Consider the following 54,418-nt stretch of genomic DNA (forward strand, 5'->3'; position numbering starts at 1 on the left):
CGACGGTGGGCCGATCTGGCCCGTCTGAAGACAGACTTGGAGCTAGAAATGTCACTGGTCAATACTCTCACCCATCATTGCAACTCCGCGGCTGTTGCCGGGGATGGCGGCCTTATCCACGCTCGACAGGGAGGCTGAGATATGTGCCAATCCTGTCTCTCCTGGTACGCACGCTGCGTTGCTCCCTACTTCGTCCACGCCGGCTGTTCGGCCAACACATTCGCGCACATGCGAAGGCACATGATCCCACAGGCAGAGGGCATCGTTGTGGAAGTCGGCTTCGGGTCCGGCCTGAACCTTCCCTACTACGATCCCGCCAAAGTGAAGCGGCTGGTGGGCGTCGATCCCGACGGCACGATGCTCGGCTTGGCCGAACCGAAGAGCCGTTCCATGCCCTTCGATGTCGAATGCCTCCGGGCCCGCGGCGAGACCCTGCCATTGGCCGATGATTTTGCCGACACGGTCGTCGTCACCTACGCTTTCTGCACCATTCCGGACCCTGAGGCGGCGCTGAGCGAAATCCGGCGCATCTTGAAGTCCACGGGCCGGCTGATCTTCATCGAGCACGGCCAGGCCGATGGGCCGCGTCGCCGCAGGTGGCAGGAGCGCCTGAACCGGATGTGGGGAGCGATTGCCGGCGGCTGCCACCTCAATCGCGACCCACTAGGTCTGATTGACGGGGCCGGCTTTAGGCTCGTTCATGAGGAGCGAAGGCGATTTCCGCTGCTCTTCTGGCAGTTGGGAAGTCACTACGCCGGGGTGGCCGTCCCACCGCCAGCTTGACTGCGTCTTCAGCCGAGCTTCGCGAGAGGCTCGGCTGTGATCTCGACCCACTCGCAGCGCCGGCTGTCGTGGTAGAAGGACTGGAAGGGCGGCGGGAACAACGGGTCGGCGAAGGCGCCCACCGGAATGGCGATCACGCCGGGCTGGGTGTCGATCCGGTAGTGAACATTGGTGCCGCAATCCGGGCAGAAACTGTAGATGACGCGGCCGCCCTGGTCGCCAATGCGCGTGAACTCGGCCGCGCGTCCCTGGACCGATACGTCACCTTCGGCAAACCGGACATTGTAGCTGAAGGCGCTGCCGGTGCGGCGTTTGCAGTCCAGGCAGTGGCAAACCGAGATGCGGACCGGCTCGCCCGAGCAGACGGCTGAAAGCTGGCCGCAGGAACATTCGGCGCGACGCGTTGTCATGGCGGACCCCTCCTCCCGTGGAAAGACATCACTGCGTGTCGGCGTTTGCCCTGAGTTCAGTCCGTTTCTCGTCCGAAACCACGGCAAGGTCGAGCACCTTCTGCAATTCGGCTGCATGGCGAAACGACGGTTCGGCCTGGACGCCGCTCTTCACCGCGTCGACAAAGCGCCGGTAGTTGGTCGGCACGGTTCCGGCATCGAGCACCTGCCACTTGGCGGTCTCGATGTTCTTGCCCAGACAGGCTTTCAGCTCCGAGCCGTCCGGATTGTGCACGACTTCGATACCGCCCTTGTCGCCATATATGCGCAGGCGCAATTCGTTGAGATGACCGGTCGCCCAGCGGCTGGCATGGACAACACCGAAGGCACCGTTCGAAAAATCCAGCGCCATGGCGAAACTGTCGTTGGCGTCGAGGTCGTATTCGCCGATGCGGTTGCCGGGCGCCTTGTCGAAGGCCTTCAGCCGGCAGAAGACGTGGTCGATGTCGAGGCCGGCGCCATAGCTGGCGAAATCGAGGATGTGGACGCCGACGTCGCCCAGCACGCCATTGGAGCCGTGGCTGCGCGACAGGCGCCACAGCCATTTCGGTTCGGTGCGCCAGTCGCCCCAGGCCTTGGACACCAGCCAGCTCTGCAAATAGGATGCCTCGACATGCCTGATCTCGCCGATCTCGCCGGCAAGCACCATGGCGCGCGCTTTCTGCAATGCGGCGACGTTGCGATAGGTCAGGTTGACCATGTTGATGATGCCGGCTTTCTCGGCGGCGTCGGCCATGTCCCTGGCCTTCTCGAAGTTTTCGGCCAACGGCTTTTCGCACAACACCGGCTTGCCCGCCGCAATCAGCGGCATGGTGGTCGGGTGGTGGATGGAGTCGGGCGTCACATTGGTCGCCGCATCGAATTCTCCCCATTTGAGCGCGTCGGCAAGCGAGGTGAAACGGTTGGGAATACCAAAACTGTCGGAAAATTCGGCGACGCGCTTCGCATCGACGTCGACGGCGCCGACCAGTTCGACGCCCTTGATCTTGCCGAACTGCCTGGCATGCTCCTGCGCCATCCAGCCGGTGCCGAGTATCAAAAGTCGCATTTTTGCACTCCGAGCGAATTGGTTCGATTCAATGATATGGTCGATGTGGTCTAGGGGTTATTTTTACGCGAATCCAGACGGAAAGCCGTTGCGCCCGTTTTTCTGGAACTGCCTTAGCGGAAGCCGGCCTCGCCCGCGGCGTGAAGTTTGCCGCCGCGCTCGACGATCGGTTCGATCGCCTTTTCCACCGGCACGTTCGGCGCATCGAGGATCGTGGGGTTCGAGCCCTGCGGGTTGTGCGCCCAGTTCACGGCGTTGCGTAGCACCTTCTGGACATTGGCGTCGTGATAGGTCGGATAGGTCTCGTGGCCGGGCCTGAAATAGAAGATGTTGCCGGCGCCCCGGCGATAGGTCAGCCCGGAACGAAACACCTCGCCGCCCTGGAACCAGGAGATAAAAACCGTCTCCAGCGGCTCCGGCACGGCGAACTGCTCGCCATACATTTCCTCGTTCTCAAGCTCGAAATACTCGCCCACCCCGGCGGCGATCGGATGGCTGGGGCTGGTCACCCAGAGCCGCTCGCGCTCGCCGGCCTCACGCCATTTCAGCGTGCAGGGCGTGCCCATCAGTCGCTTGAAGATTTTTGAGAAATGGCCGGAATGGAGGACGATCAGCCCCATGCCTTCCCAGACGCGGCGCGCCACGCGCTCGACCACTTCGTCGGCGACGGCGCCGTGATCCTTGTGGCCCCACCAGACCAGCACATCGGTTTGTGCAAGACGGTCGGCCGGCAGGCCGTGTTCGGGCTGCTCGAGGGTTGCCCAGGACGCGGAAATGCCGGGGTCGACATTCAACGCCTTGGCGATGGTCGCGTGCATTCCGTCGGGGTAGATGCCGGCGACCACCTCATTGGTCCGCTCATGGATATTCTCGCCCCAGACGACAGTGCGAATTGTCATGACTTCCTCTTGATCGTTTGAAGCTGGAGCCGCCGCGCTCCACTCATAGTATCCTCAGCCGGAATTGAAAACGCTTTCAATGCCGGCTGCTGACAATTGAGGGGAAAGGCGTAGCGTCGAGACTGTGGTCTCGGATCAACCGCGCGGAAAAAACCATTTCAAACAGGATGATAGAGGCTCATCCTGCTAAAATGATTCAGGCACCGCGCCCGTCCTGGGCGACCTGCGTCAAGGGCTTGGACATGCGCGGCACCACGACGAGGCGCTTGATCTTGCCCTTCTTGTAGGCCGAGAGGAAGCGGGCATAGTCCTTGAAGACGACGCAGCCATTGGACTCCGCCCGACCGCCGCGCAACATGTAGGTGTGGGCAAGCAGGCCGTTGCGGCCATATTTGTTGTTGCCGCCCACCGGTGTGAGGCGGATCGCCTCGACGCCGTGGAAGCGCGATTCACGCAGCTTCAAGTCATAGGTGTCGGGCGGCGTCGGACCGGTGTTCTTGCGGTCGACATAGCGCGGCTGGTCGACCATCGCACCCAGCCCGGAATGTGCCTCGAGCCGCGAACCATCCGGCATGTAGACGGTCTTGGCCGAGATGTCATAGACGGCGACGCCGTTGCCCATGCTGGGCTTGGTGAACAGGTTGCGGAAGACTCCACCCGAGCCGCGCTCGGGCATGTCGGGCTTGGCATAGGCCAGCATCTCGGCTGCTTGGGCCTTCGACCGCTTGGTCGGCTTGCCCTGGCTGGCCTGGCTGCTGCCGATGCCTGGCACGATCGGCTGTGACGAACTGCGCGGCGACAGCACGCCGGGTAGCGTGTCGACCGTTGGCGCATCGGCGGTCTGGACCCCGGTTGTCTGGGCCTTCGTTGTCTGGGCCTTTGCCGCCTTGGGCGATTGGACCTTGGCAGGAGCTACGGCCTTGGGGGCTTCGACCGGCTGGTCGATTTCCGCCTGCGGACGCCGGCCCGGCAACGGCATGTTGTCCGGCAGGTCGTCCTGTGGCGGCAGCGAGGCTACCTGAACCTCGGCGGGCTGCGGCTCCTGCACCGCAACAGGTTCGACAGTTGCCAGCGCAACCGATGGCGTTACATCGACCGTCGGCAAGGCATTGGCGAGCGCCAGCGCCAGGCGCGACGAGCGTTCGATCTCCGCCACCTCCGGCCCGAAGCGTGCCGGTGCCGGACCGTGCTTGTCCGCTGTACGCACCGGCTCAGCAAAGCGAGCGTCCGTCGGCAGGCTGGCAACCATAAAGGGTGCGCCAGAGGGGTGGGAAGCGGCGCGGGCGAAGGCGGCAGCCAGCTTTTGCGGCGACAGTTTCGCTTTCGCCACCACGCCGTCGAAGCGCGCGTCACGCGGCGTGACCAGTGCAATGGCATTTGGGGCAGCAGGCGCGTCACTGGTTGAAGCCGCCGGCCTCAGCCGCGCCATCTTGCCGTCATGCGCGAAGCTCGACGCCAGGCGCAGGCAAGCGGCGTCGCATTGATTGAGCAGAGCCACCTGACGCTGCCGGCTTGCCGCCAGCGCCGGCGCCCAGGAATTGGCAAGGGCGCGCCGGGAATCGGCGAGCGCGACGGTGTGCGGCAGAGCCAGGCTTTGCGGAAGACTGTCGGAAGCGGCGGTGAGCGAGGTCCCCACCGAATAGAGGCCGGCCATGGTCGCCATCGACCATAGAACGACCGCGGCGCCAACGGCCGGAATCGCGACCCAGCTCAGGCGGGGCCTCATCGAAGTCAATCCGGAAACTGGATTGTCACCCCGGTCTTTCAAACGCACAAACGCCATACAACCACTCTCAATCGGCTGCCGGCTGCGGTCTCGCAGCCGTGACGATCACAGTTCGCCTTGGTGCCCCCTGCACCCTTCGCGTCTGTTGCCGATTGATTCAAAAGATGGACAAGTTTGGTTAACCAATCACTCTATCGGTCGCCGATTGCACCGCGATTGATGCCAAAAAGCGTCCTCCCCGGCCGTCAAAATGGCCTAAATCCTCTCCGTTAACGACTTTGCTGCCCTTTTTTGGCGGCCGAGTCAAGGAAACCTGGCTTGGGGCTTTTGCAGGCAGGGGTCCCGTCGAGGGTTGGAATGCCGCTTTGCGTGGCGCAAAGTTGGGTTATTCTCGACCCTGCGCGGCAGGGGGAGCATGTAGGTGCAGCCATGTCAGTCGTGCTTGACGATCAGGTCTTTCAGTTCGGCGGCTATACGCTCGACCTCGGCCGAGGCACGCTGCGTCATGCCGACAGACCGGCGTTCCTGCGGCCCAAGGCCTATGCGCTGCTGACGCTGCTGGCCCGGCATATGGGCCGCGTCGTGCCCAAGTCGGAAATCATGGACGCGGTGTGGCCGGGCGTCTTCGTCACCGAGGATTCGCTCGCGCAGTCGATCCGCGAGATCCGCAAGGTGCTGGGCGACGAGCTGGTGCGCACGGTGTCGAAGCGCGGCTACATGCTGGCTGCGGAGGTCGAGACGGCGCCGGAAATCGGCTCGCAGCCAATCGTTGCGGTGCTGCGCTTTCGCAACGAAAGCGGCAACCCGGCCGACGATCCGATCGTCGACGGCTTTGCGGAGGACATTATCAACGGCCTGGCGCGTTTTGGCACCGTCACTGTGCTGGCCCGCAATTCGAGCTTTTCCTTCGCCTCCTATGCGCGTTCGGAGTGGCCGCTGATCCGCTCACGCATCGGCGCCGATTATCTTGTAGAAGGTTCGGTGCGCCGGCAGGGAGAGCGCATCCTGGCCGCCGTCAACCTTGTCGACGCGGCCAATGCGAGCCAACTCTGGGGCGATCGATACGAAGCCACCGACGGCGGTTTCTTCGCCATCCAGCAGGATATCATCGAGGACATTGTCGGGCGGCTGGCAAGGCGGGTGAGTAATGCCGGCCTGCAGCAGGCGTCGCGCAAGCCGGTTACCAGCCTTGCCGCCTATGAACTGGTGCTGCGCGGTGTCGCTTTGCTGCGCGACCCTGCCCAGACCGACCTCGAAGGCGCAAGGACGTTTTTCGAGGCAGCCATCGCCAAGGACCCAGCCTATGGGCCGGCCTACACGTATCTGGCCTTGTCCCATGCGCTCAAAGGTGAGTTCGGGAAGACGAGCCACGCGGTGCTGGCCAAGGCGCGCGACCTCGCCGCCAAGGGGCTGGCGCTGGCGCCCGACCAGGCGACCGGGCATCGCATCCAGTCGCTGGTGCGCCTCTACATGCGCGACCACGAGGCCGCCGAACAGCATCTGCGGACGGCGCTTGAGTTCAATCCCTACGATGCCGAATGCATCGAGCAGATGGGCCTGGTGCTGACCATGCGCGGGCGGCCGCTGGAAGCGCTGGGCTGGCTGGCGCGCGCCATCCGCATCGATCCGCTGCACCCGCACTGGTATCAGTTCGATCGCTCGCTGGCGCTTTACATGATGGGTGATTACCGGCCGGCGGCGGAAGCACTGGAGCTCGCTACACTGCCGACGCCTTGGATCAGGACGCGGCTTGCCGCCTGCTACGCTCAGCTCGGCGCCATGGATGAGGCGAGCCGGCAAGCCAGCCTCATCAACGAAAGCGACCCTGATTTCTCGCCGGTCGACTATGCGACCAAGGCAGTGCCGTTCGAGCACCCGGCCGACGCCGCGCATCTGGCGGAGGGCATCCGACTGGCGCTTGGCGTGAAGGCTGTGCCCAGGTCGGGCTAACCTGGGGCGGGTCAATCGACGACAACGACGATATAGCGCCCCTGGTAGGCCCGGTAGTAGGTGCCGCCACAGCGCCAGACCTCGAAGCCGTTGACTTTGGTGCGGACGCAGCCGGCGGGCAAGGTGGCGACCCAGGCCGTGGTGTGCCTGAGCACGCGCCATGTGGCGGTTCGCCGCGCGACGCCTGCGGCACTACGGGGCGTCCAGGGCTGGCCGACGCGGGCCTCGGCCTGACCGACCAAGGACAGCGAGGGCCCGACGGTGGCTATTTCGGCGATCGTGATTGCCATCGCCAGGCCGATCCCGAGGGACGGGATGCGGCGGAAAGGTACGGTCATCATTTTCATGTCTCCTAAGGGTTGAGTTGGTTGTGTCATCGCGGCCAGGTCGTGCATTCTGAAAGCCCTGCCGTTTTCCGGATGCCGCGGCGTTGCCGCCGCGGCCTGTTCGTGGTCGTTTCAGGCAGCCAGTGCCGAAGGCTCAACGATCGGCTCGATGTGGCCGGCGGCCGGCTGCATCGATTGCGCCTCCGGCGGCCGACGCGCTCCTATTTGCGCGATGCGAGGCGACAAATCCCGATCGGGTTCTGAAAAAAATCTGAAAATTGTGACGTAGCGGCAGCGTATTGACCTTCCAGTGGCTGGAAGGTCTAATCTCCTGGGCAAAGGAGATCTCCAGCCATGAACATCGGCCTCGCATCCGAAAAATCCGGCCTGCCTTCGAAGACGATACGTTACTACGAGGACATCGGCCTTCTGCGCCCGGCCCGGACAGACAATGGCTATCGTGATTACTCTGCGGCGGACGTCCACCGGCTGCGCTTCCTGCAGCGCTCGCGCAGTCTGGGGTTTTCGGTCGACGAATGCCGCCAGTTGCTGTCGCTCTATCACGACAAGGACCGCGAGAGCGCCGATGTGAAGGCGGTCGCGCAAGCCAAACTGGTGGAGATCGACAGGAAGATCGCCGAGCTGACAGGACTGCGGCACCTGCTGCATCATCTGGTCGAGCACTGTCATGGCGACGAGCGGCCGGACTGCCCGATCATCGACGAACTGGCCGGCCAGGTTCAGTGAGGCCTGTTGCCATCGCCGCGATGCTGGCGTTTGCCTGCGCTGCCGTGGCTGGCGCCGCTGCCGGCGGCGAGGCGATCGTCCTTGACCGCCAAGCCTCGATGAAGGAGATGGCGGCAGCCGCCAAGACGATCGCCGGGATGTTCGACGGCAGACAAGCCTATGACGCCGCGGCCTTCAAGGCGGCGGCGGAAACCATCCGCGCCCGCACCGGTCCTGCCCTCATTGCCGAATTCCCCGGCGCCTCGCTGGGCGCGCCTTCGGGCGCCAGGCTGGAGATAGATCAGGCCCGGCCGGAGTTCGAGGCGCTGGCCCGTCACATCGGGACGCTGGCGAGCGCTCTGGCCACAAAGGCCGGGCAGGCGCCGGCCGGCATCACCGACGAGATGAGAATGGGTTCCGGTCTGGTGATGGGCGGCGGCAGCTTGCTCGGCAAGCGGCCGGGTGCCGTGCAAGCCGATCCCGCCAAGCTGCCGGCGGAGCATCTCCTGCACCTCATCCTGCAGGATTGCTCGAGCTGTCACTCAAAGTTCCGGCAAAAGATTCAATGATGGTCGATTTTGCGGGACCCAGCGGGCCGACCGTCGATACGAAAAAGCCCCGCCGTTCAAACCCGGCGAGGTCAACTCCGAACAGTGTGCCGCTTAAACTGGCACCCGTGCCCTCAGGTTACGCTCAAGGCACCTTCGATGCGCCGCCGGCGGCAAGCGATCCGAGCTTTCCCGCCTTGCGCAGCTCAGGCTTTTCGTAGGTTCTTTTCATAGATTCTCTCCTCGAATATGCCGAGTCTCGCCCTCTGACGGCATTGTGTCAATGTGCCGGAGGTCGGAAGCTACCTCAGGCCGGCTCGCGCTTCAGCGCCTGCGCCATGCAGTGGATGCCGCCGCCGGTTTTCGAGATCTCGCTCATGTCGATCGCCGCCACCTCGAAGCCGCGCGCCTTGAGCTGGCCGATCAGCGTCTGGCTCGACGTCGGCGCGATCACCCTGTCCTTGCCCAGCGACATGAAGTTGCAGCCGAGCGCCATCGTGTCCTGGAAGGGCACGTCGATGATCTCGTGGCCCTTGCCCTTCAGCCAGTCGACGATGCCGGGCTCGGTGCAGGCGAGGCAGACCGCGGTCAGTTTTTCCGCAATCGGCACCACCATCAGGTCGATATGGACATAGTATTCGTCGATGAAGGCGATGCGAGTTTCCCAGCCTTCCTTGTCGAACCAGGCTTGCACCTGACGGGCACCTTCTTCCTGCGTGCGGGCGCCGCCGCAGCCGATCAGCACGACGCCCTCCTCGATGACGTTGAAGTCGCCGCCCTCGAAGGTGCCTGCGGTGACCATGTCGTAGATCGGAATGCCGAGTTTTTCGTAGGTGCGGATGGCGGCATAATTCTCACCCCGCCGCCACCAGTTGGCCATGGCGGTGATGAAGGCCCCGTAGGGTGTCATGACACTGGAATCGCGGGAATAGACCTGCATCGGCAGTTCCGGCGTCGGCTCGTGCCAATGGATGTTGACGCCGAAATGCTCGTAGGCGGCGACAAGGTCCTTGTGCTGCGCCTGCGCAATCTGGACGTTGCAGGGCGCTTCGCGCAGATGTTTCCTGGACAGTGAGCTGGTCGAGAGGTGGCGCAGGAAATTCGGCGAGCCGAGCAAGACATCGGTCAGCACATCGGTCTCGTTGGCAAAACCCCATGATGTCAGCGGCTTGGTGCCGCCGGCCGGGTTGCGGCGCTGCAGCGAAAACGGCTCGGCGACGATGCGGTCATGAACGGTCATGGGGTTCTCCTCATAGGGCGGTTTGGGATGATTGATTGCTCGGGATCCACCAGTCGCGCCCGCGCTGTGTTGTGACATATTCCGGCCAGCGAAATCCAATCGGCGGCTCGTAGTCGCAAAGCGGCGCGATCCAGTTGGTGCCGCCAATGCCGCCGCCGGTGCGGGCGACGAATTCATCCATCGCCGCGTCGCGGGCGGCCTTGTCCTCGAACAGGCGCAAGGCTGCGAGCACGATCGTGCGTGAGGCGCAGGCAACCATCGGATCGATTGTGGCGGGAATGCCGCCCAGCGCATTCATCGCCCAGGACGGGTAGGCATGGCCATTCTCCGAACGCAGCGCCGGACGGGCGACATAGAACCGGGCCGTTGGCGTATGCCACGACATGTCGGTGTAGTCGTCGGAGGTCGAATTGAGCTGCGACGGCGGCAGGTCGCGGCGCAGCAGCGCTTCGGCGTCCTGCGGCGCAATCAGCCGCTCCAGCTCGGCGATGAACGGTTCCTCGGTCGCCACCCCACCGGCATTGACCTGAATTTCGCGCGCAACCGCCTTGGCTGTGTCGTCCCAGCGCGGCGGGCCGACTGTCGACAGCGCTTCGTAGGCAATCGTTGCCATGGCATGGTTGGCCAGCCCTGGCCGCGATTTCGACACCCAGTGCCGCTCGTACCGGCAGCCGCTCATCGCGGCGGCGGCCTCGGCATTACGGTCGAGCACTGATGTGACCTGCTCGGCCATGGCAAGCGTCGGCACGCGGATCATGTACTGGATCTCGGCCAGCCCAGCCGGCAGATTGTCGGCAGTCGCCTGGCCGGCGGTCAGGATCGCCTCGCTGATCGACCAGCCGCCCTGATGCGGCAGCATGGAATCGCGCAGTGCTTTTGACGCCATGTACATCATCATCAATGCGTCGTTGGCGCCCGGCGCCCTCACCGCCGAGTGCGCCTGCGGGATGGGTGCGCCATCGCTTGCGCGAACCCAATTTTCGGGTTCGTCGCAAACAAAGCGGTAGATCATCGCGTAGGCGGCACCGCAATGCGTGTCCCAGCGCGCCGTATTGCAGAGCGGCAGCATGTAGAAGGGATGGAAGGAGATCATGCCGGCAAGGCCGTCATAATAGCCTTTTGCCGCATGAATCGGCTTCGATCCGCGCACCTTCTCCGCCGGCTCGCCAGTGAAGCGCAGCGTGCCCGCAATACCGTGGCGCTGCATCGCCGCCTTGGTTGCCAGCAGACCGCCAAGGCTGGCAATGCCGAGCCCCGAATGCGGATCGGTGTGGCCGCCGGCCTCGACGCCGAGGCCCGGACGCGGCCGTTTCACCGTTGCCGCATCCTGGCAATTGCCGGGCACCGCGTCATATTCGGCGTAGAGGCCGACGGTCGGACCGGGGCCGTTGGTCCAATGGGCGCAAAAGGCGGTCGGCATGCCGCCGGAGCCTTCCTCGACCGAAAAGCCCTCGCGCTTCAGCCGTTCGACATACCAAGCAGCGGATTGGTATTCTCGCCAGGCGGTCTCGCCGAAATCGAAGATGGTGCGCGTCCACGCCGACAGCGACGGCTGGATGCCATCCAGACAGGCAAGCGCGGTTGCTTGTGCCGATGTGGTGACCGCTTTCTCCATGGCGAGAGAAGAAAGCAGTGAAGCGGCCTGCCAAAAAGTGATATGTTTTCCCGGTTCCTGCAAATTCGGTTCACCTGAGGCCTCTTGCGAATACCCTCCACTCAAGCGCTGCGCGCCCTCGACAGCTTCGCCCGCCACGGCAGCGTGTGGCGGGCCGCCGACGAACTGCACCTGACCCGCAGCGCGGTCAGTCATCAGTTGCGGCTGCTGGAACGCGACCTCGGCTTCGACCTGCTGGAGCGCATCGGCAAGGGTGTGGCGCTGACGCCGCGCGGCCAGCGCTACGCCAGCGACGTGCGCAAAGCGCTCACCGTGCTGGGCGATGCGGTGACGCGCCATGCCGGCACCGGCGTCGGCGGCTCGTTCAGCGTCTCCTGCACGCCGGGCTTCGCCTCGCTGTTCCTGTGCACGCATATCGGCGAGTTCCGGCAGATGTATCCCGATGTCGCGTTGCACATACTGACGCCCAGGCGGCTCGAAGACGTCAGCAATCCGGACGCCGACGCCTTCATCGCCTTCGGCGTCGGCAACTGGCCGAACCGGGCGGCCGAGCTGTTGTGCGAGATTTCCTTCACGCCGCTCTGCAGCCCTACTCTGCTCAACAAGGTCGGCGGCTTTGCCAAGCCGGCCGACGTGCTGCGCGCCAATCTCCTGCATCTCGGCGACACCGAGGACTGGGCGCGCTGGCTGGCGCTGTCCAGGGTCGAGAACCCCGACACCGAAGGCGGCATCTTCTTCTCGGACATGAACCTCGTCTTCTCGGCGGCGATCGCCGGCCAAGGCATCGCCATGGGCGACGAACTGACCAGCCGCCGGGCGCTGAGCGAAGGCCGGCTGGTGCGCCCCTTCGACATCGCGATCAAATCGCCGCGGTCGTATTTCCTGGTTTCGGAGCATGCCAAGGCGAGCCATCCGGTGCTGGTGGCGTTCGGGGCGTGGCTGAGGTCGAAGCTGTCGGAGAACAGGGTCGAGCCGTATTGACGCCGGCCGGGACTATGGCGGCGGATGCAGATCGGCAGAGCAATCTCGAACGTATTTCAACGCGCTGACAGGCATGACGCAGAAACATACGCATCGCTCCTCGCCCCATCCCTGGATCGACAGGGTTTGGCAGACGGTCTGCCTGGAGGATGGGGTCTACAAAGCGACTCCCGATGGCTCCTGGGATCTGATCCTGAGTGTCTCTCCCGATGGGCAACCGACGATCTTCCTGAGCGGGCAGGCCACCGAGCCGGTCGATGTTCCCTACCGCGCCGGCGAACATTCGGTGGTCATATCCTTTGCGGCCCATGTCTACCTGACGACGGACAAGGAGGTTAGAATCGGTGCTGCGATACGGTTTTTGCCGGTTGAGGGCGAGGTCTTCGTGCTTGACGGCGTTGAACTTCCATTGCCGACCTTCGGCAATGCCGAGGATCTCACCGAGATGATGGTTGCGGCACATCTACTGCAATCCAATGACCTGGTCGCCAAGGCATTCACCGGGAAGCCCAAGGCCGCCTCGCGACGCTCGGTTCAGCAACATTTCAAGAAGACGACCGGGATAACCCAGAAGTATTTTCAACTGATCAGGCGGGCGCAGGAGGCTGTAAGGCGGTTGAAACTGGGCGACAATTCAGCCGCTGTTGCAGCTGATCTCGGCTACACCGACCAACCGCACATGATCAAATCCATCAAGAAAATCATGGGGCATCTGCCCTCTGATCTCGCCCTGGTCCATAAAATCTGAACACCGGGGCAAGACAGGCTTGCCCCGGCGAGCACGAAACCGCGCGTTATTTGTTGAGAAGCGCCGCAAACCGCCTGATGTCGCCGGCATAAAACGCCGGATCCTCCCAGGCCGCGAAATGGCCGGCGGTCTCCATGTCGTGGAACTGAACGACGTTACCGGAGGTCTGACGCTCCGCCCATTCGCGCGGCAGCCGCACGCCGCCCGGGATTGGCGCCTCGGTCGCCACGGCGACCGGAACCTTGGTGTCCAGCCCCGTGATGGTTGGCGGCTGCATGGCGTTCTTGTTATAGATGCGAAACGATGAGGCCGCTGTTTCGGTCAACCAGGTGATCATGATGTTGGTGAGCAATTCGTCACGTCCGAACCGCGCATCCGCATCGTCTCCCAACCCCATGCCGGCCATGAAGCTCATGATCCATGCGGCGAGACCGACAGGGGAATCATTCATGGCGAAGGCCAGACTTTGCGGCTTGGTGGCGTGCACGAGATTGAACGCGCCATGCGCGAAGAACCATCGCTGAATGGCACCGGCATAGGCCTGCTCCGGCTGGCTCAGCGAGGCGAAATCAGTCGTGTGGTCGGGATAGCCGACATCCGTGACATGGTAACCCAAAAGCTTTTCCGGATGCCGCTGGGCCAGCGACATGGCAATCACGGAACCTCCATCGCCGCCGGCAGCGATGAATTTTCCATAGCCAAGCACATTCGTCATGAGCTTTGCGAAGATGTCCGTGACCTTGTCCATCGCCAGCGCGGTCTTGCCGGAGAAACCGGTTCCCGGGATAGATGGAACGACGACTTGAAAATCCTCCGATAGCGGCTCGATCACCTTGTGGTAGCGGTAGAAGGTATCAGGCCAGCCATGCAGCAGAAGCAACGGCGTTGCATCCTTCTTCTTCGAAGGGTGATGCACGAAGTGGAGTTCGACTCCATCGATGTCGACCTTGAAATTGTTGAGGGCGTTTATCGCCGCCTCGGCCTTGCGCCAGTCATAACCATTGATCCAATGGTCGGTCAGCCGCTTCATGTAGGCAAGATTTGTACCGAGCATCCAGCCGGCATCCGCGGGCTCATCCGGCCAGCGCGTATGCTCAAGCCGAAACTTGAGGTCGGCGAGCTGCGATTCAGGGATGGCGACGGTGAAGGGGGTCGGGGTGGCCATGGACGTATTCTCCTGTGAAAATTCTCGGCGTTTCCGCAGTGGTTTCTCGGCTGCGTTGATGTGACCAACCTATGGGCAATGGCGGAAAACCGATTGTAGAAATACGCAAACTTTCAGCGCGTCCTCGAAGCAAGGGACACCCACCCAAAACCCGCCACCCGTGAATCAAATTTGCCGATCAAGCGAAAACTATTCGGTTGCGGTGAGGCCGCGCCCTGCCCTACGATTTCATTCTACGTCAGGGAAAGGGCAGGATGCAGCAACCCGGCCGGGCCGCAGAGATCAAGGCAATCGGGATCGGCAAGAGCTTTGGCTCGTTCCGTGCGCTGGACAATCTGTCGCTGAATATCGGCCGCGGCGAGTTCCTGACGCTGCTCGGCCCCTCCGGTTCGGGCAAAACCACCTTTCTGATGATCCTTGCTGGCTTCGTCCAGCCGAGCGATGGCCGTCTCTACAGCGACGGTGTCGACATCACCGACCGGCCGGCCGAGCAGCGCGCCGCCGGCATGGTGTTCCAGGGCTATGCGCTATTCCCGCATATGAGCGTCGAACAGAACATCGCCTTTCCGCTCAAGGTGCGCAAGAAACCGGCGGCCGAGATCAAGCGGCGCGTCGGCGAGATGATCGAACGCGTCGGGCTGGTCGGCCACGAGAAGAAACTGCCGGCGCAATTGTCCGGCGGCCAGCAGCAGCGCGTGGCGCTGGCGCGTGCTTTGGTGTTCGAGCCCGGCGTGCTCTTGCTCGACGAACCGTTCTCGGCGCTGGACAAGGGGCTGCGCGGCCAGATGCAGGCCGAGATGAAGCGGCTGCACCAGGAGAGCGGCACCACCTTCGTCTTCGTCACCCACGACCAGAGCGAGGCGCTGGCGCTGTCGTCGCGTGTCGCCATCTTCAACCACGGCAAACTGCTGCAGGTCGGCGCGCCGGACGAGGTCTACGACCGGCCGGACAACCGCTTCGTCGCCGAATTCCTCGGCGAGATCAACATGCTGCCGCTGAAGGGCGTCAAGCCCGCCGACAATGGCTCGACGGGCCTGTGCGAAGACCGCGCGGTCTCCATGCACTGCAAGGCCGAGAAAGTCCGTGGCGACGCCATCCTGGCGATCCGCCCCGAATACATGTCGATCGCGCGTGAAGCGACCGTGGGCGAGAACGGCATTGCCGCCACCGCCATCGCCTCGACCTATCTCGGGGCTGCGACGAGGCTCGACCTGACCACCAAGCAAGGTGCCAAGGTGACGGTCTCGGTGCCGAACGAGGTCGCCGCCGCGGCACTCAGCAAGGGCAATTCCGTCTGGCTGACCTGGCCGGCGGAAAAGGGTTTCCTGCTTCCGGACGGGAGATGACGACTTGAGTGGCGAGCCTTCGAGCGATGATTCGAAGGTTCGCGCCAACTATCTGAACCACCAACAAAAAAAGGGGAACTGACATGACAAATGAAACCAAGAAAAACTCTATCGAGGCGCTGTCCGCCAGGGCCGTGCGCGGCGAGATCTCACGCCGGCAATTCACCCAGCTCGCCGCACTGGTGCTGGCCGGCACGCCGATGCTGCTGCGCTCGACGGGCGCCTTTGCGCAAGCCAAGGAACTGGTGCTGGTGAACTGGGGCGGCGACGCCATCACCGCCTATGACGCAGCCTATGGCCAGGCCTTCACCAAGGACACCGGCATTGCCGTCAAGATGGATGGCTCAGGCCCGACCGAAGGCGCCATCGCCGCACAGTTCAAGAGCGGCGCGCCGACCTGGGACCTCGTCGACGTCGATCCGTTCTCGGCCATCACGCTCGGCGCCCAAGGCATGCTGGAGCCGATCGACTACGCCATCGTTGACAAGAAGAAGATGCGCGAGGGCTTTGGCTGGGAATACGCCGCCTCGACCTATTTCTTCTCCTATGTCATCGCCTACGATTCCGAGAAATATGGCAAGGACGCGCCGACCGGCATGGCCGACTTCTTCGACGTGAAGAAATTCCCGGGAAAACGCTCGCTCTACAAATGGGGCGTGTCGAGCTGGGAAGCGGCGCTGCTGGCCGACGGCATCGCGCCGGCCTCGCTCTACCCGCTCGACCTCAAGCGCGCGCATGACAAGATCGCCGCCTTCAAGGAAAACGTTGTCGCCTATTGGGGCGGCGGCGCCGAGAGCCAGAGCGTGCTGCTCAACGGCGAAGCCTCTATGGCCATCGTCTGGTCGACCCGCGCCTCGCTGATCGAGCAGGACTCGGGCGGCAAGATCAAGTTCATCTGGGACCAGGGCCTGATCTCGCCCGGCGCGCTCGCCGTGCTCAAGGGCAATCCCGGCGGCAAGGACGCAGCGATGAAGTTCATCGCCAGCGCCCAGGATCCGGCAAAGCAGCTGGTGATGTTCGACAAGCTCGGCCAGGGCCCGGCTAATCCGGCCGCCGACGCGTTGATCCCTGCCGACAAGAAGCGCATCAACCCGGTCGATCCCGAGAACATGAAGAAGCAGATCGCGCTCGACATGGACTGGTACGCCAAGAACTACGGTCCGGCGCTCGACGAATACACCAAGATCATCTCCGCCTGATAAGGGCGAAGATGAGAGGTTATCTCTCCGACAGGATGGGCGCGGCGCTGTTGATGGCGCCGCTGCTCCTGTTTCTGGTTTTGGCCTATGCCTGGCCGTTCCTCGGCGTCGTCAAATGGAGCTTTACGCTGCCGACGCCAGGACTAGGCCAGTATGGCGCGCTCGCCACCGACGAGCTGGTGCAGTCGGTGTTTATCCGCACGCTGCGCATCGCGGCCATCGTCACAATCATTTCGGTCACCGCTGCCTATGCCATCACCGTGGTTTGGGTGCGTGGCACGCCGGTGCAGCGCGTGATCGCCGAATTCTGCATCCTGGTGCCGTTCTGGATCTCGGTGCTGACACGCGCCTTCGGCTGGGTGGCGCTGTTGTCCAATCGCGGCCTGATCAACACCTGGCTGCAGGCGATCGGCTTCATCTCCGAACCGCTGGCGCTTGTGCGCAACGAATTCGGCGTCATCGTCGGCATGACGCATTTCCTCATTCCCTTCGCCGTCTTCCCGCTGGCATCGGCCATGCGCAGCCTCGACGACCGTGTGCTTTTGGCGGCGCGCGGGCTGGGTTCCAGCCGCATGCGCACCTTCTGGTCGGTGTTCGTGCCGATGACCCGTTCCGGCATCATCGGCTCGGCGATGATCGTGTTCGTGTTTTCGCTGGGCTTCTTCGTCACGCCAGCGATTCTCGGCGGCGGCCGCAGCGTCATGATCGCCGAACTGATCTATCTCAGGATTTTCCAGAGCCCTGACTGGGGCCTGGGTGCGGCGATCAGCGTCGTACTGGTGCTGTTCGTCGGCGCGCTGATGGCGCTTCTGTTCCGCTACGTCAGACCGAAGCAGTTGATCTGATGCCGACCTATCGCCCCGGTCCCGCCTCGCTTGTTATCGCCGCCTTCGTCGCGCTGTTCCTGCTGATGCCTCTGCTTGCCGTCATCCCGGTGTCGCTGACACCGAGCCGCATGCTGGCGATGCCATCAGGGGAGTTGTCGCTGCGCCACTATCGGGCGCTGATAGAGGATCCGCGCTGGATCGACGCGATCCTGCTCTCGATCCGCATCGGCATCGTCAGCAGCGCCTTTTCAACCGTGCTGGCGCTGTGCTTCAGCCTTGGTGTGTGGATGTTCCAGCCGCGCTTCACGGCGGCGCTGGTCGGCTTCGTGCTGTTGCCGATGGTGGTGCCGCCTGTCGTCTCGGCGATCACGCTCTACTTCCTGTTGACCTCGATTTCGGGTTTCAGCTCGTTCTTCGGCTACGACACCTGGCTCGGTGTCGCCATGGCGCATGCGGTGATGACGGTGCCTTTCGCCACGGTGCTGATCCTGGTGTCGCTCAGCCAGCTCGACCGCCGCATCGACCTTGCCGCGCGCGGCCTCGGCGCCACGGTGTGGGAGCGCGCCACGCGCATCATCATGCCCAACATCAAGTTCGGCATCATCACCGCCGCACTTCTATCCTTCGTCTTGTCCTGGGAAGAGATCGGCGTCACGCTGTTCATCACCTCGGTCAACGCCATCACCTTGCCCCGGCTGATGTGGATGGGCCTGCGCGACAACATCGACCCGGCGATCGCGGCGCTGTCGGTGATCCTGATCATCATCACCGTGCTGGTATTGGCGGTGCGAAGTGTGGTGGTCAGGCAGCGTGGAGGACATTGAGGGCCGCCGCAACGAATCCTTCGACTAGATGATGGATGCTCGGTGCGGATCAGTCACCGGAAAGAAACCAAGTGGCTGCAGCCGATTGGTGAGAGCGTCGGTGCTATTCTCCTTTGCGAAGTCTCTTTCGCGGTCTGTGACACCGGTAAAGGTCAGGAACCCGACCTGCCCTGAGGGCAAATTGAAATCGGACGGAAGGGAACTGGCGCGCGAAAGGATCACGTTTCTGATCAGGCAGTTTTCCTTTCCGTCGATCGGCGATCCGAGTGGAATTCTATTACCTTCTGCCAGTGGCTCACGGCCTTCGAAATAACCGGCGCTCAGAAGCAAGTCGTAAGCCAGCAGGTTTTGCAGGCAGCGGATTGCCCAGTCGCCGCGCTCGGTGGTGGCAAGGATAAACTCAATCCCGGCTCCCGACTGTGCGCTTGGATCGTAGGCATCGTCTTCCTGGTCCCACGGATTTGAATGGCCTGAAGTCACATAGAGCCAGTATGGCCTTTGTTGCGTCGGGCCGAATTCAAACACACCGTAGAATGGCCACGTGGAATCGATCTCCTTGAGGCCGAATTTACGCGCAAACAACTCAGGCGAAAGCGTGAAGATGCCGCGTTGCTCTCCTCCGAAGAGGGTCGGATAGATTTCCTTTTCCCGGATTCGCCAGACTTCCTCCAGCCCCATGATTGATCCCCCAAATCCAGACTTCTCTAGGTAGCCGCAACGAAGGACTATATTCCCGATCTCGATAGTGCCGGCAAGAGGCCGCCGAGCACTAGACAAACCGCACCGAGACGCGGCCAAACCTGCCCAGATCGCCGATGACCTCGTCGCCGGCCTCGACGCTTATCGGCGTCACGCAGGTGCCGGTTATCACCACCTGTCCCGGCTGCAGGGCTATGCCAAGGCCCGACAGTTCATTGACGATCCAGGTGAGCGCGATACGCGGATCGCCCAGTACTGCTGCCCCGTTTCCCTGATGCTGCGACTTTCCGGAAACGGAAGCCACCACGGGGTGCTTGGCAAGATCCACGTCGCGCCAATCGTCATCCGTCGCCTCGCCGATGACAAACAGATTGGCGCAGGCGTTGTCGGCGATGAGCTGCGCCGCCCCGACAGCGCAGAAATCGTCATATCGCGAGTCCGGTATCTCGATCGCCGGGTGCAAGCTCGCCACGGCATCCATCACCTCAGCGATTTCATAGGGTTCTGGACGAGGCGGCAGCTGGCGGCCGAAACGGAACGCAAATTCGATCTCGGCCACGCGCATCTTGCTCGTCGCCAGGGAAACGGTGCCGCCGACCTCAACCGCTTTTTCGGCCAGCAGACGCCCGGCCATCGGACCGTCGACGTTGATGTGCCTTTGTCCGGCCAGACTGGTTGCGGCAATCTTCCAGCCGAAAAGCGGCGCCACCGAGCGATCCGTCACATGCGACTGGATGGCGTAACCTTCGATCCGCGTTTGTGGCCGCAACGCCTGGGGTATGGCGTCGAGACGGGTACCGTTGTCCCAGTGACGAACCAACAACTGCGACGCGGCTTTGGCTTTTTCTGAATCGAGCATCGTCAGTTCCGGAAATCCGTGGGGTAAATGATGTCGTCGAGATGCGCCACGCTAAGCGAAGAACGGATGAGGCGCGCCGCGCGTCCCTCGTTGTTCCATATGAGCGAGCGCCGTTTGCAAATTGGTTTCGGAAAGATGGAGACCAAACTCGTTCGCAAGCACATCGCGAAACCCCTCGATGCCGGTGATCGTAAGCCGTTCTACCTCACCTGATGGGTATCGCCTATTGAAGCGCGAGTTAAACAGGGTCAATCGCATCCTATTTGGTCCGGGACGCGCAGCGATCAGGTTGTTGAGGTATGGGCTCTGCGGATGACTGGCGGTGAACCAGTTGCAAATCTCGTACTCGGCATCGACACGAGGCAGGAAGACAACCCTGTAGATATGCTCCCATCCGGTGCCCAGCTTGGACTGCAGCACTAGCTCATCCCCCATCTCCAAAAACCGCATGACCTCGTGGGGTGTCTCCTGCTCTTCCTGCGTAAAGAGCTTCAGAGCGGTTGTCGGCGCAAGATTTCCAAACCCGACGTCCGCGAGGAACGAGCCCTCCGGCAGTTCCACCCGCAAAACCATGTGCAGCATGGGTCGAGGCGCATCGATCTCCAATCCGCGCACCACGCGAGCTTGAAGGCTTGTCACCTTGTATCCGAGCGCCAGCAAGCCGGCGCGAAAGAGCATGTTCTGTTCAAAACAGTAACCGCCTCGTCCGCCAGAAATGATCTTGGCCTGCAGCGAGACGGGATCGAGAGCGGGAGGGATATCCAGAAGAACGTCGATGCTCTCGTAGGCAATGGCCGTCGCGTGCGCGGTCACCACCGCCTTGAGTGTTTCCAACGTCGGCTCGCGCGACCCGTCGTATCCGATACGGGAAAGCCAAGCGTCGATGTTGAACTGGCTGTCTGGCATTGGGGCCTGCCCCTCGCTCGCATCGGCCAAGGGTGCCAATGAAACAGGCCTCGTTCAAGCCAAAAATCGGTCCCGGGGTTAATGGAATCCAGACAGGATCGAAGCTGCGACCATCGGCTCGGAAGGCTTCGCCAGCCGTGCCGATGACGCGAGGATCAAGGCCCGGCGGGTCATTCGATTGCCGGCCACGGGGCGTTCCGAACCGAAGCTCATTGCGGCAAAATCGGTTGCGATATTCGCTCGCGCAAATCTCCGGTCCGGGACACGCTTGCCGCCTCAAGCGGCGCGCAGGCCTTCTTTCGGCCGCAGATTCTGGTTCATGCGGAACAGGTTCTGCGGGTCGTAGCGCTGCTTGATTTCCAGAAGCCGGCGATAGTTGCCGCCATAGGCCGCTTCGACCCGATCGACCTCATCCTCCGGCATGAAGTTCACGTAAGCCGTGCCGGCGGCATAGGGCTTGGTGGCCTCGTAGATACCGCGAGCCCAGTCGATGCAGGCCTTGTCCATAGCCGGTTCGCGCCAGCGGGCGTGGACATTCATGACGAAGTGCGAGCTGCGCTGCGGAAACGCCGTTGCATCTGCTTTGACGCGGCCTGCCGCACCACCGACATGGCCGAAGAAGACTTCGCATTCGGGGCCGGGAAGCCTGGTAATCGCCGCGGTGGTGACGCCAATCGCGCCGTCGGAAAGCTCGGTCAGGTCATGGCTCTTCCAATAGTTGCGGGCGCCGGGCGCCAGTAGCGGGTCGAAGGCCTGCTGCCAGCCGGTGAACGGGTTGGGGCCGACGACGTCCGCAATCGGCGTGCCGATGGCGCGAAGCTTTTGCGTCGCCTTTTCGCCCGCCTGGATGTCGCCGCAATAGCACATGGCCAGAACCAGCACCTCCTTGCCATGCCACTCGGCCGGCAGGAAGGGCAGCGGCGGCGCCTGCCGCATGACCACCCAGCAGGTCAGTTCGTCGGGCGCGGTTTCAAGCGCCTTGCGATAGTCGCGCAGCACCTTTTCGGCGTCGGCGAAGGGATGGACGACGAGCCCCGACAGAACCTGCGGACCCATCTGGTGGAGCTGGAACTCGAACGCAGTGACGATGCCGAAATTGCCGCCGCCGCCGCGCAGCGCCCAGAACAGGTCCGGATTGTCCTTCTGGCTGGCGCGCAGCAACTTGCCATCGGCGGTAACCACATCGGCTGAAACAAGATTGTCGATGGTCAGGCCGAATTTGCGGGTGATCCAGCCGAAGCCGCCGCCCAGCGTCAAGCCTGATATGCCTGTGGTCGAGTTGATACCCGTCGGCACCACAAGGCCAAAGGCCTGCGTTTCCCGGTCGACATCGACCAGCGTGGCGCCGGGCCCGACCCATGCCCGCCGCGCTGCGACATCGACCCGCACCGACTTCATCGCCGAAAGGTCGATCATCACGCCGCCATCGCAAACGGCACTGCCGGCAATGTTGTGGCCGCCGCCGCGTACGGAAACGAGAAGCCTGTTTTCCCGGGCGAAATTCACGGCACTGATGACGTCGGAAGCGCCGACGCAACACACAATCAGCCCGGGCCGCCGGTCGACCGTGGCATTCCAGACGGTGCGGGCTTCGTCGTAAGCGGCATCGCTCTGCTGAAGGACTGTGCCGCGCAATTGCGCCGAAAGCGCTTCAAGTGCTGCGGCGTCGACGGTCGTCTTGCCGCGGTCAAGCGTGGTGAGGCTCATGCTGTTCATGGTTTCCTCCCGATTTGCTTATGAGCCGTTCTCCCTCCGCCCGCTTTGAACTGTGCGCCTATATTAGATGTCGCGCAAGTTCGACGCGGACCGCGTTGCGCCTATGTTGGCGCCCAACGATGTTCGGTCTGGCCGGTATTGAAGCCCAACGCTGGAGGGGCGCAAAATCGATGAAAATACTGGCGATCAGCGCCGAGATGGCGCCGAATTCGACTTCGCGCGTTAGCGACAGTGAAGTCCGGCCTTGAGGCCGGCCACCCAATCAGGCCGATGCCTGGTCTCAGGCTGCTTTCGCCTGGCGCAGCCTTTCGGCGACGTAGCGCGGAGCCTGCCCCCAGAGCGGTGTTTCCGTCACCAGAAAGCCATCCAGCATCGCAAGCAGTTCGCGCGCCGCACCGGATGAGGAGGAATAATAGACCATCTGGCCGTCGCGACGGGCGTCGACAAGGCCGAAGGCCCGGAGCTTGGCAAGATGCTGCGACAAGGCCGATTGGCTGAGCTGGACTTGCTCTGCAAGAACGCCGACCGAACGTTCGCCGGCGGCCAGATGGTTCATGATCAAGAGCCGCTTTTCGTTTCCCATCAAGTTGAGAAAGGCTGCGGCAGTATCGGCATTGGCGATAAGTTCTTTCGAGATCATCGATTTCCTATGCTTTCGCGCTCGCATGACGCCATGGCGCCAGCAGACCTCTGGATTCACCGTTGCGATGGTTTCGTCGGTCTCGCCCCATCGGCACAATCAGACTAAAGTCTTATCAAGTATCAGACCAAAGTCTACCAGCACTGCGTTCCTTCTACAAGACCATAACGATTTCCGCCGGCGGCCTGCCTTTCAGGGCAGCACGCAAGAAGGGTGCAGACGTCCACTTCGAGCTCGCGGAAAACAGGGGAAGACGTTGGAACTTTTGACGACGCCTGAGCCAAGCCATTGAAATATATGGCGATCCCGACAGGATTCGAACCTGTGACCATCGGCTTAGAAGGCCGGTGCTCTGTCCAGCTGAGCTACGGGACCGCTGGGGCCGGCCCAGGGACCGGCTGATCTTTCCTTTGGCGCTGGCGCCGCACGGCGATGCCGGTCAATGCGTCCAGGGCGTCCTGCGGTCATAGCGGAAATTCTCCGCATAGGAAATCTGGCGGCGCTTGGTTTCCTTCGGCTCTTCGACGCGGAAGGCGAGCCCTTCCTTTTCGGCATAAGCCACCGCTTCTTCCCTGGTGTCGAAGGTCAGCCTGATCTGGCTTCTCATGTCGCCGGAGGTCGTATAGCCCATCAGCGGGTCGATCTTCTTGCGCGATTCCGGATCGAATTCCAGCACCCAGTGGCCGGTCTTGGCCTTGCCTGACTGCATCGCGGTTTTGGCTGGGCTGAAAATGCGCGCGGACATGGGCACCTCGTTGCTGGGTCAAGGCGGCTGCGCCACCTTGTTTCCGTCAATACTGTGCAATGATCCCGGCGGCAAGGCTTTGCAACGGCGGCGCATCCCGCACCTTCGCCAAGCGGCATCGGCCAGATACACTGGCGTGCCAATCAAGGCTATGGTGATGGCGGCGACAAACACAGACCTGGAAGCGGGTATCTTGCACGCCCTAACCGACCAGCAAGCGATTTTTGATGGCGTGATCGTGATCGGCGCCGGCGCAGCCGGACTGACAGCGGCCCAGGCGCTGATCAAGGCCGGCCTGCCGACGATCGTGCTCGAGCGGGAAAACCGGCTTGCCGAGCCCTGGCACCGGCGGCACGAAAACCTGCACCTCAACACGCATCGCGATCTCTCGGCACTGCCCGGCGTCACCTTTCCCGCCGACACCCCGGCCTTCCCACACAGGACCGCCGTCATCCGCCATCTGAACACGTTCAGCGCAATGCACCGGCTGCCGGTCGAGTTCGGCGTCGCGGTCGAGGAGGTCGTCTTCGACGGCGACCACTGGCTGGTGCGAACCAGCGGCGGGCCGCGACTGGCACGCCACGTGGTGATCGCCACCGGGCGCGACCGGGAGCCGTTCCTTCCGCAGTGGAAAGGCATGAAGGATTTTGCCGGGCGGATCATCCATTCGACCGATTTCGGCGCGGCCGAGGACTATGCCGGCAGACGAGTGCTGGTGGTCGGCGCCGGCAACTCCGGCTTCGACGCGCTCAATCACCTGGCGAGCGCCAACACCGCACAGATCTGGCTGTCGGCGCGACACGGCCCCGCTTTGTTGCCCAAGCGCATAGGCCAGATCGCCGTCCACCGGTTCTCGCCACTCCTGGCGCGCCTGCCGCTCAGGCTCGCCGATGCCGTGATGGCGGCGACGCAGCGGCTGGTCTTCGGCGATCTCAGCAAATTCGGCTTGCCGCCAGCGCTTTCGGGCGGGGCAAGCCGGCTCACCTCGGACTATACGGCGATCGCCTCCGACGACGGCGCCGTTGACGCCATCAAGGCCGGCAAGATCATCGTCGTGCCACAAATTCGGGAATTCACCCGCGACGGCGTTATCCTCGACAACGGCATGCTGATCCAACCCGATATCGTCATCGCCGCGACCGGCTACCGCACCGGGCTCGAGACCATGGTCGGCAAGCTCGGCGTGCTCGACGGCAAGGGCGTGCCGCTGTTCAACGGCGCCGGCAACGACCCGAAACTGCCCGGCCTGTGGTTCACCGGCATGCGGCCGAGCATTCGCGGCTGTTTCGCCAACGCCCGCATCCAGGCGAAGGCGATCGCCGACGGGATCGGGCGCCTTGAACTTTCGCGGCTTTGACTTCAAACTTCGCGAAAAGACATTCAGGCTGGAGACGCAGCATCGACCGGGCCCAACGATTGTCCAGCCGCGCCAGGAACTGGGCCACGACATTGACCCTGCAGCAGAGCGTCACCGGGACGCCCGGCGAAGCCGCGTTCGGACCATGGCTTGCAGCAAGGTTGCGCGGCGATCCGGTCTTTGACGGCGCCGAGATCTGGACGATCCCGGTAGCCGACGGCGATCCGCGGCAATGCGTGGCAATGTTGATGCGCGGCAGCGGTCGCGGCACGGTCATTCTCACCGGCCACTACGACACGGTGTCGATCGACGACTATGGCGATCTGCGGCCGGTGGCGACCGATCCCGAGCGGCTGCTGGACGGCTTGCGAAAAAGACTGGCTGAACGTGCCGATACACCGGCTGCCATGCGGGCCAAGGCCGACTTTTCGACGCAGGATTTCCTGCCGGGGCGCGGCCTGCTCGACATGAAGGCTGGTCTCGCCGCCGGGCTGGCGGCAAGTGCGGCTTTCTGCGAAGCCGTCGTCAAAACCGGCAACCTCTTGTTCCTTGCTGTCCCGGATGAAGAAAACAATTCCGCCGGCGCGCGGCGTGCGGCACAGGAACTGCCGCGGATTGCCGGGGAACGCGACCTCGATTTCGTCGCCGCGATCAATCTCGATGCCATCGCCGATGACGGCGACGGCAGCGAGGGCCGCATCATCGCGCTCGGCACCGTCGGCAAGGTGCTGCCGACGGCTTTCGTCGTCGGCATTCCGGCCCATAGCGGCTTTCCGCTGAACGGCATCAACGCGGCAACGCTGGCCGCGGCAATCGCGGCGCGCGTCGAATGGGCATGGGAATTGACCGATGCGCAAGCCTCCCTACCGGGCACGCCGCCAAGCCTGCTCAGCATGCGCGACGGCAAGTCCGGCTATGACGTGACGACACCGGCGACGGCGTTCGTTACCTTCAACGTGCTGAACTATCGCCGCACGCCGGCCGACGTGCTGGAGCGTTTCGACCGGCTTTGCCGGGAGGCAGCGTCATCCCATTTCGACCAGTTGCGCCAGCGCATCGCCCAGTCCGGCCATGCCGGTTCCGCCAACGCGCTGGGCACGGCGATCCCGATCCATCGCTACGAACAGGTGGAAGCGGAGGCGGGGCGGGTCAATCCCGGCAACCGGGCAGAATTGCAGGCGACCGGCGTTTCGCTCACCGCCAGCGGACTGTCGCTGCCCGAACAATGCCTAGAGATGACCGAGCAGGCGTGGCGTGTCAGCCGGCTGCCCGGCCCGGCTGTCGTCACCGGGTTCGGCTCGATCCCTTATCTGCCGACCAATTTGTCAGACAGCCCGGCCGCCGCAAGGCTGCGGGCCATTGCGTTGGCGACCGCCGCCGGCGCGCAGGCCCGCTATGGCGTCGCGGTCGGCTGCACCGACTATTTCGCCGGCATTTCCGACATGAGCTTCCTTGGCGAGGCAGACGAAGGCGACATCGCGGTCGTCGCCCGCAACACGCCGATGTGGCAGGCCGCCGTGCGCTGGCCGGACAAACACGGCGTCGGCAACATTCCAACAATCAATGCCGGCCCATGGGGGCGTGACTATCACACACCGCTCGAAAGGCTGCATGCCGGCTATGCTTTCGAAGTGCTGCCGCTCCTGGTCGCCGACCTTGTCGCAGCGCTTCTTGGGCCGAACGCGACATCGCCGATCCTTTAAGGACAAGGTACCGGCAATCAGGCTCAAACCCCAGCGGATGCATGCAAAACATCGATAATTGCATGCTTGTGCAGCAGGTCTCGAAATTTTTCAGGCGCTATGGCAAGTCAAAGTTAAGTAGTTCGGGCTAACGTGACTGCGGCCCTGTTCGGGCCTGGAGGCAAAACAGGTCGACGCGCAATTGACTTCTTTCAACACCAGCTTCGGCCGCATTCGTCAGGCCGTATTCTCGCCGGCCAACATTCCGGCGATGATTGCTGTTGTCGTCATCGCGATCTGCGTCGCGTTTGCTGACCATCAAAACCGAGTTGTCGCCGATCAGGCGGCGCGGGCTGATGTGCTGGCGCGGGTCAACCTTGTGCGAACCAAGCTCGAAGGCAATATCAGTGGCAGCCTGCACCTGGTCAGGGGCCTGGTCGCGACGATTGTGACCGAACCGTATATGGGCCAGCAGCGCTTCGCCCAGTTGGCCGGCAATGTGCTCAGCGAGGACACGTTGTTGCGCAACATCGCCGGCGCTCCGGATCTTGTGGTTTCCCTGATGTACCCGATGGCCGGCAACGAAAAGGCCATAGGTCTCGACTACCGCATCGATCCAAAGCAGCGCGAAGCCGCGCTCAGGGCGCGCGACGAGAAAAAACTGATCCTGGCGGGGCCGGTCGACCTCAAGCAGGGCGGCAAGGGCTTCATCGGGCGCTTTCCCGTCTTCGTCAAAGGACCCGCCAACAGCGACCGTTTCTGGGGCATCGTTTCGGCGGTCATCGATGTCGACCGGCTTTACGAGGCCAGCGGCTTGCTCGACCCCGATCTTGGCCTCGACATCACCATCACCGGCAAGGATGCGATGGGCGTTGCCGGCGCCCGGTTCTACGGCGACCACACTGTCGGCAAGAACAATCCGGTGACGGTCGGTGTCGTGCTTCCGTCCGGCTCCTGGCAGATCGCGGCGATCCCCAAGGGCGGCTGGACGTCGACGGATAGCGAGGTCTGGTGGCTGCGCGCTGTGATGGCCGCTGCTGCGGCTGCGATGGTGATACCGATCCTGGTGGCGGGCCGGCTGGTCGGCGAGCGGCAGCGCAACTACTCCGAGCTGCGGCGGCTGTCGCGACGCCTGGAACTGGCGATGGAAGCGTCTTCGATCGGCGTCTGGGAGCACGATATCGCCAGCGGCTCGCTGGTGTGGGACGACCGGGTCAACGAGATCTACGGCAAGGAACCAGACGGCAAGCCGCGCGGCTATGAGGACTGGGCCGGAGCCATCCATCCGCTCGATCTGCCCCGGGCTCTGGAGGATTTCGATCGCTCGGCCTCCACCAAGGGACCTTACTCGTCGGATTACCGGATCGTTCTTCCCAATGGCGAAATCCGCTATCTGCGCACCAGGGCAGCATTCTTCCAGGACGGCAACGACACGCCAAAGATGATCGGTGCAGAATGGGACGTAACTGCCGATGTGCTGTTGAACCAAGACCTGGAACGAGCGAGGCAACTGGCGGAGACGCGCAATTCCGAGCTCGAACTCGCCAAGTCGCGCATCGAGCACAATGCGATGCACGATTCGCTGACCGGCCTGCCGAATCGGCGATTTCTGGACGAGATGCTGGAGAGCTTCTCCCGCAAGCCGGGTGATGGCCGTATCGCGCTGCTGCACATCGACCTCGACCGCTTCAAGCAGATCAACGACACGCTTGGCCATGCCGCCGGCGACGCAATGCTGATCCATGCCGCCGAAGTGCTGAGCGCCAATGTTCGCGATCATGATTTTGTCGCCCGTATCGGCGGCGACGAGTTCGTGGTGGTCTGCTGGAATTGCGACGACAAGGAACTCGCCCGGCTCGCCGAGCGCATCATCGCCGAGATGCGTCGGCCGGTTTACTATCAGGGGCACCAATGCCGCTTCGGCGTCAGCGTCGGCATTGCCACCGACGACGGCCCAAACTTCGTCGGCAAGGACATACTGGTCAATGCCGACATCGCGCTCTATCGGGCCAAGAGCAATGGCCGCAACCGCTATGAGTTCTTCTCCAACGCCCTGCAAGAAAAGATCGTCAACACGAAGCGGGTCGCGGACGAGATTCTGGGCGGCCTGGAACGCCACGAATTCGTCGCCTATTACCAGCTGCAGTTCGACGCAAGGACGCTCGAGATCGCAGGCGTCGAGGCGTTGGCGCGCTGGAAACACCCGACACGGGGAATTCTCGCCCCGGACAACTTCCTGAGCATCGCCGAGGAATTGAACGTCGTCTCGACGATCGACAGGACGGTGCTGGAGCAGGCGCTGGCCAGCTTCGACGAGTGGGCGAGCGAGGGCCTCAGGATTCCGCGCGTATCGGTCAACGTGTCGGCACGGCGGCTTCAGGACAAGGAACTGATCAAGGGCCTGCGCGACCTCAACATCAGGACCGGAACTGTCTCCTTCGAACTCGTCGAATCGATCTTCCTCGATGAGAGCGACGATCTGGTGACCTGGAACATCGAGCAGATCAAGCATCTCGGCATCGACATCGAGATCGACGATTTCGGCACCGGCTATGCCTCCATCGTCAGCCTGCTCAAGCTGCGGCCACGGCGCCTGAAGATCGACCGCCAGCTGATCAGCCCGATTGTCGAATCCGAACAGCAAAGGCAGCTTGTCGCATCGATCATCGAGATCGGCAGGTCGCTCGGCATCGAGGTCATCGCGGAAGGCGTCGAAACCATGGAGCATGTGCGCATCCTGCAGACGCTCGGCTGCGACATGCTGCAGGGCTACGCTTTCGGCGCCGCCATGGATGTGGACACGCTCAAGGGATTTGTCCGGTCACGGCGATGGCGCGCGACTGGCTAAAGCGCGTCGCGTTCGTTGCGGTTTCGCGGTTTAGGGGTTGCACAGCCGCGCCCGGAACCTTATACGCCGCAAAGCTCGGAGTGTAGCGCAGCCTGGTAGCGCATCTGGTTTGGGACCAGAGGGTCGGGAGTTCGAATCTCTCCACTCCGACCATTCTTTTTCTCAGGAGCGGCCATTCGGTCGGTCGTCTTGGCCATATGACGCCGAGCGCACCCTGTGGCACCGACAATCCCCTCGCTTCCAGCGCTGCAGCCGGTCTAGACTTCGGCAAAAGAGGGGATTGTGGATGCCTGGTCTTGAAGCGTGGCTGTCGCTGATTGGCCCTGCCCTACTTCGCTTATTACGGTTTCACGATTCCGGTCATGGTCGTCTGGGCAATTCTCTGCGCCGCCCTGTGGATGTGGAACAACCGGCCAAGCAAGAGGCAGGACGGCAGCGCCGCCCGGTCAAGGTTCGCCAGCCTGATGTTTTTTGTCGTCGTCGCCGCCTGCTATGTAGCGGCGCATACGGCGGTTTATCTGGTGGTCCGGCATCTGGCCGGGCTGTGGGCGTGAAAGGAGCGCCCTTTTACAGGACGCTCTGGCGACCACTCGATCTGAAGGCAAGCTCGCCGGGCGAGAACCCCAACAGCCTCATTCCCGACGAGCCTACTAACCTGATTTGGAACGCAATCAGGACCGGGGTTAGCCGGCAAGGAGACAGCTGCAAGACGGATGCCAGCAATTGCATCCCGAAATGGGACAGTGAGCCGACGCGTCGCCCGTTGTGGGGAGGTAAGGGGTAAGTTGGCGCCAAACTGGAACAGAAGGAAGGGCGCGTGCTCTAAATCTCAAACTCGCCCTGCCCTTCATCCATGGCGTTGACGGTTTCAGCGGCCAGCGCCCTGGTGATCGGCGTCTTGCGCTCGAGGGCCGTGCGGTCCAGCCGCTCCACCACCCGCATGGCAGTGGCCAGCGAGCGCTCGATGCGGCGCACCAGATATTGCACGACATGCGGCTCGACTTCGACCTGGCGGTCAGCGAACAGCTTGGTGATGACGCCGGCCAGCAAGAGATCGTCGGGCTCGTGGATCTCGACCGTCGCCGCTGCCCTCAGCCGCGACGCGAGGTCGGGCAGCGCAATGCCCCAGGCCGCGGGAAAGCGCCGCGCGGTCAACAAAAGCTGCGAGCCGGCGCCGCGCACCGCATTGATCAGATGGAACAATCCGGCTTCGTCGACAGGGCCGGCATCGACATCGTCGATCAGGGCCGGCCGCGCGCCAAGATTTGCCATGCAGTCGCCGATGCGCCGGGCGTCAACCTTTGTTGCGCTGGCGCGGGCGCACCAGATCGAGGCCAGATGGGTTTTGCCGGAGCCGGCCGGGCCGGCCAGCACGACCACCGGCGAGGGCCAGTCCGGCCAGCGGTCGACCAGCGCTACTGCTTGCTCATTGGTGCCGGAGACGACGAGATCGTCGCGCGAATAGCCGGTGCCATGGCCGAGATCGAGCGGCAACTGGCGCGGCGTTTCGGATTGGTCCGCCATCAGGCTCAACCGCGCGGCCCGCCCCTGCGGCGGCTGGCCGGCAGCGGCGCAACAGGCTCGGTGCCGTGGCCCTTGTAGAGCGGCGATTCGAGATAGCGGGCAATGGCAAAGCGCACCAGCACGGCAATGGCGGCAGCGGCCGGCACGGCGATCAAAAGGCCGACGAAGCCGAACAGCGCGCCGAAGGCAAACAGCGCAAACATCAGCCACACCGGATGCAGGCCGACGCTTTTGCCGACCAGCCTGGGCTGTAAAATATTGCCCTCGATGAACTGGCCGACGAAGAACACGCAAGCGACCGCCACCACCATGGTCCAGTCCGGCCAGAACTGGACGAAGGCGACGCCGACCGCCAGCACCAGCCCGGTCAGCGAGCCGACATAGGGGATGAAGGAGATCAACCCGGCGAACAGGCCGATGAGGATGCCGAAATTGAGACCCGTCAGCGTGAGCCCAGTGCCGTACATGGCGCCCAGCACCAGGCAGAGCGTGCCCTGGCCGCGCACGAAGCCGGCTGTTGCCGTGTTGATGTCCTTGGCGATACCCCTGACGGTCTCGACATAGTCGCGCGGCACCCAGCTGTCGACGATCGCCACCATGCGGTCCCAGTCGAGCAGCATGTAGAAGGCAACGACCGGCGTGACCACAAACAGGCTGACCACAGAGACCAGCGCCACGCCGGAGCTCCAGATCGAGGTGAACACGGTGGTCAACAGGCCGAAGCCGGAGGTGAGCAGCGAGTTCAGCCCGTCGCGCAGGCCGTTGGCGTTGACGCCGAATTTCTGTTCGATCCATTTCGGATCGAAAGAGGTGATCAGGCTCTGCAGCCGGGTCAGATATTCCGGCAGCTTGCTGGCGAAATCGGCCATCTGCGTCGCCAGCACCGGGATCAGGATGACGAAGGCCAGCACCAGGATGACGATGAAGGCGATGAGGATGACCACCGTCGCCATCAGCCGGGACAGGCCGACCCGCTGCAGCCGGTCGGCTACAGGATCGAGGAAATAGGCCAGCACCATGCCGGCGACGAAGGGCAACAGGATGCTGGAGAAGACATAGAGGAACAGCGCCAGCAGGACGGCGCTGGCCAGCCAGAAGAAGATCTGACGCCGAAACGCCGCCGATGCGGCGGCATCGGCCAGTTCGTCGTCAGGTGCCCGGTGTGCCGCCTTCGCCATAGCCGCTCATATGCCTCAGCCAAGCCACGAGATAGGCCGCGGCCGAAGCCACGGTCAAGACCCCGGACAGGATTATGAGCGCCGGTCGCAGCGGGTCGAGGTGGACCGAAAGCGCGAGTTCGCCCAGCACCACCGCCGCCAGCACGATCTGGATGGCGGTGTTGGCCTTCGATACGAACAGCGGCTTCACCTCCACCGGGTGGGCCATGACGGTGGACAGGACGACGGCGCAGACGATCAGGCCATCGCGCGACACCATGGTGACGACCAGCCACAGCGGCAATTGCCCGATGAACCCCATGACCACGAACACCGAGACCAGCAGCAATTTGTCGGCCATCGGATCGAGATAGGCGCCAAGCTTCGAATGCTGGTTGAAACGGCGGGCGATGAAGCCGTCGACGCCGTCGGAAATGCCGGCGACGAGAAAGCCGGCAAAGGCCCAGTCCCAGCGCATGTTCAGCATGGCCAACACCACCGCCGGCACCAGCACGAAGCGCATGATCGTGATCATGTTGGGGATGGTCAAACGCATGTCCCGTCGCTTTTGTTTTGCTGATACATGATGGAGACTGGGGGTGCGTGCAAGGACCAAGGACGAAAGGCAGGCTGTCCACGGTTTTATCGAGGGCAAAAGCCGGCATTTGGCCGTTATCCTTGCAGACCGAAACTGTTCATGCGAAGAGCCCGCAAGGGAAACAGCGACGAGCCGGACATGACGAAGCGCGATACAGCCAAGCGCAAGAACGGGCTCACTTATGCCGAAGCAGGTGTCGACATCGATGCCGGCAATCTCATGGTCGAGAAGATCAAGCCGCTGGTGCGCGCGACGCGCCGGCCGGGCGCCGATGGCGAGATCGGTGGTTTTGGCGGCCTGTTCGACCTCAAGGCCGCCGGCTTCACCGATCCGGTGCTGGTTGCCGCCAATGACGGCGTCGGCACCAAGCTGAAGATCGCCATCGATGCAGGAAAACACGACACGATCGGCATCGACCTCGTCGCCATGTGCGTCAACGACATCGTCGTGCAAGGTGCGGAGCCGCTGTTCTTCCTCGATTATTTCGCCACCGGCAAGCTCGACCCCGACCAGGGGGCTTCTATCGTCGGCGGCATCGCCGAAGGCTGCCGACAGGCCGGCTGCGCGCTGATAGGCGGCGAGACGGCCGAAATGCCCGGCATGTATCATGGCAAGGACTACGACCTTGCCGGCTTTGCCGTGGGCGCCGCCGAACGCGGTCAGTTGCTGCCGACCGACGACATCGTCGAAGGCGACGTGCTGCTCGGCCTCGCCTCGTCCGGCCTGCATTCCAACGGATTTTCGCTGGTCCGCCGCATCGTCGCCGCCAGCGGCCTGGCCTGGAGCGATCCGGCGCCGTTCAACGACGAGGCGACATTGGCCGAGGCGTTGCTCGAGCCGACCCGCATCTACGTCAAGTCGATCCTCAAGGCGATCCGCAACACGCACGGCATCAAGGCGCTGGCCCATATCACCGGTGGCGGCTTTCCCGAAAACATCCCGCGCGTGCTGCCGAAGGATTTTTCGGCCGAGCTTGACCTCGACGCGATAGAAGTGCCGGCGGTGTTCTCTTGGCTGGCCAAGACCGGCGGCGTGGCGGCGGAAGAGATGATGCGCACCTTCAACTGCGGCATCGGCATGATCCTCGTCGTCACCTCCGGACAGGCCGCGCAAGTCGCCGCCGTGCTGCAGGAGGCTGGTGAAACGGTGACGCCGATCGGCCGCATCGTGCCGCGCCGTGATGCCGGCGTCATCTATCGGGGTTCGATCGGCCTATGAACAAGAAACGCACCGTTGTGCTGATTTCGGGACGCGGTTCCAACATGACGGCGCTGATCGCCGCGGCCAGCGACCCGGCCTATCCCGCAGAGATCGTCGGCGTCATTTCCGACCGGGCCAATGCCGCCGGCCTTGGCATTGCCGCGGCCCGCGGCATCACCACCAAGGTCATCCAGCGCTCCGACTATGCCAGCAAGGAAGCCCATGACGGGGCGATCGACGCGGCTCTGGTCGGGTTCGGCACCGAGATCGTGGCGCTGGCCGGCTATATGCGCATTTTAGGCGCGCGTTTCGTCGAGAAATGGCTGGGACGGATGGTCAACATCCACCCTGCCCTGCTGCCGGCCTTCAAGGGCCTGGATACGCATGCGCGGGCTCTGCGCGCCGGCATTCGCATTCATGGCTGCACGGTGCATTTCGTTACGCTGGACATGGACGACGGGCCGATCATCGCCCAGGCGGCGGTGCCGGTGATGGTTGGCGATAATGAGGACACGCTGGCCGCGCGCGTGCTGAAGGCCGAGCACCGGCTCTATCCGCTGGCACTGGGATTGGTCGCCGAAGGCAAGGCACGTATGGAAGGCGGCCGCACCGTGCTCGCCCACTTCGCCGACGACGCCGACAACGGCACCTCGGTGGTGATGGCGCCCGACCCGCTGCGCGAGGAACGCGATCTCGAGCAGCTGGCGCGGATTACGCCCTGAAAGCTTTATCTGCAATCATAATTTGATTGCATTTTGGATCATGCTCGCCTATTTGTGCTTGCATGAACAGCAAGCACAAGCGCGTGCTCAAAGCGATCTTCACGGATCCGGTTTCCGGCAGTATCGAATGGATCGCCATCGAAGCCTTGCTGATAGCAGTCGGATGCCAGGTGATCGAAGGCAGTGGCTCGCGCGTGCGGTTTGTGTTCAACGGCGAAGTCGAGACCTTCCATCGGCCGCACCCGTCAAAAGAAGCGAAACGATATCAAGTGAGAGATGCTCGCCAATTCCTGTCGAGGATCGGAGTGAAGCCATGAATGCGATGACCTACAAGGGCTATGCCGCCCGTGTCGACTATGACGATGACGACGAGATTTTCTTCGGCCGAATTGCCGGAATTCGCGACGGTGTGTCGTTCCACGCGGAAACGGTCGCGGGGCTGAAAGCAGCCTTCCATGAAGCCGTGGACGACTATGTCGAAACCTGCGCGAAAATCGGCAAATCACCGCAAAAGCCCTATTCCGGAAATCTCATGCTGCGCGTCGACCCGTCAGTCCACTCGAAAGTAGCGCTTGCCGCAGAAGTCGCAGGCAAGAGCCTGAACCAGTGGGGAGAAGAGGTTTTGCGCGAGGCCGCCGACAAGCTGATCGCCTGAGTTTTGTCGATGAAACAGCTCCTCCTCCTGCGCCATGCCAAGTCGAGTTGGGACGATCCCCGGCTTGCCGATTTCGACCGGCCACTGTCCGGGCGCGGGCTGAAAGCGGCACCGCTGGTCGGACGCGAACTGGCGAGGCGCGGCTGGCTGCCCGATCTGGCGCTGGTGTCACCGGCGCTGCGCACGCGCGACACATGGCGGCTGGTGGCTGCCGAATTGCCCATTGGCGTGCCAGTCGAATTTACCGAGGCGCTCTACGAAGCGACGGCGGCGGACATTCTCGCCGCGGTGGGCAAGGCAAGTGCCGCGACCAACAGCGTTCTGGTGCTCGGCCACAATCCCGGGCTGGAAGAATTCGCGCGGCGTCTTGCCGGTTCGCGATCGGATGGCTCGGCGCAGAGCCGGCTTGAGGAAAAATTCCCGACCGCGGCGCTGGCCCGTTTCGTCGTTGGCACCGACTGGACCAAACTCACCTTCGGCGCGGCGCGGCTGACGCATTGCCTCGGGCCGAAGGATCTGGCGTAACAGCCGGATTGGATGGCTGGCAGGACGACAGGAGCGACGAGCCATGCCCGCCGCTCCTGGAGGTCTGAGCGATCAATTGCCCCAGATGCCCTGGCCGGGCTCCGGCCAGTTTTGGGTTGCGCCGGATGAGGTCGGCACCTTGGGTTTTTTGAGGCCGTCGTGTTCGACCATGTCCGGCTTGCGGAACGAACCGGTGGCCATCGTGTCGACAGCGGCAACTGGCTGGTTGTCGGAACCGTAGTGATCGCTGCCAGCAAAGGCGCTGCCACAGGCAACGAGCAGCGCAGCGGCGACGAGAGTGATCCTGGTCATTTCGATGTTTCCTTGTTTGTCGGTCAAGCGGCGCCTTGGGAGGATGGCCCCGCTAACAGCAAGACCCCGAGCGGCCCGACTTTATTCCCGGATACGCCGGATATTTGGCGGATTGCCGAGGACCGCGGCTCGGCCTGGCGTGGGCGACTATCCCGAATCCCTGCGCGCAAGGATCATGGCCAAACAAGAAGTTGGAACCGAATGCTGCCGGAGTGATTCAAGTTCTGGCCGGTAGAATTTCGGCCCCGAAAAAACAAGAGCGGCGGGCCAAGCCCGCCGTTCTTTGTGGTCGAAGATTTGGTGGAATCAACGGCCCCAGATGCCTCGGCCGGACTGAGCCGGGACATTGGCATTGGCGTCGCCCTGTGCCTTTTCAGACTTCACAATCGAGCCGGTGAACGAGTGGTCGATGTAGGAAGAAGAAGAAGACTGGCTGGCAACCGGCTGGTTGGCATTGTTGTCGCCATAGTGGTCGCTACCCTTGGCAAAAGCGGTGCCCGTGGCGACGAGGATGGCGGCGGCGGTAAGAGCGATCTTGATCATCTTAAGTACTCCAGTATTTCTAATGTTCTGTCCATCAAGTCGCGTGCCTTGGGAGGAATTCGCGTCGCTCGGACTACTCCGAGATGGGCCTGCCTTGGTGCCATTACCAATCACGAAAATGTGCGAACCGAACCGTTCGGTTCGATCTTGAAATCTGCTAAATGACACTGTGGCAACAATTTTCTGTCGTAATATCATGCAGTTAAGTCATAGCACTGGCTATATGACGCGACCAATCGCCGGGCCGGCGTTCACCGATCACGATACAGTGCGACGATGGTAGCCCGGGATTAGCGGGTCAGCGTCCTGTCTTTTTGTCGAGCCCGAGCACGTCGCGCATGTCGTATTGGCCGGGCGGACATCCCACCACCCAAAGGGCTGCGGCGATTGCGCCGTGGGCGAACATCGAGCGGTTGTCGGCTGAATGCGAGAGCGTGAGCGTCTCGCCCTCGGCCAGCAAGCTGACGCTGTGTTCGCCAACGATGCCGCCACCGCGCATCACTGCAAAGCCGATCTCGTCTTGCACGCGTGGCCCGGTAATGCCGTCGCGGATGCGCCTTGCAACACCGTCCAATTCGATGCCGCGTCCGCGCGCGGCCGCCTCGCCTAGCATCAGTGCCGTGCCCGATGGCGCATCGACCTTCATGCGGTGATGCGCTTCTAGGATCTCGATGTCGCAGTCGTCGGTGGCAAGCGCCCACGCAGCCTGCTCGACCAGCCCGATCAGCATATTGAGCCCGAGCGAGTAGCTGCCGGATCGCACGATGGCGATAGACTTCGCCACCTCGGCGATTGCGGCGAGTTCGGCCAGTTCAAAGCCGGTCGAGCCGATGACCAGCGCTGGACCGCCACGAGCGGCGCAGGCCCTTGCCAGTTCGACGGAGGCCGCCGGCGTGGTGAAATCGACAACGACATCGGCAAGCGCCAGCGCCTCGTCGCGATCGACCATGCCCTCACTGGTGCTGCCCGGCCGATGGAAGCGGGCGACGAGCGCCAGCCGGGGATCGGACGCGACGGCTTCCGCCATCTGCCGCCCCATGCGGCCGAGCGCGCCGGCTATGGCTATCTTGAGCGGCTGCGGCATGGCGATCCTGCGAAAGGCGAGTCGGAACAATCGTCTAATACGCCGCCTTGCCAAATAAAATCATCCAGCACCATTCGTTTTCAGCATCATGCCGGCAATCTCCTTCACCAGCTTGGCGGCGACCAGCGCTGTCAGGTTGGAGACATCCTGGCTCGCATTGTATTCAACGACATCGGCGGCGACGATTCGTTGGTCGATCCCCTGGATCAGGCTGATCACCTGGCGGGTCGTGAGACCTCCGGGCTCGCGGTGGGAGACGCCGGGCGCAAACGCCGGATCGAGGCCATCGAGATCCACCGAGAGGTAGACGGGCGTCTTGAGGTCCAGCCGCAGATCCTCGCCGAAGTGACGCGCCTCGATCACCTCGACGCCGAAACGCTTGGCCTGGTCGCGAAGCTCGTCGTTGAGGGTGCGCAAGCCGATCTGGATCAGCCGGTCGGCGAGCCGCTTCTCCATGATGCGGGCGAAGGACGAGGTGTGCGATCGCAGATTGCCCTGATAGGCATCATACATGTCGGGGTGGGCGTCGATCTGGACGATTGTCAGGCTGGGCTGGCGGCGACGCACGGCGCGCAGAACCGGCCATGCGATCGCGTGATCGCCGCCGAGGCTGATCAGCGGATGGCCGGCATCCAGCGCGCGGCCGACCTCGCTCTCGATCCGCTCCCAGGGGTCGCCCGCGCCGGCGAAGTCGATGTCACCATGATCGACAAACCGGTCGGTCAGGTCGAAGCCGGTTTCGCTCCACGAGCTGTGGGCGTCGCTGTGCAATTCGCGCCGGATCAGCGGCGGCGCCGCGGCTGCGCCACGCAGATAGGACGAGTATTCGTCATGCGGTATGCCCAGGAGCGAAACCTTGGCCATGACATCCTCCCTCGTCTCGACTGACAGAATGTCTCTATAGACGCGGGAGCTGGCAGCCGCGACATGACGCGCTTGGGCCAGATGCCGATTGCGAAAACCGCTAGGCGCCCAGGTCCTGAGGCTTACGCAGCCAGACCTTGTTGTCGTGGAGTGCCGCACCGCCATAGGGCGCCGGGGCGTCGGCGCCGGTCAGAACGTTGATGCCCTCGCCGCGTTCATGGGCGCTGTTTGGCCAGATGCCTTCAGCGATGACGACGCCACGCTTGATGCCGTCGAAGAATTTGGCGTGCAGCACCACTTCGCCGCGCGTGTTGCCGACCTCGACGCGGCCGCCATCGGCGAGCCCAAGGGCTGCCGCATCGTCGGGGTGCAACAACAATTCCGGCCGGCCTTCCTTGGCCTTCGACACCGGCGTTTCGGCAAAGGTCGAGTTGAGGAAGTTGCGCGCCGGCGATGTCGTCAGCCGGAACGGGTGCGCCTCATCCGCAACCTCGATCAGATCGACGTGATCAGGAAATTCCGGCAGTTGTTCCACCGGCCCGAACAGGCCCATGCTTTTCGGCGGCCGGTTGGGGGCGGCCTGCCCGGTCCAGTCGGCGCGGAAGCGGAATTTTCCGTCCGCATGGCCAAAACCGTTGACGAAATGCGCGGTGTCGAAATCCGGCTGCAGGTCAACCCACTTCTCTTCCTTCAAGCTGTCGAAGCTGCCCAGCCCGCGCTTGCCGAGAATGATGTCGATGTGCTGCTGCTCGGTCAGGCCAAAACCTGGCCGGTCGGCGATGCCGAGGCGTTTTCCCAGTTCCTCGATGACGAAATGGTTGGTGCGCGGCCCTTCCGGCGGGTCGATCAGTTTCGGCCCGAGCGTGATGTGCTGGTTGCCGCCGCCCTTGTAGACGTCGTCATGCTCGACAAACATCGTCGCCGGTAGCACGACATCGGCGAGCTTGGCCGTGTCGGTCATGAACTGCTCGTGCACGCAGGTGAAAAGGTCGTCGCGCAAGAAACCTTGCCTCACCAGCCGCTGTTCAGGCGCGACATTGGCCGGATTGGTGTTCTGGATCAGCATCGCCGTCACCGGCGGTCCGCCATAGAGCGCGTCGCTCGCACCCGTCAGCACCGGGCCGATGCGCGAATGGTCGAGATAGCGGATGCTGGGATCGCGCATCTTCGTGCCTTCCAGCACATCCTGGTTGAGTTTGAAGATACCCGAATTGGAATGGAAGGCGCCGCCGCCTTCATACTGCCAGCTGCCGGTGACCGCGGCGATGCAGGACGCCGCGTGCATGTTGACCGAGCCGTTGCGCTGGCGCGCAAAGCCATAGCCGAGACGAAAATAGGTTTTCTTTGTCGTGCCGACGAGGCGGGCGAAGGCCTCGATCTCAGCGACCGATAGTCCGGTGATGTCGGCGGCCCATTCGGGAGTCTTTGTCCTGAGATGCGTTTCCAACCCCTTCGGGTCGTCGGTGTATTTTTCCAGATAGGCGCGGTCGGCCATCCCCTCCCTGAACAGCACATGCATGACCGCGCAGGCCAGCGCGCCGTCGGTGCCGGGCTTCAGCAGCAGGCCGAGATCGGCCTGCTTCATCGTCGCATTCTCATAGACGTCGATGACGACGATCTTCGCCCCGCGTTCCTTGCGCGCCTTGATGGCGTGGGTCATGACGTTGACCTGCGTGACCACGGCATTGGTGCCCCAGATCACCACGCAGTCGGATTTGGCCATCTCGCGCGGGTCGGGCCCGCGCAATGCGCCGGCGCCCACCATCCAGCCGGTCCAGGCCAGATTGGTGCAGATCGATCCGAAAAAGCCGGAGTATTTTTTCGCGTGGCGCAACCGGTCAATGCCGTCACGCTGCACCAGCCCCATCGTGCCGGCATAGTAGTAAGGCCACACCGTCTCCGAGCCGTATCTTTCCTCGGCCGCTATGAATTTCTCGGCGACGAGATCGAGTGCCGCCTCCCAGCTCGCTTCCTTCCAGGCGCCCTCGCCTTTGGCGCCGACGCGGATCAGCGGCTTCAGCAGCCGGTCCGGATGGTGGACGCGGTCGGCGTAGCGGGCAACCTTGGCGCAGATGACGCCTGATGTGTAGCTATTGGCCTTGGCACCATGGACGCGGCCGATGCGCTTATCGTCAAGCAGTTCGACCTCGAGCGCGCAGGTCGACGGGCAATCATGCGGACAGGCGGAGTGGCCGATGCGAAGCTTGGCGTGTTGATTCATGCGGGCATGTCTAGCGGGTTTCAAAGGGCGCGTGTAGGGCCAGACGATTAGCCAATCTCCCCACTTGTGGAGGAGATGTCCGGCAGGACAGAGGGGGGCGCGAAGGATCGCGGCCTATCTATTCGTCACGGAAGCCAGCGGTGGGAGATTGCAAGAAAGGCTGACAGGTTGGCGGGACAGCGCCCCCCTCTGCCCTACCGGGCATCTCCCCCACGAGGGGGGAGACTACGCACTCACTCCGCCGTGCCTTCTTCATACTCCGCCGACATCGACAGCCATTTTTCCTCGTGGCCGGCAAGGGTCTGGGCTAGTTGCGAGCGCTCCTTGGCCAGCCGCGTCGCGGTTGACGGGTCCTTTTCATAGACCGCCGGATTGGAAAGCTCGTCCTCGATGCCGTCGATGCGCTTGCGGATGCGGTCCATCAGCGCCTCGGTGGCGCGGATTTCCTTGGCTAGCGGCTCGAAGGCGGCGCGCCGTGCCGCCGCATCGCGGCGGCGGTCGGCTTTTGACGCCTTCTCGGCCTCGCGCTTGCCGCGACGGTCGCCTGATACACCGGTGACCAGCGTCTTGTAGTCTTCCAGGTCGCCATCATAAGGATTGACCGCGCCGTCCTTGACCAGCCACAGCCGGTCGGCAGTCGCTTCGAGCAGATGGCGGTCGTGCGAGATCAAGATGACGGCGCCGGGAAACTCGTTCAGCGCATGGATCAGCGATTCGCGGCTGTCGATGTCGAGATGGTTGGTCGGCTCGTCGAGGATGAACAGGTTCGGCCCCTCGAAGGCCGACAGGCCCATCAACAGCCGCGCCTTCTCGCCGCCCGACAGGTCCTTGGCGGCGGTGTTCATCTTCTCTGTGGTCAGGCCGAACTGGGCGACGCGGCCGCGCACCTTGGATTCCGGCGCCTCCGGCATCAGCCGGCGGACATGCTCGTAGGCATTTTCTTCAGGGCGGAGATCGTCGAGCTGGTGCTGGGCAAAGATCGCCACCTTCAGCCCCGGCGCCACAGTCATGGTGCCGGTCTCCTGCTTCAGCCGGCCGGACAGAAGTTTGGCGAAGGTGGACTTGCCGTTGCCATTGGCGCCGAGCAGCGCGATGCGGTCGTCGGCATCGATGCGCAGCGTCATCTTCTTCAGGATCGGCTGGCCTTCGGTGTAGCCGACATTGACGTTGTTGAGCGCCACGATCGGCGAGGCTACGGTCTTGACCGGCTCGGGGAAGGAGAACGGCCGCACCGTGTCGTTCACGATCGCGGCGATCGGCTTCATCTTCTCCAGCGCCTTGATGCGCGACTGCGCTTGCCTGGCCTTCGACGCCTTGGCGCGGAAGCGCTCGACGAAGGATTCCATGTGCTTGCGCGCGGCTTCCTGCTTGACGCGGCCCTTTTCCTGCAACTCCTTCTGCTCGGTGTACTGGCGCTCGAACTGGTCGTAGCCGCCGCGCCAGAAGGTCAGCTTCTTCTGGTCGAGATGGACGATCGAGTTGACGGCGCGGTTGAGCAGATCGCGGTCGTGCGAGATCAGCAAGACAGTGTGCGGGTATTTCGACACATAGTTTTCCAGCCACAGCGTGCCTTCGAGATCGAGATAGTTGGTCGGCTCGTCGAGCAGCAAAAGATCGGGTTCGGAAAACAGCACCGCGGCAAGTGCCACGCGCATGCGCCAGCCGCCGGAGAAGGAGGAGGCCGGGCGCCGCTGCGCCGCATCGTCGAAACCGAGGCCGGCGAGAATGGTGGCCGCGCGCGACTCGGCCGAGTGCGCGTCGATATCGGCCAATCGCATGTGGATGTCGGCGATGCGGTGCGGATCGGTGGCGGTCTTTTCCTCCTCGAGCAGAGCCGAGCGTTCAAGGTCGGCCTTGAGCACGATCTCGATCAGCGCATCCTCGGTGCCGGGCGCTTCCTGCGCCACCTGGCCGATGCGGGTGTTCTTGGGCAGGCTGATCGAACCGGTCTCGGAAGCGAGGTCACCGGTGATGGCCTTGAACAAGGTCGTCTTGCCGGTGCCGTTGCGGCCGACAAGCCCGGCCTTGGTGCCGGCCGGCAAGGTCAGCGAGGCATGGTCGAGAAGCAGGCGTCCGGCCATGCGGAGCGAAAGGTCTGAAATAACAAGCATAGCGGCGCTTTTGCACGGGAGACCGGCGCTTCGCAAGGCCTTGCGGACCAAGAGACGAACAAGTTCGCTCTGGGTTGGCCGTATAAGGATGGCTTAGAAGTCAATGTTTATCGGCTCGGCCGTCTGCGCCCGGTGGTCAATATTGAACAGACTGGCGCCCGGCGTGCGGCCTAAACCTTGGATAGCTGACGAAAATCCAATTGCCCCCAACCCCCCCGCCGCGATTGGTTACGTCAGCAGAAACCCCGGCCGGGGATTTTCAGCATGGCGGCGGAAGCTGGCTTGAAGCGGAAACCGGGAGGCGCGTACAAACTCTCAGTCGGACCCGAATGAACCAGAGTGGCATTGGAGTTTCGAGGATGCCCGCGCTTCCCCTGGCGCTCAAGATCGCGGATGCCGTTTCCGATGCCGGGCGGCGTCGACGCAGGTTGGACGTCGCAACCGTTGCCGGCCTGTTGCACGACGCCCATCCCGAGGCCGGACACAGCCTGGCGGAGATTGCCGACACGCTGCGAGAGGAAATCGCATCCCAGCGAACCCTGGCCGCCCAGCAAACCCTGGCCGCGGACACTTAGCACTGTTAGGTTAGTTCGACGCTTGGGTAACGTAAGTGTTGCGACTGGCGTTCTGCTTCCCACCACCATCAAGTCGTCGGCGTCGAGCCGCCGGGCATGCCTTGCCTGGCGAAAAGCCCCGGCCGGAGACTCATCAAGACGCCAGGAGATCGGGAGGGAGGGATAACCCGAATGACGCCGATCGCAACTGGATAGCCTTCGCGGCGCGCCGCGTCTGGTCAAAATTGACCGGATTTTGTTTCACCGAGGCTGATGCCTTGCCGGCGTCATGATATTATCCGCAAAGAAATCGAACCTTGTCGGTGGATGGGGGCATTGATGGAAGGAAAATCAGATCAGCCATTCGATCCGAAGGCATTTTTGGCGAAAGCCGATCTTGGGCGAACGATCACATGGTATGGACCCAACCAGAAGATATTCTCGCAAGGCGATGTCGCGGATTCGGTCTTCTACATCAACGAGGGTCAGGTCAAAGTCAGCGTCCTCTCCAAACAGGGAAAGGAAGCCGTCGTCGCCATAATGGGGACCGACGATTTCTTTGGCGAAGGCTGCCTGGCCGGCCAGACACGACGCATGGCCACGGCAAATGCGATGACGGATTGCGAGATCATGCGCCTCGACAAGAAGGCGATCATGCGCGTTCTGCACGACGAGCCGGCCTTTTCGGAAATGTTCATCGCCCACCTTCTGGCGCGAACCATCCGCGTGGAAGAGGATCTGGTCGATCAGCTTTTCAATTCGAGCGAAAAGCGCCTGGCACGTGCGCTTCTATTGCTGGCAAATTTCGGCAAGGAAGGGAAGCCCGAACCCATTCTCGGCAAGGTCAACCAAGAAACGCTTGCCGAAATGATTGGCACAACGCGACCGAGAGTCAGCTACTTCATGAACAAGTTCCGCGAACTTGGATTCATCGACTACAATGGAAAGCTTGTGGTGCATAGTTCGTTGCTGAGCGTGGTCCTGCATGACCAGCCCCAGATAAGGCGATGAAGGTAAGAGCTGCCGGCCGGTGCCGTTGCGGCCGACAAGCCCGGCCTTGACCGCACAATGCGCATAAAACGGCGCGCCGACAGCGCGCCGTTTATGACTGATACTGCAAGCGACGACCGCTTTTCGGCGGTCGGCCTGCGCTCAGGTTTTTGCCTTGCGCTTCGTCACCTTGGCTGCGGCGGCAGGCGTGGCCGGCTTGCGGCCAAGCCCCGAGGATTTTGCCAGCGCCGAGCGGGTGGCGGAGTAGTTTGGCGCCACCATCGGGTAATCCGGCGGCAGACCCCACTTGGCCCGGTATTCGTCCGGGCTGAGATGATGGTCGGTGCTGAGGTGTCGCTTCAGCGACTTGAACTTCTTGCCATCCTCCAGGCAGACGATGTGGTCGGGAAACACCGACCGCTTCGGGTTGACGGCTGGAGTGAGGGTGACGCTTTCCGCTTCGGCCATGCTGCCCAGCTTGCGAACCGATGCGCTGACGCTGGCGATCAAATCCGGCAGGCCGGATGCCGGAAGCGGATTGTTTCCGACATAGGCAGAGACGATGTCGGCGGTTAGTTCGATAGCTGTCTTGTTGTCGATACTGGACATTCTTTTTTCTCCCGTCGGTTGTAAATCGCCGACTTTTTCTAGAGTTTTCTTGATGTATCGATTTAAATTCATCCCCCCAACGGGACGCCCAAATCTCAGTAAACCATCAAGACTCGGAACGAGATGATGTTTCTACCGAAGACTCGGGCCGTGCAAATTAGAAAATCTAATACTTGGCAGCGGCAGACTTTGAATCCGCAGACTTGGCGGGACTGGAGTCGGCCAGTATCTCCAGAATACGCTTCCAATGGGCGCAGCGACCGAAATCTCTGTGCTCGATCGCCTTTTCCGCCTTCATCGCGGCGTAAAGTGGCGCTTCGGCCCCGAACTCCCTGATCAGCCAGTACGCTTCCTGTCTGGCGAGACGTTCATCGTCGTCAAGCATGGTTTCCAGCCTCCGAGCGTTCGACGCCCACCGCAATGCAGCTGCCGATGACGAGGACGGCACCGGCAATCGCCGTCATCGTCAGCCTTTCGCCGGAGAGGGTCAGCAGAAGTGTCGAGGCGATCGGCGTAAGATAGGCGACGATCGCAACCTTGCCGCCGCCTTCGAGCTTGAGGGCGCGCGACCAGAAGTAGTAGCCGAGCCCCATCGGACCGGCCCCGAGATAGAGCCCCAGAAGCAGATCCGCAGCGGTCGGCCAGACGATGCCGTCATGAACGCACCACAGCAGCGTCAGAACCACACCGATCAGGGCCGACGGCAAAAGCAGCCGGTCCGGCGAGGCGGCAAGGCGACCGACGACGATCGAGTAGAAGGCCATGCACAGTGCCGAACCGAAGGCTGCGAGGTAACCGACAAGATTGCCCTGGAACCAGGAAGCTTCGCGGCCGCCGGAAATCACCAACGCCACGCCGATAAAGCCAAGCGCGGCGGTCAGCCCGAGCAGCACCGGGCGTCGCGGGTGTTCCAGGACGATCACCGCCGCAGCGACCATCAACGGCCAGGTGTAGGCGACGAGGTTGGCTTCGATCACCGGCATCGAGGCGAAAGCAATGTATTGCAGCACCATCGTGCCGACCAGGCCGACAAAGCCGACCGCGACCGGCACCAGTGCGGCCTTCGCCGCCGTGATGATGTCCTTTGGCACGGCGTTTTCCGGCGGGGCATTTTCCGACCGGACGTTCTCCCTAGACATCAATCGGATAGTGACGAAGACCAGTGCCGCTCCGACGAATTGCAGAAACTGCACCAGCGATACCGGATAGTTTGCCAGCAGGGATTTGCCGACCAGTGCGTTGGTCGACCACAAGGCGACCGCGCCGGCGGCAAAGACCAGCGCGGATTTGGCTACCATGTGTCCCTTGCCCCGCCCGAAACCGGCGCATCCGTGGCTACCGGCACCGGACGTTCCTCTTCGAACCGGCGATAGGCCGGCAGCTGGTTGGTCCAGACATCCTCGGCCAGTTCGTTGACCCATTCGCGGTCATGATCGTTGTCGGCAGCAAGATAGAACATGCGGTTGTCGTCGACATAGGGCTTGGCCACCGAGCGCTGGTTCAGCACCAGCGTAACGCGCTCGCCAAGCTGGATGGGGGCTGTGCGATGCAGGACGCCGAGGAACTGGCCAAGCGTGGCGTAGTTCATCTTGTGGTCGATACGCATGACGCGGTTGCGCGGGATCTCGCGGCCGGTTTCGAGGATGGCACGGCCGGTTTCCGAATCGTCGCAGTAGATTTCGAGATGGCCGCCGACCAGCGGGTCGCTGATCGACAGCGGAATGAGTTCGGTGACCGGAACGCCGTCGCAATGCCAGTCGACGGCGCCATCCCTGGGATTCATGAAGGTGACGGTCGAGCCGACGATCGACAGCGGATACGGCTCCAGCTTGGTGCCCATCATGTCGGACAGCCGCTCCAGACGCAGCTTGTCATGCAGGAGTTCCTTGATCTCCGGAATGAAGCGGTCGGCGCCAGTGATGAAGGTGAGATCGAGATGCTTGTGAACGGCGTGGCTGCCCTTGAGCTTCAGCGCAGCCTCCTCGATCGCGGCAAGCAGTGCCGGATCATAGCCATGGCGATACTGCGCGACACCGAAGCTCGAGATCTTCCACGCCGTTTCGTGACCGATGATGGCTTCGCGACTCATCGCGTAACGCAGTTCGGGAATGCTATGTGCGTTCATGTTACTTCTCCAGGATGGGGGCGGGACTTAAATGACAGTTGATTAAATTAGCCCCCCCTGTAAAATTAGGAATGCTGGTGCTACCGTAAGCCAAGCTTAAGGTCGAAACCCGTGCGTCTGCTCAGTCAGGTCAACCTCAATTCGCTGAAAATCGTGGAGAGTGCTGCGCGGCATAAGAATTTTACGCGCGCCGGAGAAGAGCAATTCATAACCGCTTCGGCGGTCAGCCAGCGCGTCAAGAGCCTGGAGGACCAGCTGCGCTTCAAGATTTTCCTGCGCGGCGGCAATGCCGTTTCGTTGACGCCCGAGGGCGAGACCTATGTGTCGCGGGTTCGCGAAGCGCTCGAGCGCATCGTCGCGGCGAGCATGGAAGCGACCGGGCAGTCGCAGGAGCATGTGCTGAAAATATCGGTGCTGCCGACATTTGCGGCGCGCTGGCTGTTTCCGCGCCTGCCACTGTTCCAGCAGCAACATCCCGAGATCGAGTTGCACGTTGCAACCTCCTACGCGACGCACGAATTCCCGACGTCCGAATTCGATGTCGAAATCCGCTATGGCGACGGCAGCTTTCCCGACCTGCAATCCGAACTGCTGTTCAGAGAAGACCTGACGCCGGTGTGCAGCCGCAAACTCTTCCATCAGGTTCTCGGCCACAAGCCGCTGTCGAAAGTGACGCCGGACGATCTCAGATACTTCACGCTGCTGCATTCCGACACCTGCACCCAGAACTGGGAATCCTGGCTCGGCTTCGCCGGCGCCAGTTCCGTACTCGATGAAGCCAAGAGCATCTTCTTTGACTCGTGCATGATGTCCTACGAGGCGGCCAATGCCGGGCTGGGATTTGCCGTGGCCAACCGTGCCTACATGGCCAGCGACATCCGCGCCGAAAGGCTGGTCGCTCCGTTCGCCATCCACCACCCGAATACGGCCGGGTGGTATTTCGTCTGCCCGGACAAGGCGCTTGCCGCGCGCAAGGTGGCGCTGTTCAAGCACTGGGTAATGACCGAGGCGGCGATGACGCAGAGCCAGCTGGATCTCGAGACCAGCGGCTGAACGGCGACGGCCTTCTGCAGCCATCTGCTTAAGCCAGCATCGGATTGATTGTCCGCCGACACGCCCCCGCATCCGACAAGAACCATGTGCCGTTCCATGGTCTCACTTGACTCACATATATCTCGGCGGTTATACGTCAATCAATAGCCAGCGGGTTATCGATCTCACATGACGAACGCTCACGATATGCTCTTCAGAACATTGGCCGATCCGACGCGTCGGGGGATTTTCGAGCGCCTGTGCCGCCAAGGTGAACAGACAGTGGGGGCGCTGACAGCGCAGTCCGGGGTCTCACAACCGGCCGTTTCAAAGCATCTCGGCGTGCTTAGGCAGGCCGGGTTGGTGCGCGACCGCCATGAAGGACGACAGACCCACTATAGCGCGCAGCTCAACGCGCTTGCACCGCTGCTCGACTGGACAAGTGAGATGGCCGGGTTTTGGGAAAGCCGGTTCGACGACCTCGAAGATCTGCTGAAAAGGATGGACCAATGAGCAATACCGCGACGCAAAGGCGTTCGGTCATTGTCGAACGTGAAATCCCTTACCCGCCGGAAAAGATCTGGCGCGCGCTGACACAACCGCACCTGATCGCGGAGTGGCTGATGAAGAACGATTTTAGAGCTGTCGTGGGCCATAGTTTCAATCTGAGCGGAGACTGGGGCGGCGTGTTGGACTGCGAGGTCCTCGCCGTCGAGCCGAACAAGACGCTCTCCTACACCTGGAATTTTGCGCACGACGATGCCGCCTACAATCTAGAGAGCGTGGTGACCTTTACGCTCACGCCAACGAGCGCGGGGACTCACCTGCGCATGGAGCAGTCGGGCTTCCGGCCGGATCAGAAGCAGGCCTATGGCGGCGCCCATGCCGGGTGGCGGCAGTTCTTTGCAAATCTGGAACAGGTCCTGGCGCGGACAGATTGAAGTCTGCCGACGCAAATCAGAGCAGGCCCTGTCTCCAGAGCGGCACACCCAAACGCAACAACGGAGCAATTGCAATGAAGATCAAGTTGACCAGCGTGTACGTGGACAACCAGGAAAACGCCCTGCGCTTCTACACCGACGTGCTGGGCCTTACCAAAAAGGCCGATTTCAGCAACGGGCCCTATCGTTGGCTGACCGTGGCCTCACCCGACGAGCCTGATGGAACCGAGCTGCAACTCGCGCTCAACGACAACCCGGCGGCCAAGGCTTACCAGCAAGCCATATTCCAGCAGGGTCAGCCCGCGGTCATGTTCTTCACCGACGACGTCAACGACGACTACGAGCGCATCAAGGCGCGCGGTGCCGAGTTTGCCATGCCGCCGACCCAGGTGACCGGCTCGACCATCGCGCAGCTGAACGACAACTGCGGCAACCTCATCCAGATCACCCAGCTGGCGCGCTGGTAGGGCGGGCCTTGTTCGTTTTTCAAAGGAGGTTGCATTGAACTGGAACAATTGGATCCGGCAGAGTCACCGTTGGTTGTCCATCGCCTTTACGGCGACCGTCATCGCCAACTTCGTCGCCATGGGATTGGGGCAACCTCCCGCCTGGGTGGTCTACGCGCCGCTCTTGCCACTCTTCCTGCTGCTGTTCACGGGGCTCTATATGTTCGTGCTACCCTATGCCACCAGATGGCGTGGCGAACGGCGCGCCGGCGCTTGAGCGCAATGGCAAGCAAGACGCCCAGGAAGGCCGACGACGAGGCTGCGGTGATCGCGAAGACCGCCGCAGGCAAATCGCACCGAGAGACAAGAGTTCGAGGCATGCAATGAACCCATCACAACAAATCGATCAGCTGATCGCGGGGCTCTCAGACTGGCGTGGCAAAAAGCTCGCCAGCATCCGCAAGTGCATCCTCGAAGCCGACCCTGGTATCATCGAGGAATGGAAGTGGATGGGAAGCCCGGTGTGGTCTCGCGACGGAATGATCGCGGTCGGCAACGCCCACAAGGACAAGGTGAAGCTTACCTTTTCCCATGGCGCGAGCCTCGCGGATCCCGACAAGCTCTTCAACGCCGGTTTTGGCGGCAAGGTGTGGCGAGCCATCGATCTTTTCGAGGACGATGAGATCGATGAGCAGGCTCTGAAAAATCTCATCTGCGCCGCTATTGATTACAATCAGGCCAAATCGAAAAAGAAAGCACCTGCGGGCACGCGAGCGAAGGTACAGAAGCAGACGACATGAAGCGTGTTGGGGAAGCGGCCAAGACGAACAAGGCCGAGGCGCTGCCGAAGGCAGGCGCGAAGGCCGAGCCTATGAAGCTCCTCTCGGGCGGCAACCCTCAGATCGCGAAGGCGGACGGCGACGCCCCGGTGCAGGCCTACATCGCCGCAATGCCAGGCTGGAAACGGCATGTCGGGCACCGCCTCGACGCGCTCATCGTGCGTACCCTCCCCGGCGTGCGCAAGGCGGTCAAATGGAACTCGCCATTGTACGGCATGGAGGGCCAAGGCTGGTTCCTCGGCGTCCATTGCTTCACGCACTACGTCAAGGTGACCTTCTTCCGCGGCATGTCGCTGCGACCGATCCCGCCCGGCGCCAGCAAGGGCAAGGACACGCGTTACATCGACATCCGCGAAGGCGACGAGCTCGACGAGGCGCAGATGGCGAGCTGGGTAAAGCAGGCCGCCGCGTTGCCCGGCTTTCTCGCGCCTTGACCCTTCTGCGAGTGGTCAAACGGCCGTCCGCAATAGCACCATGACGCAAGGGAAAGACTCAGCTATCCTCCGCCGCGCGGCGGACCTGATATCCGCCTGGCCGGCGCTATCAGGCAACCTCCCAAGCGGCGCCGGCCTCCTTTCCCCACCCTGCCCCGATCGTCATTGCGCGGTTGGCGTAGCCGGTTCAGCGCCTGTTGCCGGCTTGAGCGTGGGAGCGACCTGACGATTCTGATCGCCACCAGTGGCCTTGGTTGGTGGAACATTGTTGTCGCAACCCGCGACAGCCAGCGCCGCCGCCAGGACGAGCAAGATCGGGAGCTTTTTCATCGCAACCTCCTCTCGTTGGACAACGACGCGGTGCCCGATTTGGTTGCGTGGACTCAATGTTGCAGGACAATCGCGGAACCTAAGGCCGCCTCCCCGGTTGGTCTAAACCAATGGAGGTGCAACCATGATCCGTCTGCTTATCGCCGGAACCATCGCCTATGTGGCCTATCGCGTCACGAAACAGCTGATCGACGACGTGCCGGGCAATGTCGATCCGCTGCTGATGCCATCGAAGGCCAATCGCGAGGCGCTGCGGCGACAGTCTGCGGCGATAGGTGTCGACCCTCTGCGTTAGCCCGCAGCGTCGTTCCTCGGCTGTCCCCGCTCTGCGGAATGCCGCCCCGTTGCGAACAAAGCGGAAACGATGCTTGATGGGCGATGACCATCGTCGCCCGTGATTCGACTTTCCAGCCGGCCTATCTCGCCAAGCTGAACGACCAGCAGCGGCTGGCCGTTGAGCATGGCGACGGCCAGATTGCCGGGCCGCTGCTGGTGATTGCGGGTGCAGGTTCCGGCAAGACCAACACGCTGGCGCACCGCGTCGCGCATCTGATCGTCAAAGGCGCCGACCCCAGGCGCATCCTGTTGATGACGTTTTCGCGCCGGGCCGCATCGGAAATGGCCAAACGCGTCCAGCGCATCGCCGGCGAGGTGCTGGGCCGCGATGCCTCCATCATCACCGATGCGCTGACATGGGCCGGCACCTTTCACGGCATCGGCGCCCGGTTGCTGCGCGATTACGCGCTGGAGATCGGCCTCGATCCGGCCTTCACCATCCACGACCGCGAGGATTCCGCCGACCTGATGAACCTAGCCCGGCACGAGCTGGGTTTTTCCAAGGCCGAAAGCCGCTTCCCGACCAAGGGCACCTGCCTGCAGATCTATTCGCGCGCCGTCAACGCGCAGGCGCCGCTCGGCGAGGTGCTCGAATCAGCGTTTCCCTGGTGCGCCGGCTGGGCCGACCAGCTCAAGGAATTGTTCGCGGCCTATGTCGAGGCAAAGCAGGCGCAGAATGTGCTCGATTACGACGACCTCCTGCTCTACTGGGCGCAGATGGCGGCCGAGCCGGAGATCGCGGCGCATCTCGGCTCCCGCTTCGACCATGTGCTGGTCGACGAATACCAGGACACCAACCGCCTGCAGGCCTCGATCCTGACGGCGCTGAAGCCGGATGGCGCCGGGCTGACCGTGGTGGGCGACGACGCGCAGTCGATCTATTCGTTCCGCGCCGCCGAAGTGCGCAACATCCTCGATTTCCCCAAACAGTTCGCCAGGCCGACCGAGATCGTCATGCTGGAGCGCAACTACCGCTCGACCGAGACGATCCTTGCCGCCGCCAATGGGGTGATCGGCGAAGCCTCCGAGCGCTTCACCAAGAACCTGTGGACCGAACGCCGGTCGTCGCAGAAGCCGCAACTGGTCAGCGTGCGCGACGAGGCCGAGCAAGCGAATTATGTCTGCCAGGCGATCCTGGGCGAGCGCGAGGCGGGCACGGCGCTGAAGGCGCAGGCGGTGCTGTTTCGCACCTCGCACCACAGCGGGCCGCTGGAGGTCGAGCTGACGCGCCGCAACATCCCCTTCGTCAAGTTCGGCGGGCTGAAATTCCTCGACGCCGCCCATGTCAAGGACATGCTGGCGATGCTGCGCTTTGCCGAGAACCCGCGCGACCGCGTCGCCGGCTTCCGCGTGCTGCAATTGATGCCGGGCATCGGCCCGTCCGCCGCCTCGCAGATCGTCGAGGCGATGGCGACGTCGCTCGACGAGGCGATGGGCCTTGCCCGCTACCGGCCGCCGCAGCGCGCCGCTGAAGCCTGGCCGGGCTTCCTCGACCTCTACAGCGGGCTGCGCGGCGGCGCCAAGTGGCCGGCCGACCTCGAACGGATCAGGCTCTGGTACGAGCCGCATCTGGAGCGCATCCACGAGGACGCGACCACACGCAGGGCGGACCTTTTGCAGCTCGAGCAGATTGCGTCGGGCTATCCGTCGCGCGAGCGTTTTTTGACCGAGCTGACGCTCGACCCGCCGGACGCCACCAGCGACCAGGCCGGCCCGCCGCATCGCGACGAAGACTATCTGATCCTGTCGACCATCCATTCGGCCAAGGGTCAGGAGTGGAAGAACGTCTTCGTGCTCAACACCGTCGACGGCTGCATCCCGGCCGATCTCGGCGTCGGCACCAAGGAGGATATCGAGGAGGAGCGCCGGCTGCTCTATGTGGCGATGACGCGGGCCAAGGACGGCCTGCACCTGGTGCTGCCGCAGCGCTTCTACCCGCACCAGCAGCAGGCGCGCGGCGACCGCCACATCTATGCCGCGCGGACCCGCTTCATCCCGGCCTCGCTGCTTGCCGTCTTCGAGCAGACATCGTGGGCCAGTGTGCAGGCGAAGGACGATCCGCGCCGGCGGCCGGAGGTCAAGGTCGATCTCGGTGCCCGCATGCGCGGCATGTGGAAATAGTCTTGTTGGCGCCGACCGACGAATGTCGTTTTACGTGAATGTCGCCGACGAAAAATCTCGATATTTTTGGAACCTCAGGCCACCATCTGCGTTTCCCGGCGTCCGACCCTGATCGGAGAGCGGCGACCGCCGTCACCTCCGCCCAACTCGAGAGGCCAGAAATGCACGACAGGATGTTCTTCACCCCGGTTGCCGTGACCGTTGGCGCCGGCCACAAGCGCATGCTCGCCTCGCTCTCCGAAATGCATGAGTTTCTGACCGAGTTTCCGCCGTCGCGCCGGCGCCTGAGCTAT

Annotated in this window: 59 protein-coding genes and 2 tRNA genes (1 of these 61 cut by a window edge); 32 read left to right on the forward strand and 29 right to left on the reverse strand. The window is 62.8% G+C overall.

The window, feature by feature from the left end:
- Positions 1-240: 240 nt before the first annotated feature.
- Entirely contained in the window at positions 241-783 is a 543-nt protein-coding gene (locus AC1DX6_RS27615) for a class I SAM-dependent methyltransferase (protein WP_477319248.1), read from the forward strand.
- Between the two features lie 8 nt (positions 784-791).
- Here the strand turns inward: AC1DX6_RS27615 and AC1DX6_RS27620 are convergent, their stop codons facing one another.
- The 4 genes from AC1DX6_RS27620 to AC1DX6_RS27635 all read right to left on the reverse strand — a co-directional run bounded on the left by AC1DX6_RS27620 (position 792) and on the right by AC1DX6_RS27635 (position 4,905).
- Positions 792-1,193, reverse strand: a complete 402-nt coding sequence (locus tag AC1DX6_RS27620) for a GFA family protein (RefSeq protein WP_477319250.1) — start codon at positions 1,191-1,193, stop codon at positions 792-794.
- A gap of 28 nt (positions 1,194-1,221) precedes the next feature.
- Complete coding sequence (locus AC1DX6_RS27625) at positions 1,222-2,280, reverse strand: Gfo/Idh/MocA family protein (RefSeq protein ID WP_477319252.1); 1,059 nt, start codon at positions 2,278-2,280, stop codon at positions 1,222-1,224.
- A gap of 113 nt (positions 2,281-2,393) precedes the next feature.
- Positions 2,394-3,179: a ThuA domain-containing protein gene (locus AC1DX6_RS27630; protein ID WP_477319254.1), complete on the reverse strand. Its 786-nt coding sequence runs from the start codon at positions 3,177-3,179 to the stop codon at positions 2,394-2,396.
- Between the two features lie 196 nt (positions 3,180-3,375).
- Positions 3,376-4,905: a DUF2778 domain-containing protein gene (locus AC1DX6_RS27635; RefSeq protein WP_477319256.1), complete on the reverse strand. Its 1,530-nt coding sequence runs from the start codon at positions 4,903-4,905 to the stop codon at positions 3,376-3,378.
- Between the two features lie 429 nt (positions 4,906-5,334).
- Here AC1DX6_RS27635 and AC1DX6_RS27640 point away from each other — a divergent pair, with 429 nt between their 5' ends.
- A complete protein-coding gene (locus tag AC1DX6_RS27640; RefSeq protein ID WP_477319258.1) occupies positions 5,335-6,855 on the forward strand; it encodes a winged helix-turn-helix domain-containing tetratricopeptide repeat protein in 1,521 nt (506 codons plus the stop codon).
- Positions 6,856-6,866: 11 nt separating this feature from the next.
- Here AC1DX6_RS27640 and AC1DX6_RS27645 read toward each other — a convergent pair whose 3' ends face one another.
- The gene (locus AC1DX6_RS27645; protein ID WP_477319260.1) at positions 6,867-7,196 is read right to left on the reverse strand and encodes a hypothetical protein; all 330 of its coding nucleotides are present in this window, start codon (positions 7,194-7,196) and stop codon (positions 6,867-6,869) included.
- A 339-nt stretch (positions 7,197-7,535) separates the two neighbouring features.
- Between AC1DX6_RS27645 and cueR the strand changes: the two genes are divergently transcribed.
- Both cueR and AC1DX6_RS27655 read left to right on the forward strand, forming a co-directional pair.
- Complete coding sequence (gene cueR, locus AC1DX6_RS27650; protein WP_477319262.1) at positions 7,536-7,928, forward strand: Cu(I)-responsive transcriptional regulator; 393 nt, start codon at positions 7,536-7,538, stop codon at positions 7,926-7,928.
- Positions 7,925-8,476, forward strand: coding sequence for a cytochrome c (locus AC1DX6_RS27655; protein WP_477319264.1), 552 nt, complete (start codon positions 7,925-7,927; stop codon positions 8,474-8,476). Before cueR ends, AC1DX6_RS27655 begins: the two co-directional genes overlap by 4 nt.
- A 286-nt stretch (positions 8,477-8,762) precedes the next feature.
- Here AC1DX6_RS27655 and AC1DX6_RS27660 read toward each other — a convergent pair whose 3' ends face one another.
- Positions 8,763-9,695, reverse strand: coding sequence for a dimethylarginine dimethylaminohydrolase family protein (locus AC1DX6_RS27660; RefSeq protein WP_477319266.1), 933 nt, complete (start codon positions 9,693-9,695; stop codon positions 8,763-8,765).
- A gap of 10 nt (positions 9,696-9,705) precedes the next feature.
- The gene (locus AC1DX6_RS27665) at positions 9,706-11,310 is read right to left on the reverse strand and encodes a zinc-binding metallopeptidase family protein (protein ID WP_477319268.1); all 1,605 of its coding nucleotides are present in this window, start codon (positions 11,308-11,310) and stop codon (positions 9,706-9,708) included.
- An 84-nt stretch (positions 11,311-11,394) separates the two neighbouring features.
- Here AC1DX6_RS27665 and AC1DX6_RS27670 point away from each other — a divergent pair, with 84 nt between their 5' ends.
- Both AC1DX6_RS27670 and AC1DX6_RS27675 read left to right on the forward strand, forming a co-directional pair.
- Complete coding sequence (locus tag AC1DX6_RS27670; RefSeq protein WP_477319270.1) at positions 11,395-12,291, forward strand: LysR substrate-binding domain-containing protein; 897 nt, start codon at positions 11,395-11,397, stop codon at positions 12,289-12,291.
- 73 nt (positions 12,292-12,364) lie between these two features.
- Positions 12,365-13,039, forward strand: coding sequence for a helix-turn-helix transcriptional regulator (locus AC1DX6_RS27675; RefSeq protein WP_477319272.1), 675 nt, complete (start codon positions 12,365-12,367; stop codon positions 13,037-13,039).
- 46 nt (positions 13,040-13,085) lie between these two features.
- Here the strand turns inward: AC1DX6_RS27675 and AC1DX6_RS27680 are convergent, their stop codons facing one another.
- Complete coding sequence (locus AC1DX6_RS27680) at positions 13,086-14,204, reverse strand: epoxide hydrolase family protein (protein WP_477319274.1); 1,119 nt, start codon at positions 14,202-14,204, stop codon at positions 13,086-13,088.
- Between the two features lie 254 nt (positions 14,205-14,458).
- Here AC1DX6_RS27680 and AC1DX6_RS27685 point away from each other — a divergent pair, with 254 nt between their 5' ends.
- From AC1DX6_RS27685 to AC1DX6_RS27700, 4 genes are all read left to right on the forward strand, one after another.
- A complete protein-coding gene (locus AC1DX6_RS27685; RefSeq protein WP_477319276.1) occupies positions 14,459-15,550 on the forward strand; it encodes an ABC transporter ATP-binding protein in 1,092 nt (363 codons plus the stop codon).
- An 83-nt stretch (positions 15,551-15,633) separates the two neighbouring features.
- A complete protein-coding gene (locus AC1DX6_RS27690) occupies positions 15,634-16,749 on the forward strand; it encodes an ABC transporter substrate-binding protein (RefSeq protein ID WP_477319278.1) in 1,116 nt (371 codons plus the stop codon).
- An 11-nt stretch (positions 16,750-16,760) separates the two neighbouring features.
- On the forward strand, positions 16,761-17,594 hold the full coding sequence (locus AC1DX6_RS27695; protein ID WP_477319280.1) for an ABC transporter permease: 834 nt from the start codon (positions 16,761-16,763) through the stop codon (positions 17,592-17,594).
- Entirely contained in the window at positions 17,594-18,400 is an 807-nt protein-coding gene (locus tag AC1DX6_RS27700; RefSeq protein WP_477319282.1) for an ABC transporter permease, read from the forward strand. Before AC1DX6_RS27695 ends, AC1DX6_RS27700 begins: the two co-directional genes overlap by 1 nt.
- Before the next feature lie 24 nt (positions 18,401-18,424).
- On the opposite strand, the gene AC1DX6_RS27705 is transcribed toward AC1DX6_RS27700, so the two are convergent.
- The 7 genes from AC1DX6_RS27705 to AC1DX6_RS27735 form a co-directional block, all read right to left on the reverse strand.
- Complete coding sequence (locus AC1DX6_RS27705) at positions 18,425-19,078, reverse strand: suppressor of fused domain protein (protein ID WP_477319284.1); 654 nt, start codon at positions 19,076-19,078, stop codon at positions 18,425-18,427.
- 91 nt (positions 19,079-19,169) lie between these two features.
- Positions 19,170-19,958 (reverse strand): 2-keto-4-pentenoate hydratase, encoded by a 789-nt coding sequence (locus AC1DX6_RS27710; protein ID WP_477319286.1) that lies wholly within the window; start codon positions 19,956-19,958, stop codon positions 19,170-19,172.
- A 51-nt stretch (positions 19,959-20,009) separates the two neighbouring features.
- A complete protein-coding gene (locus AC1DX6_RS27715; protein ID WP_477319288.1) occupies positions 20,010-20,864 on the reverse strand; it encodes an arylamine N-acetyltransferase family protein in 855 nt (284 codons plus the stop codon).
- Positions 20,865-21,140: 276 nt separating this feature from the next.
- Positions 21,141-22,580 (reverse strand): FAD-binding oxidoreductase, encoded by a 1,440-nt coding sequence (locus tag AC1DX6_RS27720; protein ID WP_477319290.1) that lies wholly within the window; start codon positions 22,578-22,580, stop codon positions 21,141-21,143.
- Positions 22,581-22,860: 280 nt separating this feature from the next.
- Positions 22,861-23,220, reverse strand: a complete 360-nt coding sequence (locus tag AC1DX6_RS27725) for an ArsR/SmtB family transcription factor (RefSeq protein ID WP_477319292.1) — start codon at positions 23,218-23,220, stop codon at positions 22,861-22,863.
- A 298-nt stretch (positions 23,221-23,518) separates the two neighbouring features.
- Positions 23,519-23,595: transfer RNA gene (locus AC1DX6_RS27730), tRNA-Arg, on the reverse strand.
- A 64-nt stretch (positions 23,596-23,659) separates the two neighbouring features.
- On the reverse strand, positions 23,660-23,965 hold the full coding sequence (locus tag AC1DX6_RS27735; protein ID WP_477248127.1) for an ETC complex I subunit: 306 nt from the start codon (positions 23,963-23,965) through the stop codon (positions 23,660-23,662).
- Positions 23,966-24,122: 157 nt separating this feature from the next.
- On the opposite strand from AC1DX6_RS27735, the gene AC1DX6_RS27740 reads away from it, so the two are divergent.
- From AC1DX6_RS27740 to AC1DX6_RS27760, 5 genes are all read left to right on the forward strand, one after another.
- Positions 24,123-25,322 carry a flavin-containing monooxygenase gene (locus tag AC1DX6_RS27740; protein WP_477319294.1) on the forward strand — a complete coding sequence of 400 codons (1,200 nt, stop codon included), beginning with the start codon at positions 24,123-24,125 and terminating at the stop codon, positions 25,320-25,322.
- Positions 25,323-25,414: 92 nt separating this feature from the next.
- A complete protein-coding gene (locus AC1DX6_RS27745; RefSeq protein WP_477319296.1) occupies positions 25,415-27,025 on the forward strand; it encodes a M20/M25/M40 family metallo-hydrolase in 1,611 nt (536 codons plus the stop codon).
- Positions 27,026-27,275: 250 nt separating this feature from the next.
- Complete coding sequence (locus AC1DX6_RS27750) at positions 27,276-29,852, forward strand: bifunctional diguanylate cyclase/phosphodiesterase (protein WP_477319534.1); 2,577 nt, start codon at positions 27,276-27,278, stop codon at positions 29,850-29,852.
- Positions 29,853-29,928: 76 nt separating this feature from the next.
- Positions 29,929-30,005: transfer RNA gene (locus tag AC1DX6_RS27755), tRNA-Pro, on the forward strand.
- Between the two features lie 164 nt (positions 30,006-30,169).
- Entirely contained in the window at positions 30,170-30,406 is a 237-nt protein-coding gene (locus AC1DX6_RS27760; protein ID WP_477319298.1) for a hypothetical protein, read from the forward strand.
- A 268-nt stretch (positions 30,407-30,674) separates the two neighbouring features.
- Here AC1DX6_RS27760 and hdaA read toward each other — a convergent pair whose 3' ends face one another.
- The 3 genes from hdaA to AC1DX6_RS27775 are packed head-to-tail and all read right to left on the reverse strand — an operon-like array spanning position 30,675 to position 33,083.
- Complete coding sequence (gene hdaA, locus AC1DX6_RS27765) at positions 30,675-31,376, reverse strand: DnaA regulatory inactivator HdaA (protein ID WP_477319300.1); 702 nt, start codon at positions 31,374-31,376, stop codon at positions 30,675-30,677.
- A 5-nt stretch (positions 31,377-31,381) separates the two neighbouring features.
- Complete coding sequence (locus AC1DX6_RS27770; protein ID WP_477319302.1) at positions 31,382-32,554, reverse strand: AI-2E family transporter; 1,173 nt, start codon at positions 32,552-32,554, stop codon at positions 31,382-31,384.
- Positions 32,526-33,083 (reverse strand): CDP-alcohol phosphatidyltransferase family protein, encoded by a 558-nt coding sequence (locus AC1DX6_RS27775; protein ID WP_477319536.1) that lies wholly within the window; start codon positions 33,081-33,083, stop codon positions 32,526-32,528. Before AC1DX6_RS27775 ends, AC1DX6_RS27770 begins: the two co-directional genes overlap by 29 nt.
- A gap of 186 nt (positions 33,084-33,269) precedes the next feature.
- On the opposite strand from AC1DX6_RS27775, the gene purM reads away from it, so the two are divergent.
- The 5 genes from purM to AC1DX6_RS27800 all read left to right on the forward strand — a co-directional run bounded on the left by purM (position 33,270) and on the right by AC1DX6_RS27800 (position 36,233).
- Entirely contained in the window at positions 33,270-34,349 is a 1,080-nt protein-coding gene (purM, locus tag AC1DX6_RS27780; protein ID WP_477319304.1) for a phosphoribosylformylglycinamidine cyclo-ligase, read from the forward strand.
- The gene (purN, locus tag AC1DX6_RS27785; RefSeq protein ID WP_477319306.1) at positions 34,346-35,053 is read left to right on the forward strand and encodes a phosphoribosylglycinamide formyltransferase; all 708 of its coding nucleotides are present in this window, start codon (positions 34,346-34,348) and stop codon (positions 35,051-35,053) included. The genes purM and purN overlap by 4 nt, the downstream gene beginning before the upstream one ends.
- Before the next feature lie 62 nt (positions 35,054-35,115).
- On the forward strand, positions 35,116-35,370 hold the full coding sequence (locus AC1DX6_RS27790; RefSeq protein ID WP_477319308.1) for a type II toxin-antitoxin system HicA family toxin: 255 nt from the start codon (positions 35,116-35,118) through the stop codon (positions 35,368-35,370).
- On the forward strand, positions 35,367-35,708 hold the full coding sequence (locus AC1DX6_RS27795) for a type II toxin-antitoxin system HicB family antitoxin (RefSeq protein WP_477319310.1): 342 nt from the start codon (positions 35,367-35,369) through the stop codon (positions 35,706-35,708). Before AC1DX6_RS27790 ends, AC1DX6_RS27795 begins: the two co-directional genes overlap by 4 nt.
- 9 nt (positions 35,709-35,717) lie before the next feature.
- Entirely contained in the window at positions 35,718-36,233 is a 516-nt protein-coding gene (locus tag AC1DX6_RS27800; protein ID WP_477319312.1) for a SixA phosphatase family protein, read from the forward strand.
- Between the two features lie 72 nt (positions 36,234-36,305).
- On the opposite strand, the gene AC1DX6_RS27805 is transcribed toward AC1DX6_RS27800, so the two are convergent.
- The 6 genes from AC1DX6_RS27805 to AC1DX6_RS27830 form a co-directional block, all read right to left on the reverse strand.
- Positions 36,306-36,545, reverse strand: a complete 240-nt coding sequence (locus AC1DX6_RS27805) for a DUF680 domain-containing protein (RefSeq protein WP_477319314.1) — start codon at positions 36,543-36,545, stop codon at positions 36,306-36,308.
- A 306-nt stretch (positions 36,546-36,851) separates the two neighbouring features.
- Complete coding sequence (locus tag AC1DX6_RS27810; RefSeq protein ID WP_477319316.1) at positions 36,852-37,088, reverse strand: DUF680 domain-containing protein; 237 nt, start codon at positions 37,086-37,088, stop codon at positions 36,852-36,854.
- 298 nt (positions 37,089-37,386) lie between these two features.
- Positions 37,387-38,172, reverse strand: coding sequence for a 4-hydroxy-tetrahydrodipicolinate reductase (gene dapB, locus AC1DX6_RS27815; protein ID WP_477319318.1), 786 nt, complete (start codon positions 38,170-38,172; stop codon positions 37,387-37,389).
- A 60-nt stretch (positions 38,173-38,232) separates the two neighbouring features.
- Complete coding sequence (speB, locus tag AC1DX6_RS27820) at positions 38,233-39,036, reverse strand: agmatinase (protein WP_477319320.1); 804 nt, start codon at positions 39,034-39,036, stop codon at positions 38,233-38,235.
- A gap of 100 nt (positions 39,037-39,136) precedes the next feature.
- Positions 39,137-41,257 (reverse strand): molybdopterin-containing oxidoreductase family protein, encoded by a 2,121-nt coding sequence (locus AC1DX6_RS27825; RefSeq protein ID WP_477319322.1) that lies wholly within the window; start codon positions 41,255-41,257, stop codon positions 39,137-39,139.
- A gap of 233 nt (positions 41,258-41,490) precedes the next feature.
- A complete protein-coding gene (locus AC1DX6_RS27830) occupies positions 41,491-43,368 on the reverse strand; it encodes an ABC-F family ATP-binding cassette domain-containing protein (protein ID WP_477319324.1) in 1,878 nt (625 codons plus the stop codon).
- Positions 43,369-43,727: 359 nt separating this feature from the next.
- Between AC1DX6_RS27830 and AC1DX6_RS27835 the strand changes: the two genes are divergently transcribed.
- Together AC1DX6_RS27835 and AC1DX6_RS27840 are read left to right on the forward strand one after the other, a co-directional pair.
- A complete protein-coding gene (locus AC1DX6_RS27835) occupies positions 43,728-43,943 on the forward strand; it encodes a hypothetical protein (protein ID WP_477319326.1) in 216 nt (71 codons plus the stop codon).
- A 318-nt stretch (positions 43,944-44,261) separates the two neighbouring features.
- Complete coding sequence (locus AC1DX6_RS27840) at positions 44,262-44,933, forward strand: Crp/Fnr family transcriptional regulator (RefSeq protein ID WP_477319538.1); 672 nt, start codon at positions 44,262-44,264, stop codon at positions 44,931-44,933.
- Between the two features lie 141 nt (positions 44,934-45,074).
- Here AC1DX6_RS27840 and AC1DX6_RS27845 read toward each other — a convergent pair whose 3' ends face one another.
- From AC1DX6_RS27845 to AC1DX6_RS27860, 4 genes are all read right to left on the reverse strand, one after another.
- Positions 45,075-45,521 carry a Ros/MucR family transcriptional regulator gene (locus tag AC1DX6_RS27845; protein WP_477319328.1) on the reverse strand — a complete coding sequence of 149 codons (447 nt, stop codon included), beginning with the start codon at positions 45,519-45,521 and terminating at the stop codon, positions 45,075-45,077.
- Between the two features lie 166 nt (positions 45,522-45,687).
- Positions 45,688-45,906 (reverse strand): hypothetical protein, encoded by a 219-nt coding sequence (locus tag AC1DX6_RS27850; RefSeq protein WP_477319330.1) that lies wholly within the window; start codon positions 45,904-45,906, stop codon positions 45,688-45,690.
- A complete protein-coding gene (locus AC1DX6_RS27855; RefSeq protein ID WP_477319332.1) occupies positions 45,899-46,819 on the reverse strand; it encodes a DMT family transporter in 921 nt (306 codons plus the stop codon). The genes AC1DX6_RS27850 and AC1DX6_RS27855 overlap by 8 nt, the downstream gene beginning before the upstream one ends.
- A complete protein-coding gene (locus AC1DX6_RS27860; protein ID WP_477319333.1) occupies positions 46,813-47,646 on the reverse strand; it encodes a hypothetical protein in 834 nt (277 codons plus the stop codon). The genes AC1DX6_RS27855 and AC1DX6_RS27860 overlap by 7 nt, the downstream gene beginning before the upstream one ends.
- Positions 47,647-47,757: 111 nt before the next feature.
- Between AC1DX6_RS27860 and AC1DX6_RS27865 the strand changes: the two genes are divergently transcribed.
- The 7 genes from AC1DX6_RS27865 (at position 47,758) to AC1DX6_RS27895 (ending at position 51,338) form a co-directional block, all read left to right on the forward strand.
- Entirely contained in the window at positions 47,758-48,699 is a 942-nt protein-coding gene (locus tag AC1DX6_RS27865; protein WP_477319334.1) for a LysR substrate-binding domain-containing protein, read from the forward strand.
- 168 nt (positions 48,700-48,867) lie between these two features.
- Positions 48,868-49,191, forward strand: a complete 324-nt coding sequence (locus AC1DX6_RS27870) for an ArsR/SmtB family transcription factor (RefSeq protein WP_477248176.1) — start codon at positions 48,868-48,870, stop codon at positions 49,189-49,191.
- Positions 49,188-49,619 (forward strand): SRPBCC family protein, encoded by a 432-nt coding sequence (locus AC1DX6_RS27875; RefSeq protein ID WP_477319336.1) that lies wholly within the window; start codon positions 49,188-49,190, stop codon positions 49,617-49,619. Before AC1DX6_RS27870 ends, AC1DX6_RS27875 begins: the two co-directional genes overlap by 4 nt.
- Positions 49,620-49,693: 74 nt before the next feature.
- Positions 49,694-50,086, forward strand: coding sequence for a VOC family protein (locus AC1DX6_RS27880; RefSeq protein ID WP_477319338.1), 393 nt, complete (start codon positions 49,694-49,696; stop codon positions 50,084-50,086).
- A 34-nt stretch (positions 50,087-50,120) separates the two neighbouring features.
- The gene (locus AC1DX6_RS27885; RefSeq protein WP_477319339.1) at positions 50,121-50,342 is read left to right on the forward strand and encodes a hypothetical protein; all 222 of its coding nucleotides are present in this window, start codon (positions 50,121-50,123) and stop codon (positions 50,340-50,342) included.
- A 106-nt stretch (positions 50,343-50,448) separates the two neighbouring features.
- Positions 50,449-50,865, forward strand: coding sequence for a DUF1801 domain-containing protein (locus AC1DX6_RS27890; protein ID WP_477319340.1), 417 nt, complete (start codon positions 50,449-50,451; stop codon positions 50,863-50,865).
- On the forward strand, positions 50,862-51,338 hold the full coding sequence (locus tag AC1DX6_RS27895; protein WP_477319342.1) for a DUF1801 domain-containing protein: 477 nt from the start codon (positions 50,862-50,864) through the stop codon (positions 51,336-51,338). Before AC1DX6_RS27890 ends, AC1DX6_RS27895 begins: the two co-directional genes overlap by 4 nt.
- A 162-nt stretch (positions 51,339-51,500) precedes the next feature.
- Here AC1DX6_RS27895 and AC1DX6_RS27900 read toward each other — a convergent pair whose 3' ends face one another.
- Positions 51,501-51,668: a hypothetical protein gene (locus AC1DX6_RS27900; protein ID WP_477319343.1), complete on the reverse strand. Its 168-nt coding sequence runs from the start codon at positions 51,666-51,668 to the stop codon at positions 51,501-51,503.
- Positions 51,669-51,792: 124 nt separating this feature from the next.
- Here AC1DX6_RS27900 and AC1DX6_RS27905 point away from each other — a divergent pair, with 124 nt between their 5' ends.
- The 3 genes from AC1DX6_RS27905 to AC1DX6_RS27915 all read left to right on the forward strand — a co-directional run.
- On the forward strand, positions 51,793-51,963 hold the full coding sequence (locus AC1DX6_RS27905) for a hypothetical protein (protein ID WP_477319345.1): 171 nt from the start codon (positions 51,793-51,795) through the stop codon (positions 51,961-51,963).
- An 83-nt stretch (positions 51,964-52,046) separates the two neighbouring features.
- Positions 52,047-54,125, forward strand: a complete 2,079-nt coding sequence (locus AC1DX6_RS27910; RefSeq protein ID WP_477319346.1) for an ATP-dependent helicase — start codon at positions 52,047-52,049, stop codon at positions 54,123-54,125.
- A gap of 161 nt (positions 54,126-54,286) precedes the next feature.
- Positions 54,287-54,418, forward strand: the beginning of a protein-coding gene (locus AC1DX6_RS27915) for a DUF982 domain-containing protein (protein WP_477319348.1). 171 nt of this gene lie beyond the right edge of the window; 132 of the gene's 303 nt are visible here — the first part of the coding sequence; the start codon lies at positions 54,287-54,289; its stop codon lies off the right edge, out of view.

It is taken from the genome of Mesorhizobium sp. P2_C4 (assembly GCF_056404575.1).

Bases quoted from the DNA above. Each gene is read 5' to 3' on its own strand.
- AC1DX6_RS27770 (WP_477319302.1), bottom strand. From the start codon at position 32,554: ATGGCGAAGGCGGCACACCGGGCACCTGACGACGAACTGGCCGATGCC.
- AC1DX6_RS27835 (WP_477319326.1), top strand. From the start codon at position 43,728: ATGCCCGCGCTTCCCCTGGCGCTCAAGATCGCGGATGCCGTTTCCGAT.
- AC1DX6_RS27675 (WP_477319272.1), top strand. From the start codon at position 12,365: ATGACGCAGAAACATACGCATCGCTCCTCGCCCCATCCCTGGATCGAC.
- AC1DX6_RS27700 (WP_477319282.1), top strand. From the start codon at position 17,594: ATGCCGACCTATCGCCCCGGTCCCGCCTCGCTTGTTATCGCCGCCTTC.
- AC1DX6_RS27640 (WP_477319258.1), top strand. From the start codon at position 5,335: ATGTCAGTCGTGCTTGACGATCAGGTCTTTCAGTTCGGCGGCTATACG.
- AC1DX6_RS27625 (WP_477319252.1), bottom strand. From the start codon at position 2,280: ATGCGACTTTTGATACTCGGCACCGGCTGGATGGCGCAGGAGCATGCC.
- AC1DX6_RS27830 (WP_477319324.1), bottom strand. From the start codon at position 43,368: ATGCTTGTTATTTCAGACCTTTCGCTCCGCATGGCCGGACGCCTGCTT.
- AC1DX6_RS27725 (WP_477319292.1), bottom strand. From the start codon at position 23,220: ATGATCTCGAAAGAACTTATCGCCAATGCCGATACTGCCGCAGCCTTT.
- AC1DX6_RS27890 (WP_477319340.1), top strand. From the start codon at position 50,449: ATGAACCCATCACAACAAATCGATCAGCTGATCGCGGGGCTCTCAGAC.
- AC1DX6_RS27660 (WP_477319266.1), bottom strand. From the start codon at position 9,695: ATGACCGTTCATGACCGCATCGTCGCCGAGCCGTTTTCGCTGCAGCGC.
- AC1DX6_RS27895 (WP_477319342.1), top strand. From the start codon at position 50,862: ATGAAGCGTGTTGGGGAAGCGGCCAAGACGAACAAGGCCGAGGCGCTG.
- AC1DX6_RS27840 (WP_477319538.1), top strand. From the start codon at position 44,262: ATGGAAGGAAAATCAGATCAGCCATTCGATCCGAAGGCATTTTTGGCG.
- AC1DX6_RS27740 (WP_477319294.1), top strand. From the start codon at position 24,123: ATGGCGGCGACAAACACAGACCTGGAAGCGGGTATCTTGCACGCCCTA.
- dapB (WP_477319318.1), bottom strand. From the start codon at position 38,172: ATGCCGCAGCCGCTCAAGATAGCCATAGCCGGCGCGCTCGGCCGCATG.
- AC1DX6_RS27615 (WP_477319248.1), top strand. From the start codon at position 241: ATGATCCCACAGGCAGAGGGCATCGTTGTGGAAGTCGGCTTCGGGTCC.
- AC1DX6_RS27665 (WP_477319268.1), bottom strand. From the start codon at position 11,310: ATGGAGAAAGCGGTCACCACATCGGCACAAGCAACCGCGCTTGCCTGT.
- AC1DX6_RS27690 (WP_477319278.1), top strand. From the start codon at position 15,634: ATGACAAATGAAACCAAGAAAAACTCTATCGAGGCGCTGTCCGCCAGG.
- AC1DX6_RS27910 (WP_477319346.1), top strand. From the start codon at position 52,047: ATGACCATCGTCGCCCGTGATTCGACTTTCCAGCCGGCCTATCTCGCC.
- AC1DX6_RS27720 (WP_477319290.1), bottom strand. From the start codon at position 22,580: ATGAACAGCATGAGCCTCACCACGCTTGACCGCGGCAAGACGACCGTC.
- AC1DX6_RS27685 (WP_477319276.1), top strand. From the start codon at position 14,459: ATGCAGCAACCCGGCCGGGCCGCAGAGATCAAGGCAATCGGGATCGGC.
- AC1DX6_RS27790 (WP_477319308.1), top strand. From the start codon at position 35,116: ATGAACAGCAAGCACAAGCGCGTGCTCAAAGCGATCTTCACGGATCCG.
- AC1DX6_RS27635 (WP_477319256.1), bottom strand. From the start codon at position 4,905: ATGAGGCCCCGCCTGAGCTGGGTCGCGATTCCGGCCGTTGGCGCCGCG.
- cueR (WP_477319262.1), top strand. From the start codon at position 7,536: ATGAACATCGGCCTCGCATCCGAAAAATCCGGCCTGCCTTCGAAGACG.
- AC1DX6_RS27645 (WP_477319260.1), bottom strand. From the start codon at position 7,196: ATGATGACCGTACCTTTCCGCCGCATCCCGTCCCTCGGGATCGGCCTG.
- AC1DX6_RS27845 (WP_477319328.1), bottom strand. From the start codon at position 45,521: ATGTCCAGTATCGACAACAAGACAGCTATCGAACTAACCGCCGACATC.
- AC1DX6_RS27735 (WP_477248127.1), bottom strand. From the start codon at position 23,965: ATGTCCGCGCGCATTTTCAGCCCAGCCAAAACCGCGATGCAGTCAGGC.
- AC1DX6_RS27850 (WP_477319330.1), bottom strand. From the start codon at position 45,906: ATGCTTGACGACGATGAACGTCTCGCCAGACAGGAAGCGTACTGGCTG.
- purN (WP_477319306.1), top strand. From the start codon at position 34,346: ATGAACAAGAAACGCACCGTTGTGCTGATTTCGGGACGCGGTTCCAAC.
- AC1DX6_RS27870 (WP_477248176.1), top strand. From the start codon at position 48,868: ATGACGAACGCTCACGATATGCTCTTCAGAACATTGGCCGATCCGACG.
- AC1DX6_RS27630 (WP_477319254.1), bottom strand. From the start codon at position 3,179: ATGACAATTCGCACTGTCGTCTGGGGCGAGAATATCCATGAGCGGACC.
- AC1DX6_RS27680 (WP_477319274.1), bottom strand. From the start codon at position 14,204: ATGGCCACCCCGACCCCCTTCACCGTCGCCATCCCTGAATCGCAGCTC.
- AC1DX6_RS27900 (WP_477319343.1), bottom strand. From the start codon at position 51,668: ATGAAAAAGCTCCCGATCTTGCTCGTCCTGGCGGCGGCGCTGGCTGTC.
- hdaA (WP_477319300.1), bottom strand. From the start codon at position 31,376: ATGGCGGACCAATCCGAAACGCCGCGCCAGTTGCCGCTCGATCTCGGC.
- AC1DX6_RS27695 (WP_477319280.1), top strand. From the start codon at position 16,761: ATGAGAGGTTATCTCTCCGACAGGATGGGCGCGGCGCTGTTGATGGCG.
- purM (WP_477319304.1), top strand. From the start codon at position 33,270: ATGACGAAGCGCGATACAGCCAAGCGCAAGAACGGGCTCACTTATGCC.
- speB (WP_477319320.1), bottom strand. From the start codon at position 39,036: ATGGCCAAGGTTTCGCTCCTGGGCATACCGCATGACGAATACTCGTCC.
- AC1DX6_RS27715 (WP_477319288.1), bottom strand. From the start codon at position 20,864: ATGCCAGACAGCCAGTTCAACATCGACGCTTGGCTTTCCCGTATCGGA.
- AC1DX6_RS27805 (WP_477319314.1), bottom strand. From the start codon at position 36,545: ATGACCAGGATCACTCTCGTCGCCGCTGCGCTGCTCGTTGCCTGTGGC.
- AC1DX6_RS27795 (WP_477319310.1), top strand. From the start codon at position 35,367: ATGAATGCGATGACCTACAAGGGCTATGCCGCCCGTGTCGACTATGAC.
- AC1DX6_RS27705 (WP_477319284.1), bottom strand. From the start codon at position 19,078: ATGGGGCTGGAGGAAGTCTGGCGAATCCGGGAAAAGGAAATCTATCCG.
- AC1DX6_RS27800 (WP_477319312.1), top strand. From the start codon at position 35,718: ATGAAACAGCTCCTCCTCCTGCGCCATGCCAAGTCGAGTTGGGACGAT.
- AC1DX6_RS27825 (WP_477319322.1), bottom strand. From the start codon at position 41,257: ATGAATCAACACGCCAAGCTTCGCATCGGCCACTCCGCCTGTCCGCAT.
- AC1DX6_RS27710 (WP_477319286.1), bottom strand. From the start codon at position 19,958: ATGCTCGATTCAGAAAAAGCCAAAGCCGCGTCGCAGTTGTTGGTTCGT.
- AC1DX6_RS27875 (WP_477319336.1), top strand. From the start codon at position 49,188: ATGAGCAATACCGCGACGCAAAGGCGTTCGGTCATTGTCGAACGTGAA.
- AC1DX6_RS27750 (WP_477319534.1), top strand. From the start codon at position 27,276: ATGATTGCTGTTGTCGTCATCGCGATCTGCGTCGCGTTTGCTGACCAT.
- AC1DX6_RS27620 (WP_477319250.1), bottom strand. From the start codon at position 1,193: ATGACAACGCGTCGCGCCGAATGTTCCTGCGGCCAGCTTTCAGCCGTC.
- AC1DX6_RS27855 (WP_477319332.1), bottom strand. From the start codon at position 46,819: ATGGTAGCCAAATCCGCGCTGGTCTTTGCCGCCGGCGCGGTCGCCTTG.
- AC1DX6_RS27860 (WP_477319333.1), bottom strand. From the start codon at position 47,646: ATGAACGCACATAGCATTCCCGAACTGCGTTACGCGATGAGTCGCGAA.
- AC1DX6_RS27880 (WP_477319338.1), top strand. From the start codon at position 49,694: ATGAAGATCAAGTTGACCAGCGTGTACGTGGACAACCAGGAAAACGCC.
- AC1DX6_RS27810 (WP_477319316.1), bottom strand. From the start codon at position 37,088: ATGATCAAGATCGCTCTTACCGCCGCCGCCATCCTCGTCGCCACGGGC.
- AC1DX6_RS27905 (WP_477319345.1), top strand. From the start codon at position 51,793: ATGATCCGTCTGCTTATCGCCGGAACCATCGCCTATGTGGCCTATCGC.